The 56,824-nt window shown below is 41.8% G+C and carries 61 protein-coding genes, 1 other RNA gene, 1 pseudogene and 2 riboswitches (2 of these 65 only partly in view); of the genes and pseudogenes, 47 read left to right on the forward strand and 16 right to left on the reverse strand.

Going from position 1 to position 56,824, the window contains the following annotated elements; translation table 11 throughout:
• From gap to ssrA, 12 genes are all read left to right on the forward strand, one after another.
• Window positions 1–651: the 3' portion of a type I glyceraldehyde-3-phosphate dehydrogenase gene (gene gap / locus BANVL01_RS12375; protein WP_066091605.1), read on the forward strand. 357 nt of this gene lie to the left of the window's left edge; the window shows 651 of its 1,008 coding nt (coding positions 358–1,008); its start codon lies off the left edge, out of view; the stop codon is at window positions 649–651.
• Between the two features lie 93 nt (window positions 652–744).
• Window positions 745–1,929, forward strand: coding sequence for a phosphoglycerate kinase (locus BANVL01_RS12380; protein WP_066091602.1), 1,185 nt, complete (start codon window positions 745–747; stop codon window positions 1,927–1,929).
• 22 nt (window positions 1,930–1,951) lie between these two features.
• On the forward strand, window positions 1,952–2,713 hold the full coding sequence (gene tpiA, locus BANVL01_RS12385) for a triose-phosphate isomerase (protein WP_066096909.1): 762 nt from the start codon (window positions 1,952–1,954) through the stop codon (window positions 2,711–2,713).
• On the forward strand, window positions 2,706–4,238 hold the full coding sequence (gpmI, locus tag BANVL01_RS12390) for a 2,3-bisphosphoglycerate-independent phosphoglycerate mutase (RefSeq protein ID WP_066091599.1): 1,533 nt from the start codon (window positions 2,706–2,708) through the stop codon (window positions 4,236–4,238). Before tpiA ends, gpmI begins: the two co-directional genes overlap by 8 nt.
• 46 nt (window positions 4,239–4,284) lie before the next feature.
• The gene (eno, locus tag BANVL01_RS12395; RefSeq protein WP_066091596.1) at window positions 4,285–5,583 is read left to right on the forward strand and encodes a phosphopyruvate hydratase; all 1,299 of its coding nucleotides are present in this window, start codon (window positions 4,285–4,287) and stop codon (window positions 5,581–5,583) included.
• Window positions 5,584–5,668: 85 nt separating this feature from the next.
• Window positions 5,669–6,586 (forward strand): DUF7916 family protein, encoded by a 918-nt coding sequence (locus tag BANVL01_RS12400; RefSeq protein ID WP_066091593.1) that lies wholly within the window; start codon window positions 5,669–5,671, stop codon window positions 6,584–6,586.
• 107 nt (window positions 6,587–6,693) lie between these two features.
• Window positions 6,694–6,927 (forward strand): preprotein translocase subunit SecG, encoded by a 234-nt coding sequence (gene secG, locus BANVL01_RS12405; protein WP_066091589.1) that lies wholly within the window; start codon window positions 6,694–6,696, stop codon window positions 6,925–6,927.
• An 84-nt stretch (window positions 6,928–7,011) separates the two neighbouring features.
• Entirely contained in the window at window positions 7,012–7,134 is a 123-nt protein-coding gene (locus tag BANVL01_RS28590; protein WP_268874936.1) for a hypothetical protein, read from the forward strand.
• A gap of 58 nt (window positions 7,135–7,192) precedes the next feature.
• Complete coding sequence (locus tag BANVL01_RS12410; protein ID WP_066091586.1) at window positions 7,193–7,939, forward strand: alpha/beta hydrolase; 747 nt, start codon at window positions 7,193–7,195, stop codon at window positions 7,937–7,939.
• A gap of 25 nt (window positions 7,940–7,964) precedes the next feature.
• Window positions 7,965–10,343, forward strand: coding sequence for a ribonuclease R (gene rnr, locus BANVL01_RS12415; protein ID WP_066091583.1), 2,379 nt, complete (start codon window positions 7,965–7,967; stop codon window positions 10,341–10,343).
• Window positions 10,344–10,435: 92 nt separating this feature from the next.
• The gene (gene smpB, locus BANVL01_RS12420) at window positions 10,436–10,903 is read left to right on the forward strand and encodes an SsrA-binding protein SmpB (protein WP_066091581.1); all 468 of its coding nucleotides are present in this window, start codon (window positions 10,436–10,438) and stop codon (window positions 10,901–10,903) included.
• 176 nt (window positions 10,904–11,079) lie between these two features.
• Window positions 11,080–11,414: a transfer-messenger RNA gene (gene ssrA / locus BANVL01_RS12425) on the forward strand.
• Between the two features lie 334 nt (window positions 11,415–11,748).
• On the opposite strand, the pseudogene BANVL01_RS12430 reads toward ssrA, so the two are convergent.
• A pseudogene (locus BANVL01_RS12430) lies at window positions 11,749–12,132 on the reverse strand (LAGLIDADG family homing endonuclease); the annotation flags it as partial.
• Window positions 12,133–12,304: 172 nt separating this feature from the next.
• Window positions 12,305–12,961 (reverse strand): spore coat protein, encoded by a 657-nt coding sequence (locus tag BANVL01_RS12435; protein ID WP_066091575.1) that lies wholly within the window; start codon window positions 12,959–12,961, stop codon window positions 12,305–12,307.
• 400 nt (window positions 12,962–13,361) lie between these two features.
• On the opposite strand from BANVL01_RS12435, the gene BANVL01_RS12440 reads away from it, so the two are divergent.
• Together BANVL01_RS12440 and BANVL01_RS12445 are read left to right on the forward strand one after the other, a co-directional pair.
• Entirely contained in the window at window positions 13,362–14,609 is a 1,248-nt protein-coding gene (locus BANVL01_RS12440; RefSeq protein WP_066091572.1) for an MFS transporter, read from the forward strand.
• Between the two features lie 267 nt (window positions 14,610–14,876).
• Window positions 14,877–15,488, forward strand: a complete 612-nt coding sequence (locus tag BANVL01_RS12445) for an undecaprenyl-diphosphatase (protein ID WP_066091569.1) — start codon at window positions 14,877–14,879, stop codon at window positions 15,486–15,488.
• 67 nt (window positions 15,489–15,555) lie between these two features.
• Here the strand turns inward: BANVL01_RS12445 and BANVL01_RS12450 are convergent, their stop codons facing one another.
• Both BANVL01_RS12450 and BANVL01_RS12455 read right to left on the reverse strand, forming a co-directional pair.
• Window positions 15,556–16,188 carry a DUF2085 domain-containing protein gene (locus tag BANVL01_RS12450; RefSeq protein ID WP_066091566.1) on the reverse strand — a complete coding sequence of 211 codons (633 nt, stop codon included), beginning with the start codon at window positions 16,186–16,188 and terminating at the stop codon, window positions 15,556–15,558.
• A 154-nt stretch (window positions 16,189–16,342) separates the two neighbouring features.
• A complete protein-coding gene (locus tag BANVL01_RS12455) occupies window positions 16,343–16,564 on the reverse strand; it encodes a hypothetical protein (RefSeq protein WP_066091564.1) in 222 nt (73 codons plus the stop codon).
• A 352-nt stretch (window positions 16,565–16,916) separates the two neighbouring features.
• On the opposite strand from BANVL01_RS12455, the gene BANVL01_RS12460 reads away from it, so the two are divergent.
• The 5 genes from BANVL01_RS12460 to BANVL01_RS12480 all read left to right on the forward strand — a co-directional run bounded on the left by BANVL01_RS12460 (window position 16,917) and on the right by BANVL01_RS12480 (window position 21,517).
• Window positions 16,917–17,921, forward strand: coding sequence for a polysaccharide deacetylase family protein (locus tag BANVL01_RS12460; RefSeq protein ID WP_066091561.1), 1,005 nt, complete (start codon window positions 16,917–16,919; stop codon window positions 17,919–17,921).
• A gap of 93 nt (window positions 17,922–18,014) precedes the next feature.
• Window positions 18,015–19,016 carry an AI-2E family transporter gene (locus tag BANVL01_RS12465; RefSeq protein WP_066096906.1) on the forward strand — a complete coding sequence of 334 codons (1,002 nt, stop codon included), beginning with the start codon at window positions 18,015–18,017 and terminating at the stop codon, window positions 19,014–19,016.
• Between the two features lie 87 nt (window positions 19,017–19,103).
• Window positions 19,104–19,337, forward strand: a complete 234-nt coding sequence (locus BANVL01_RS12470) for a group-specific protein (protein ID WP_066091558.1) — start codon at window positions 19,104–19,106, stop codon at window positions 19,335–19,337.
• Window positions 19,338–19,465: 128 nt separating this feature from the next.
• Complete coding sequence (locus BANVL01_RS12475) at window positions 19,466–20,440, forward strand: cation diffusion facilitator family transporter (protein ID WP_066091557.1); 975 nt, start codon at window positions 19,466–19,468, stop codon at window positions 20,438–20,440.
• Window positions 20,441–20,518: 78 nt separating this feature from the next.
• Window positions 20,519–21,517 carry a DUF3231 family protein gene (locus BANVL01_RS12480; protein ID WP_066091554.1) on the forward strand — a complete coding sequence of 333 codons (999 nt, stop codon included), beginning with the start codon at window positions 20,519–20,521 and terminating at the stop codon, window positions 21,515–21,517.
• Between the two features lie 66 nt (window positions 21,518–21,583).
• Here BANVL01_RS12480 and BANVL01_RS12485 read toward each other — a convergent pair whose 3' ends face one another.
• Window positions 21,584–22,096 (reverse strand): acyl-CoA thioesterase, encoded by a 513-nt coding sequence (locus tag BANVL01_RS12485; RefSeq protein WP_066091551.1) that lies wholly within the window; start codon window positions 22,094–22,096, stop codon window positions 21,584–21,586.
• A 209-nt stretch (window positions 22,097–22,305) separates the two neighbouring features.
• Between BANVL01_RS12485 and BANVL01_RS12490 the strand changes: the two genes are divergently transcribed.
• The 12 genes from BANVL01_RS12490 (at window position 22,306) to BANVL01_RS12540 (ending at window position 33,013) form a co-directional block, all read left to right on the forward strand.
• Window positions 22,306–23,385, forward strand: coding sequence for a serine hydrolase domain-containing protein (locus BANVL01_RS12490; protein WP_066091548.1), 1,080 nt, complete (start codon window positions 22,306–22,308; stop codon window positions 23,383–23,385).
• Window positions 23,386–23,446: 61 nt separating this feature from the next.
• Window positions 23,447–24,262, forward strand: a complete 816-nt coding sequence (gene nadE, locus BANVL01_RS12495) for an NAD(+) synthase (RefSeq protein WP_066091543.1) — start codon at window positions 23,447–23,449, stop codon at window positions 24,260–24,262.
• A gap of 168 nt (window positions 24,263–24,430) precedes the next feature.
• Complete coding sequence (locus tag BANVL01_RS12500; protein ID WP_066091540.1) at window positions 24,431–25,222, forward strand: membrane-associated sensor domain-containing protein; 792 nt, start codon at window positions 24,431–24,433, stop codon at window positions 25,220–25,222.
• Between the two features lie 166 nt (window positions 25,223–25,388).
• Window positions 25,389–25,541, forward strand: coding sequence for a hypothetical protein (locus BANVL01_RS27240; RefSeq protein WP_156482273.1), 153 nt, complete (start codon window positions 25,389–25,391; stop codon window positions 25,539–25,541).
• Window positions 25,508–25,768: a hypothetical protein gene (locus BANVL01_RS27245; RefSeq protein WP_169803176.1), complete on the forward strand. Its 261-nt coding sequence runs from the start codon at window positions 25,508–25,510 to the stop codon at window positions 25,766–25,768. The genes BANVL01_RS27240 and BANVL01_RS27245 overlap by 34 nt, the downstream gene beginning before the upstream one ends.
• Window positions 25,769–25,915: 147 nt before the next feature.
• Complete coding sequence (locus tag BANVL01_RS12510) at window positions 25,916–26,740, forward strand: amino acid ABC transporter substrate-binding protein (protein WP_066091532.1); 825 nt, start codon at window positions 25,916–25,918, stop codon at window positions 26,738–26,740.
• Complete coding sequence (locus tag BANVL01_RS12515; RefSeq protein ID WP_066091529.1) at window positions 26,727–27,422, forward strand: amino acid ABC transporter permease; 696 nt, start codon at window positions 26,727–26,729, stop codon at window positions 27,420–27,422. Before BANVL01_RS12510 ends, BANVL01_RS12515 begins: the two co-directional genes overlap by 14 nt.
• 105 nt (window positions 27,423–27,527) lie before the next feature.
• A complete protein-coding gene (locus BANVL01_RS12520) occupies window positions 27,528–28,262 on the forward strand; it encodes an amino acid ABC transporter ATP-binding protein (protein WP_066091526.1) in 735 nt (244 codons plus the stop codon).
• Between the two features lie 249 nt (window positions 28,263–28,511).
• Window positions 28,512–29,057 (forward strand): NfeD family protein, encoded by a 546-nt coding sequence (locus BANVL01_RS12525; protein WP_066091523.1) that lies wholly within the window; start codon window positions 28,512–28,514, stop codon window positions 29,055–29,057.
• Between the two features lie 18 nt (window positions 29,058–29,075).
• Window positions 29,076–30,596 (forward strand): flotillin lipid rafts scaffold protein FloT, encoded by a 1,521-nt coding sequence (gene floT, locus BANVL01_RS12530; protein WP_066091520.1) that lies wholly within the window; start codon window positions 29,076–29,078, stop codon window positions 30,594–30,596.
• Window positions 30,597–30,951: 355 nt separating this feature from the next.
• Entirely contained in the window at window positions 30,952–31,662 is a 711-nt protein-coding gene (locus BANVL01_RS12535) for a response regulator transcription factor (protein ID WP_172800877.1), read from the forward strand.
• Window positions 31,640–33,013: a sensor histidine kinase gene (locus tag BANVL01_RS12540; RefSeq protein WP_066091517.1), complete on the forward strand. Its 1,374-nt coding sequence runs from the start codon at window positions 31,640–31,642 to the stop codon at window positions 33,011–33,013. Before BANVL01_RS12535 ends, BANVL01_RS12540 begins: the two co-directional genes overlap by 23 nt.
• Before the next feature lie 38 nt (window positions 33,014–33,051).
• On the opposite strand, the gene BANVL01_RS12545 is transcribed toward BANVL01_RS12540, so the two are convergent.
• From BANVL01_RS12545 to BANVL01_RS12565, 5 genes are all read right to left on the reverse strand, one after another.
• Entirely contained in the window at window positions 33,052–33,810 is a 759-nt protein-coding gene (locus BANVL01_RS12545; RefSeq protein ID WP_066091513.1) for a (S)-benzoin forming benzil reductase, read from the reverse strand.
• A 93-nt stretch (window positions 33,811–33,903) separates the two neighbouring features.
• Complete coding sequence (locus BANVL01_RS12550) at window positions 33,904–34,647, reverse strand: ABC transporter ATP-binding protein (RefSeq protein ID WP_066091511.1); 744 nt, start codon at window positions 34,645–34,647, stop codon at window positions 33,904–33,906.
• Window positions 34,644–35,342, reverse strand: a complete 699-nt coding sequence (locus BANVL01_RS12555) for an ABC transporter permease (RefSeq protein WP_066091509.1) — start codon at window positions 35,340–35,342, stop codon at window positions 34,644–34,646. Before BANVL01_RS12555 ends, BANVL01_RS12550 begins: the two co-directional genes overlap by 4 nt.
• 76 nt (window positions 35,343–35,418) lie before the next feature.
• Window positions 35,419–36,288, reverse strand: coding sequence for an ABC transporter substrate-binding protein (locus BANVL01_RS12560; protein WP_066091507.1), 870 nt, complete (start codon window positions 36,286–36,288; stop codon window positions 35,419–35,421).
• Window positions 36,282–37,220: a helix-turn-helix transcriptional regulator gene (locus BANVL01_RS12565; RefSeq protein WP_066091506.1), complete on the reverse strand. Its 939-nt coding sequence runs from the start codon at window positions 37,218–37,220 to the stop codon at window positions 36,282–36,284. Before BANVL01_RS12565 ends, BANVL01_RS12560 begins: the two co-directional genes overlap by 7 nt.
• Before the next feature lie 292 nt (window positions 37,221–37,512).
• Between BANVL01_RS12565 and BANVL01_RS12570 the strand changes: the two genes are divergently transcribed.
• Entirely contained in the window at window positions 37,513–38,175 is a 663-nt protein-coding gene (locus tag BANVL01_RS12570) for an FMN-dependent NADH-azoreductase (RefSeq protein WP_066091504.1), read from the forward strand.
• A gap of 179 nt (window positions 38,176–38,354) precedes the next feature.
• On the opposite strand, the gene BANVL01_RS12575 is transcribed toward BANVL01_RS12570, so the two are convergent.
• Window positions 38,355–39,137, reverse strand: a complete 783-nt coding sequence (locus BANVL01_RS12575; protein ID WP_066091502.1) for an undecaprenyl-diphosphate phosphatase — start codon at window positions 39,135–39,137, stop codon at window positions 38,355–38,357.
• 174 nt (window positions 39,138–39,311) lie between these two features.
• Here BANVL01_RS12575 and BANVL01_RS12580 point away from each other — a divergent pair, with 174 nt between their 5' ends.
• Complete coding sequence (locus BANVL01_RS12580) at window positions 39,312–40,079, forward strand: DUF4931 domain-containing protein (protein ID WP_066091500.1); 768 nt, start codon at window positions 39,312–39,314, stop codon at window positions 40,077–40,079.
• Between the two features lie 108 nt (window positions 40,080–40,187).
• On the forward strand, window positions 40,188–41,357 hold the full coding sequence (locus BANVL01_RS12585) for an FtsW/RodA/SpoVE family cell cycle protein (RefSeq protein WP_066091499.1): 1,170 nt from the start codon (window positions 40,188–40,190) through the stop codon (window positions 41,355–41,357).
• 58 nt (window positions 41,358–41,415) lie between these two features.
• On the opposite strand, the gene BANVL01_RS12590 is transcribed toward BANVL01_RS12585, so the two are convergent.
• The 3 genes from BANVL01_RS12590 to BANVL01_RS26755 form a co-directional block, all read right to left on the reverse strand.
• Window positions 41,416–41,754 carry a spore coat protein gene (locus BANVL01_RS12590; RefSeq protein ID WP_066091497.1) on the reverse strand — a complete coding sequence of 113 codons (339 nt, stop codon included), beginning with the start codon at window positions 41,752–41,754 and terminating at the stop codon, window positions 41,416–41,418.
• Between the two features lie 18 nt (window positions 41,755–41,772).
• On the reverse strand, window positions 41,773–42,066 hold the full coding sequence (locus BANVL01_RS12595; protein ID WP_066091495.1) for a hypothetical protein: 294 nt from the start codon (window positions 42,064–42,066) through the stop codon (window positions 41,773–41,775).
• Between the two features lie 104 nt (window positions 42,067–42,170).
• Complete coding sequence (locus BANVL01_RS26755; RefSeq protein WP_024031016.1) at window positions 42,171–42,302, reverse strand: YuzL family protein; 132 nt, start codon at window positions 42,300–42,302, stop codon at window positions 42,171–42,173.
• Between the two features lie 211 nt (window positions 42,303–42,513).
• On the opposite strand from BANVL01_RS26755, the gene BANVL01_RS12600 reads away from it, so the two are divergent.
• From BANVL01_RS12600 to BANVL01_RS12630, 7 genes are all read left to right on the forward strand, one after another.
• Window positions 42,514–44,898, forward strand: coding sequence for a 3-hydroxyacyl-CoA dehydrogenase/enoyl-CoA hydratase family protein (locus tag BANVL01_RS12600; protein ID WP_066096900.1), 2,385 nt, complete (start codon window positions 42,514–42,516; stop codon window positions 44,896–44,898).
• A gap of 168 nt (window positions 44,899–45,066) precedes the next feature.
• A complete protein-coding gene (locus BANVL01_RS12605; protein ID WP_066091493.1) occupies window positions 45,067–46,242 on the forward strand; it encodes an acetyl-CoA C-acetyltransferase in 1,176 nt (391 codons plus the stop codon).
• A 21-nt stretch (window positions 46,243–46,263) separates the two neighbouring features.
• Entirely contained in the window at window positions 46,264–48,048 is a 1,785-nt protein-coding gene (locus BANVL01_RS12610) for an acyl-CoA dehydrogenase FadE (RefSeq protein ID WP_066091492.1), read from the forward strand.
• A 234-nt stretch (window positions 48,049–48,282) separates the two neighbouring features.
• A complete protein-coding gene (locus BANVL01_RS12615; RefSeq protein ID WP_066091490.1) occupies window positions 48,283–48,639 on the forward strand; it encodes an arsenate reductase family protein in 357 nt (118 codons plus the stop codon).
• A 70-nt stretch (window positions 48,640–48,709) separates the two neighbouring features.
• Window positions 48,710–49,093, forward strand: coding sequence for a glycine cleavage system protein GcvH (gene gcvH, locus BANVL01_RS12620; protein ID WP_066091489.1), 384 nt, complete (start codon window positions 48,710–48,712; stop codon window positions 49,091–49,093).
• Between the two features lie 213 nt (window positions 49,094–49,306).
• Window positions 49,307–49,663 (forward strand): toprim domain-containing protein, encoded by a 357-nt coding sequence (locus BANVL01_RS12625; protein WP_066091487.1) that lies wholly within the window; start codon window positions 49,307–49,309, stop codon window positions 49,661–49,663.
• A gap of 7 nt (window positions 49,664–49,670) precedes the next feature.
• Window positions 49,671–49,979, forward strand: a complete 309-nt coding sequence (locus BANVL01_RS12630) for a thioredoxin family protein (protein WP_066091485.1) — start codon at window positions 49,671–49,673, stop codon at window positions 49,977–49,979.
• Between the two features lie 184 nt (window positions 49,980–50,163).
• Here the strand turns inward: BANVL01_RS12630 and BANVL01_RS12635 are convergent, their stop codons facing one another.
• Both BANVL01_RS12635 and BANVL01_RS28260 read right to left on the reverse strand, forming a co-directional pair.
• Window positions 50,164–50,811: a nuclease-related domain-containing protein gene (locus BANVL01_RS12635; RefSeq protein ID WP_235845557.1), complete on the reverse strand. Its 648-nt coding sequence runs from the start codon at window positions 50,809–50,811 to the stop codon at window positions 50,164–50,166.
• Entirely contained in the window at window positions 50,744–51,082 is a 339-nt protein-coding gene (locus tag BANVL01_RS28260) for a nuclease-related domain-containing protein (RefSeq protein WP_235845559.1), read from the reverse strand. Before BANVL01_RS28260 ends, BANVL01_RS12635 begins: the two co-directional genes overlap by 68 nt.
• A 285-nt stretch (window positions 51,083–51,367) precedes the next feature.
• Here BANVL01_RS28260 and BANVL01_RS12640 point away from each other — a divergent pair, with 285 nt between their 5' ends.
• The 6 genes from BANVL01_RS12640 to sufC form a co-directional block, all read left to right on the forward strand.
• On the forward strand, window positions 51,368–51,757 hold the full coding sequence (locus BANVL01_RS12640; protein WP_066091484.1) for an SCP2 sterol-binding domain-containing protein: 390 nt from the start codon (window positions 51,368–51,370) through the stop codon (window positions 51,755–51,757).
• Between the two features lie 44 nt (window positions 51,758–51,801).
• Window positions 51,802–51,904, forward strand: a riboswitch (SAM riboswitch).
• Window positions 51,905–51,972: 68 nt separating this feature from the next.
• Window positions 51,973–53,289, forward strand: coding sequence for an O-acetylhomoserine aminocarboxypropyltransferase/cysteine synthase family protein (locus tag BANVL01_RS12645; protein WP_066091483.1), 1,317 nt, complete (start codon window positions 51,973–51,975; stop codon window positions 53,287–53,289).
• A 125-nt stretch (window positions 53,290–53,414) separates the two neighbouring features.
• Window positions 53,415–53,524, forward strand: a riboswitch (SAM riboswitch).
• Window positions 53,525–53,658: 134 nt separating this feature from the next.
• Complete coding sequence (locus tag BANVL01_RS12650; protein ID WP_066091481.1) at window positions 53,659–54,684, forward strand: methionine ABC transporter ATP-binding protein; 1,026 nt, start codon at window positions 53,659–53,661, stop codon at window positions 54,682–54,684.
• Window positions 54,677–55,342 (forward strand): methionine ABC transporter permease, encoded by a 666-nt coding sequence (locus BANVL01_RS12655; protein WP_066091480.1) that lies wholly within the window; start codon window positions 54,677–54,679, stop codon window positions 55,340–55,342. The genes BANVL01_RS12650 and BANVL01_RS12655 overlap by 8 nt, the downstream gene beginning before the upstream one ends.
• A gap of 16 nt (window positions 55,343–55,358) precedes the next feature.
• Window positions 55,359–56,189, forward strand: a complete 831-nt coding sequence (locus BANVL01_RS12660) for a MetQ/NlpA family ABC transporter substrate-binding protein (protein ID WP_066091478.1) — start codon at window positions 55,359–55,361, stop codon at window positions 56,187–56,189.
• Between the two features lie 433 nt (window positions 56,190–56,622).
• Window positions 56,623–56,824 carry the 5' end (the start) of a Fe-S cluster assembly ATPase SufC gene (sufC, locus tag BANVL01_RS12665; RefSeq protein ID WP_066091476.1) on the forward strand. It continues 584 nt past the right edge of the window, so only the first 202 of its 786 coding nucleotides appear in the window; its start codon is at window positions 56,623–56,625; the stop codon falls past the right edge of the window.

Below are 56,824 nucleotides of genomic sequence, written 5' to 3' on the forward strand. Positions count from 1 at the left end.
TCTGCACCAGCAAACAACGAAGATATCACAATCGTTATGGGTGTTAACGAAGATAAATATGACGCAAACAACCACCACGTCATTTCTAATGCTTCATGTACAACAAACTGCTTAGCACCGTTTGCAAAAGTATTAAATGATACATTCGGAATTAAACGCGGGATGATGACAACCATTCATTCTTATACAAATGACCAACAAATCCTTGACTTACCGCACAAGGACTATCGTCGTGCCCGTGCAGCTGCTGAAAACATGATCCCTACATCAACTGGTGCAGCAAAAGCAGTTGCTCTTGTATTACCAGAACTTAAAGGTAAATTAAATGGGATGGCAATGCGCGTTCCAACTCCAAACGTTTCAATCGTTGACTTAGTAGCTGAGCTTGAAAAAGATGTTACTGCTGAAGAAATTAATGCAGCATTGAAAGCAGCAGCTGAAGGTCCATTAAAAGGAATTTTGGCATACAGCGAACTTCCATTAGTTTCAAGCGATTACAATGGAAGCACTGTTTCTTCTACAATCGATGCATTATCAACAATGGTTCTTGAAGGCAATATGGTGAAAGTACTTTCTTGGTACGATAACGAAGTTGGTTACTCTAGCCGCGTTGTTGACCTTGTTGATTACATCGCAGCAAAAGGACTATAAAAAGCTTTAGGTTTTCCAAAGGGGAGCGGGGAGTTGATGCCCCCTTCCCTTTTTTACGTAAATAAATGCCACTACTTTAAGGAGGTCTTTTACATGAATAAGAAAACACTTAAAGATGTCGATGTGAAAGGTAAACGCGTATTTTGCCGAGTAGATTTCAACGTCCCAATGCAGGATGGAAAAATAGCCGACGAAACGCGGATCCGTGCAGCACTGCCAACGATTCAGTACTTAATGGAACAAGGTGCAAAGGTAATTCTAGCAAGTCATTTTGGCCGTCCAAAGGGAAAAGTGGTCGAAGAAATGCGCTTAACACCGGTTGGTGTAAGACTAGCTGAACTTCTCGGTAAAGATGTGAAAAAAGCTGATGAAGCATACGGTGATTCTGTGAAAGCGTTGATTGAGACGATGCAAGAAGGCGAAGTGCTTCTATTAGAAAACGTCCGCTTCTATCCTGGTGAGGAAAAGAATGATCCTGAGTTAGCAAAGGCTTTTGCTGAACTTGCTGAAGTATATGTGAACGACGCATTTGGCGCTGCCCACCGCGCCCATGCTTCAACAGAAGGAATTGCTCATAACCTGCCAGCAGTTTCCGGTTTCTTAATGGAAAAAGAACTGGATGTCCTTGGTAAAGCTCTTTCCAATCCGGAACGTCCGTTTACAGCGATTATCGGCGGTGCCAAGGTAAAGGACAAAATCGGTGTTATCGAAAATCTTTTAGAACTAGTGGACAATTTAATTATTGGCGGCGGATTAGCTTATACATTTGTGAAAGCACAAGGACATGAAATCGGTAAGTCCCTGCTTGAAGCCGACAAGGTTGATCTTGCGAAATCCTTCATGGAAAAAGCAAAGGAGAAAGGCGTTAATTTTTATATGCCGGTTGATGCAATTGTTGCCGATGATTTCTCAGCAGATGCTAATACTAAAGTGGTTCGAATTGAAGAGATTCCAGCTGATTGGGAAGCACTCGATATCGGACCAAAAACAGCCGAAATTTATCGTGAGGTCATTCAAAAATCAAAATTGGTTATCTGGAATGGACCAATGGGCGTATTTGAAATCGACAAATTTGCCGGCGGTACAAAAGCGGTTGCCGAAGCGCTTGCTGAAGCAGAAGGTACATATTCAGTTATTGGCGGCGGTGACTCAGCAGCGTCAGTTGAAAAATTTGGCTTAGCTGAAAAAATGAGTCACATTTCCACAGGCGGCGGCGCCTCTCTAGAGTTTATGGAAGGCAAAGCATTGCCAGGTGTAGTCGCTTTGAATGATAAATAAGGAAAAGAAAGGATGTGCCACCATGCGTAAACCTATTATTGCAGGGAACTGGAAGATGAACAAAACACTCGCAGAAGCAAAAAGCTTTGCTGAGGAAGTCAAAGGACTTGCCCCTGCTCAAGATAAAATTGAATCTGTCATTTGTGCACCAGCCTTATTTTTACAAAGCCTTGTTGAAGCAACGCAAGGGACTAATGTGAAAATTGGTGCGCAAACTATGCACTTTGAGGAAAACGGAGCGTTTACAGGTGAAATCAGTCCGAAAGCACTCGCTGACCTCGGTGTACAATATGTCATCATCGGCCACTCAGAACGCCGCGAAATGTTCAATGAAACCGATGAATCCGTCAACAAAAAGACGCTTGCCGCGTTTAAATATAATTTAAGCCCTATCGTTTGCTGCGGTGAAACACTGGAGCAGCGTGAAAATGGCGAAACCAATCAATTCGTTGGCGGTCAAGTTGAAAAGGCGTTAGCGGGATTAACCGATGAGCAAGTTAAACAAACGGTGATTGCCTATGAACCAATCTGGGCGATTGGCACGGGGAAATCATCGACTTCTAAAGATGCAAATGATGTTTGTGCCCACATCCGCCAGGTAGTTGCCCAGCAATTCTCTCAAGAGGTTGCTGATGCAGTCAGAATTCAATACGGCGGCAGTGTGAAACCGGAAAATATTAAAGAATATATGGCTGAATCCGATATTGATGGCGCTTTAGTGGGCGGAGCCAGCCTTGAGCCGCAATCATTTTTACAACTACTGGAGGCAGGCAGCTATGAGTAAATCTCCAGTTGCGCTCATCATTCTTGATGGCTTCGGCTGCAGGGGCGAGACAAAAGGAAACGCGGTAGCGCAGTCGAAGAAACCAAACTTTGACCGTCTTTGGAACACATACCCACATTCCCATTTAACCGCATCAGGAGAGGCAGTCGGCCTGCCGGTAGGTCAAATGGGTAACTCGGAGGTTGGGCACTTGAATATCGGGGCCGGCCGCATTGTCTACCAAAGCTTAACGCGCGTGAATATTGCCATTCGTGAAGGTGAATTTGAAAAAAATGAAACCTTCACCGGGGCGATGGAACATGTAAAGAAAAATGGCACTGCCCTTCATTTATTCGGACTGTTGTCAGACGGCGGCGTTCATAGTCATATTCAACATATGTTTGCATTGTTGAAGCTTGCTAAAGAAGAAGGCGTGGAAAAGGTATACATTCACGCATTCCTTGATGGACGTGATGTCGGTCCGAAAACAGCAGCCAAATATATTCAGCAAACACTGGATAAAATGAACGAGTACGGTATCGGCGAATTCGCCACCATCTCTGGCCGCTATTACTCGATGGACCGCGACAAGCGCTGGGAACGTGTCGAGAAATCATACCGTTCAATGGTTTACGGCGAAGGTCCAGCCTACAGCAATCCGTTAGAGGTTGTCGAGGACTCTTATTCACATGGAATCTTTGACGAATTCGTCATCCCATCTGTGATTACGAAAGAAGATGGCCAGCCGGTCGCAACGATCCAAGATAACGATGCTGTTATTTTTTATAACTTCCGTCCGGACCGGGCAATCCAGATTTCCAATACGTTCACAAACGAAGACTTTCGCTCTTTTGACCGCGGTCCAAAGCATCCAAAGGATTTATTTTTCGTATGCTTAACACACTTCAGTGAATCGGTTAACGGGTATGTTGCCTTTAAACCGTCGAATTTGGATAACACCTTAGGTGAAGTTCTGTCGCAAAATGGACTGAAGCAATTAAGAATCGCCGAAACAGAGAAATATCCGCATGTCACCTTCTTTATGAGCGGCGGTCGTGAGGAAAAATTCCCTGGAGAAGAGCGGATTTTAATCAACTCGCCAAAGGTGGCGACCTACGACCTTCAGCCTGAAATGAGCGCATATGAAGTAACCGATGCCTTGTTGAAGGAAATCCAAGATGATAAAGTCGATGCTATCATTTTAAATTTTGCCAATCCGGATATGGTTGGTCATTCAGGGATGCTCGAGCCAACGATTAAGGCCATCGAAACAGTCGACGAATGCCTAGGAAAGATTATTAATTTAATCCTTGAAAAAGGCGGCTCAGCGATTATCACAGCCGATCATGGAAACGCCGACGAAGTGATAACATTAGAAGGCGAGCCAATGACCGCACACACGACCAACCCTGTACCGGTGATAGTTACAAAGCAAGGGATTGAACTGCGTGACGGCGGTATCCTTGGTGATTTAGCGCCAACAATGTTAGACTTATTAAAGCTGGATCAGCCGGCTGAAATGACGGGAAAATCATTGATAAAATAAAAGCTTTAAAACTGATTGAAAAACTTAATTCTAAGGAGAGATTTACATGCCATTTATTGCAGATGTATATGCACGTGAAGTATTAGATTCCCGCGGTAACCCTACCGTTGAAGTTGAAGTTTTTACAGAATCAGGCGCTTTCGGCCGCGCATTAGTTCCAAGCGGTGCCTCAACTGGTGAGTATGAAGCAGTCGAACTTCGCGACGGTGACAAATCTCGTTACCTAGGCAAAGGTGTGCTTAAAGCAGTTGACAACGTAAACGAAATTATCGCGCCACATCTTGTTGGCGAAGAATTCAGTGTCTTAGATCAAGTGGCTATTGATCATGCGTTAATCGAGCTTGATGGCACAGACAACAAAGGCAAATTAGGTGCCAATGCCATTCTTGGTGTCTCAATGGCCGTTGCTCACGCAGCAGCAAACTATTTAGATATTCCGTTATACCAATACCTTGGCGGCTTCAATTCGAAGCAGCTTCCAGTGCCAATGATGAACATTGTTAACGGCGGAGAGCATGCTGATAACAACGTCGACATTCAAGAATTCATGATCATGCCTGTCGGTGCGCCAAGCTTTAAAGAAGCGCTTCGCATGGGTGCAGAAATTTTCCACACATTAAAAACAGTTCTTAAAGGCAAAGGCCTTAATACTGCTGTTGGTGACGAAGGCGGCTTTGCGCCAAACTTAGGCTCAAACGAAGAAGCACTGCAAACAATTGTCGAAGCGATCGAAAAAGCTGGCTACAAACCTGGTGAAGAAGTTATGCTTGCGATGGACGCTGCATCTTCTGAGTTCTACAACAAAGAAGACGGTAAATACCATCTTGCTGGCGAAGGTGTCGTAAAAACTTCTGCAGAAATGGTTGATTGGTACGAAGAATTAGCTAACAAATACCCAATCATCTCTATCGAAGACGGCTTAGATGAAAACGACTGGGAAGGCCACAAACTATTAACTGAACGCCTTGGCAAAAAAGTTCAATTAGTGGGTGACGATTTATTTGTTACAAACACGAAGAAACTAGCTGAAGGTATCGAAAAAGGAATTGGTAACTCCATCCTTATTAAAGTGAACCAAATCGGTACTTTGACTGAAACGTTCGATGCAATTGAAATGGCAAAACGTGCTGGCTACACAGCTGTTATCTCCCACCGCTCTGGTGAAACAGAAGATAACACAATTGCTGATATTGCCGTTGCAACCAACGCTGGTCAAATCAAAACAGGTGCGCCATCCCGTACCGACCGTGTCGCGAAATACAACCAATTGCTTCGTATCGAAGACAATCTAGGCGAAACATCACAATATAACGGTCTTAAATCTTTTTATAACTTGAATAAATAATATTTTTCCGAAAAGGCACTCGCATATTGAGTGCCTTTTTTTCAAATTTGTGGTACTTTTTGTATATAAAGAGGAGGCAGAAAGTATGAAAAGGTTATTAGATTGTACGGGAGCTGATTTTGAAAAAATGAATGGCAGGGATTTGCGGCAATCAATCCTTGCGTCAGAAGGAAGGACGATGGTCGCCGAGGTCATTGGCGCAGTAACACCTTATTATCCAGCAGTTACCAATGCTGAAATGGCTGCCGCATTTGGTGCCGATCTTATTCTAGTAAATTTCTTCGATGTCTTTAATCCGAGCATGGAAGGTTTGGAAGTCGAGGTGCCTGACACCCTTGTTCGAACCTTGAAAAAGCTGGTTGGCCGTCCTATTGGTCTTAATTTAGAGCCCGTCGATTTTGATGCTGAGCAAGTTGAGTCATTAATTGAGCTGCCAGAAGGCCGTCTGGCAACGGAAAAATCGCTGCAAAAAGCGAAGGAATTAGGCTTTGATTTTGTCTGCTTAACGGGAAATCCCAAAACGGGTGTTTCCAATGCGGAAATAACAAAGGCGATTGGAAGAACCCGTAAGATTTTCGGTCCAGAGGGCCTTATTATCGCCGGAAAAATGCACAGTGCCGGTGTTGCTGGCGAGGCAGGCGGTAGCCTTATGTCAACGGAAACGCTGCATTCATTTATCGAAGCAGGAGCCGATATTATCCTTATCCCATCACCGGGAACTGTGCCAGGCTTTACGGTTGAAAAAACAGCAAAATTAGTAGATGCTGTTCATGAAAAGGGTGCTCTAGCCATTCTGACAACAGGAACGAGTCAGGAAGGCGCTGATGAAGCAACGATTAAACAAATTGCTTTGAATAGTAAGATGGCAGGAGCCGATTTATTCCATATTGGCGATGCCGGAGCGGCCGGAATGGCGATTCCAGAGAACATTACCGCTTATTCCATTGTCGTAAGAGGTAAACGACATACATATGTGAGAATGGCATCGTCGATTTTGAGATAAAAGATAAAGGCCGCCACCACCAATCTCAAATATCGCTATTGTTAAAAGTCAAATAATATGGTAAATTTAATTTACTGTGAAATGTACGTCTACAGGAGGTGGCCTTCATGCATACATTTGTTGTTATCTTATTAGTAATCGTAAGTATTGGACTTATTGGGGTTGTCTTACTTCAATCAGGTAAAAGCGCTGGATTATCCGGTGCCATTTCTGGTGGTGCTGAATCCCTATTCGGTAAGCAAAAAGCACGAGGAATTGACTTGATCCTGCATCGTATTACGATTGTGTTATCAGTATTGTTCTTCCTTCTTGCCCTTGCCGTTACTTACTTCAAAATCTAATAATAAACAGTTAAAACCCGGCCAAAGCGCCGGGTTTTTTAGTTGTCTCAAACGGGAATAATACTTATTGGCTGAATACTGAGATTGGTTGGCGAGATTCTGGCCAAGTTTGGCGGATCTCAGCTAAAAATGGCGGGATTAAACAAATTAGCCGGAATCCCAATTCAAATTGACGCTAACTGGCCAGCCAGCAAGCCTTTTTCCTAGCATGTTGATCGCTACATTGCTTAAACTAAAATAAGCAACTATAAAAGGAGTTTTTTTAATGAAAGTCACCATACCTAAGCCATTTACCTTTAAAGGCGGAAAGAGAGCCATTCTGCTCCTCCATGGCTTCACCGGCAATTCTGCTGATGTCCGGATGCTCGGCCGCTTCCTTGAAAAAAAAGGCTACACCTGCCATGCACCACACTACAAGGGACATGGTGTACCACCTGAAGAACTTGTCCATACTGGACCTGAAGACTGGTGGCAGGATGTCATAAATGGCTATGAATTTTTAAAAAATAACGGCCATGAAGAAATTGCTGTTGCCGGGCTGTCTCTTGGCGGCGTATTTTCCTTGAAATTGGGATACACTGTACCTATAAAAGCGATTGTACCAATGTGTGCGCCGATGCATATAAAAAGTGAAGAAGTGATGTATGAAGGAATTCTCGAATATGCACGTGAATTTAAAAAGCGAGAAGGAAAATCAGACGAGCAAATCGAATTGGAAATGAATGAGTTTAAACAGACACCAATGAATACATTGAAAGCACTGCAGCAATTAATCGCCGATGTTCGTGAAAATGTCGAGATGATCTATGCGCCAACCTTCGTGGTTCAGGCACGCCACGACAAGATGATTAATACCGAAAGTGCCAACATTATTTACAATGAAATTGAGTCAGTCACAAAGGAAATCAAATGGTATGAAGAATCCGGCCACGTCATCACACTCGATAAGGAACGGAACCAGCTCCACGAGGATGTTTATACCTTTTTAGAAAAATTAGACTGGCACGAATAATAAAGCACCCAAAGGAGGGATTCGCTTGGAAGATAACATACAACAGCATATTGACAAGCTTTTGCAATATATGAGGGACGAGGCCTATAAGCCATTAACCGTCCAAGAGCTGGAAGAGGCATTTGGCATTCAGGATTCTAGTGATTTTAAGGAGTTTGTTAAAGCGCTTGTCCAAATGGAAGAAAAGGGATTGGTCGTAAGAACTCGCAGTAACCGTTATGGCCTGCCGCAAAAAATGAATTTAATCAGAGGAAAGCTAATCGGTCATGCAAAAGGTTTCGCGTTTGTCGCACCGGATGAACCAGGAATGGATGATATTTTTATACCGCCAAACGAAACGAACACGGCGATGCATGGTGATATCGTGTTAGCCCGCGTTTCATCAGAAACCTCTGGGCAGCGTCGGGAAGGAAGCATTATCCGCATTATTGAACGAGGGGTTCAGCAGATTGTTGGAACCTATGTGGAAAGCAAAAGCTTTGGCTTTGTGATTCCCGATGATAAAAAATTCGCCAATGATATTTTTATTCCAAAAGCTGCTTCTAAAGGGGCTGTCGAAGGTCATAAAGTGGTCGTTAAGCTCATCACCTATCCAGAAGGGCGTAAAAGTGCGGAAGGTGAAGTGATCACCGTTCTTGGCCACAAAAACGACCCGGGCGTGGATATCCTGTCAGTCATACATAAGCACGGCTTACCAATGGCTTTTCCGGATGAAGTCCTCAAGCAGGCTAACGACACACCGGAAACCATTGATGAAAGTGAATTGGCGAACCGCCGCGACCTCCGCGGCGAAACGATAGTTACGATTGACGGGGCAGACGCGAAAGACCTTGATGACGCAGTAACTGTTACTAAACTTGAGAACGGCAACTTCAAGCTGGGCGTCCATATTGCGGATGTCAGTTATTATGTAAAAGAGGGTACACCAATCGACCTCGAGGCAGAGGAACGGGCTACGAGTGTGTATTTAGTCGACCGAGTGATTCCGATGATTCCACACCGGCTGTCGAACGGAATCTGTTCCTTAAACCCGAAGGTAGACCGGTTAACACTCTCATGTAATATGGAAATCAATTCAGATGGCACCGTCGTCTCGCATGAAATTTTTCAAAGTGTGATTAAAACAACAGAACGAATGACCTATAGTGATGTAAATAAAATTCTTGTCGATCATGATGAGGAAACACGCACACGATACGAACCGCTTGTACCAATGTTTGAATTGATGGAAGAGCTTGCCGCCATTCTCCGCCATAAACGGATGAAGCGTGGAGCGATTGATTTTGATTTCAAGGAATCAAAAATCCTTGTCGATGAGGATGGAAAACCGACCGATGTTATCCTGCGTGAGCGTTCGGTGGCGGAGAAGCTAATCGAAGAATTTATGCTTGCAGCCAACGAGACAGTCGCTGAGCATTTCCACTGGATGGATGTTCCGTTTATTTACCGGATTCATGAGGATCCAAAAGAAGATAAGCTCCGCCGCTTTTTCGAATTTATTACCAACTTTGGCTACATTGTCAAAGGTACAGCCAATGAAGTGCATCCTCGGGCTCTTCAGGAGATCATTGAAGAGGTGCAAGGAAAGCCAGAGGAAATGGTGGTTTCGAAGGTGATGTTGCGTTCGATGCAGCAGGCAAAATATGATCCGGAAAGCCTTGGCCATTTCGGATTATCGACGGAGTTCTATACCCATTTCACTTCTCCAATTCGCCGTTATCCGGACACCATCGTTCACCGTTTAATTCGGACGTACTTAGTGGAAGGAAAGCTCGATGAAACGACAAGGGAAAAATGGAATGCCCGCCTGCCCGAAATTGCAGACCATTCTTCCAAAATGGAGCGTCGGTCCGTTGATGCGGAACGGGAAACAGATGATTTGAAGAAAGCGGAGTACATGGAAGACAAGGTTGGTGAGGAGTATGATGGGATTATCAGCTCAGTAACCAATTTTGGCATGTTTGTCGAGCTGCCAAATACAATTGAAGGCCTTGTTCATGTCAGTTATATGACCGATGATTACTATCGCTATGATGAGCGCCATCTCGCCATGATTGGCGAGCGGACTGGCAATGTATTCCGAATTGGCGATGAAATTACGATTCGGGTCGTTAAAGTCAATAAAGAAGAGCGTGCGATTGATTTTGAAATTGTCGGTATGAAGGGAACCCCTCGCAGAGAACGTTCCGCGACGCCGAAGGTCTTCAAAACGGGTAGTGATACACACAAACCGCGCCGGAACAAACAGCAGGGAGATCGTAATAAAAACGGTAAACAAGATCGTACGACGGATGGAAAGCAACAGTCTGAATCTAGCGGCGGTCAAGGGAAGAAAGCGAAAAGAAAGAGAAAATTTTACGAAAATGTACCTAAATCAAAAAGTTTGAAGCGAAAGAATAAATAATTATTTAGAGAGAGCCTTTAATAAGAGGCTCTCTTTCAATTGTAGTAGCTCATTTTTTTTGCTAAAATAAATCCATAGATGAGGTGAAAAAAATGCCAAAAGGTGAAGGGAAAGTAGTCGCGCAAAACAAAAAAGCCTACCATGACTATTTTATCGAAGAAACGTACGAAGCAGGTATCGTTCTTCAGGGGACAGAAATCAAGTCCATTCGCGCCGGAAAAGTGAATCTAAAGGATTCCTATGCAAGGATTCAAAATGGCGAAGCGATTCTTTTCGGGATGCATGTCAGCCCGTATGAGCAAGGAAACCGCTACAACCACGATCCATTAAGGACGCGTACGCTCCTGCTTCATAAACGTGAAATCAGCAAGTTGATAGGCGAAACAAAGGAAGCGGGTTATGCTCTTGTGCCATTAAAACTTTATTTAAAAAATGGTTTCTGTAAGGTTTTAATTGGACTGGCAAAGGGTAAGAAAAATTATGATAAGCGTGAATCCTTAAAGCAAAAAGAAGCGAAGCGTGAAATCGAACGCGCCTTCCGCGACCGTCAGAAAATGTAAGGTACCAGAAAAAAGATAGTTTACAAATACTTACAATTGATATTTCCTGACAGTGTGTTATAATAAGTTTGTCGCCAAGTTGCGATGATAACTTTTGCTCACACAATTGTTGAGCATCCTAACGTCTGTTGCTAGAATCTTTCACTAGATTTCAGCTCATTTTATAATGGGGACGCTACGGATTCGACAGGGGTAGTTTGAGCTTAGGTTGCGAGTCGAGGGGATCGGCCTCGTTAAAACGTCAAAGCCATAACTGGCAAAACTAACAACAACCTCGCTTTCGCAGCTTAATACTGCATAGCGGTTCCTCCCTCCATTGCCCATGTGGTAGGGTAAGGGACTCACTCTAAGTGGGCTACGCCGGATTCCACCGCCTGAGGATGAAGGAAGAGAACAACCAGGCTAGCTGACCGGACGCCGGTCGATAGGCAGAAGGCACAGCGAAACACCAATATATCGACTACACTCGTAGATGCTTAAGTGGCGATATCTTTGGACGTGGGTTCGATTAGTAATTAGTCGCCTTGTGTGGTAACACACAAGTGAAAATCCGGCTTTATCGGTGAAACCTAAGTCACTTCAATGTGATAAGGCAATGCCGAGCGGTATGTGGAGCAATCTAACAGCCGTGTATCGACTTATAGGCTGCCATCTTTAAATGGTAGTACTAGGATGCGAAATCCATACCTTGAAGAGGTAAATATATGTTTCGCATAAGACGCCGGGGGACCTGTCAGAGGCAGGTTCAAGATATAGTCAGTGCCATGACGAAAGCATGGAAGAGCACGTCCCACCGTCTCCACTACATAGTGGATAAAAAAGACCAGCAGAGATGCTGGTCTTTTTTAGATTCTGAAAAAAGAATCTTCGAATGCAATTTTCCTTTCTAGTAATATTGAGTTATATTTTCCATTCCTTGGTGTAACCTTTTCATAATTTTCAAGTATCCATAGGGCGCGATTTCTTTTTTTATCTACTCTTAGATAAGGAGCAACATACTTTAATATGTACAAAACAGTTTCTTTATTCTTTATATTTAGGGTATAGGAATCTTTATGTCGTTCGGGATTATAGTTCTTTTTATTATTGATGGTTCCCTCGGTTAATGTCTGAAGATATATTAAAAGTTCTTTATCGGTTGACGCGATCGTAATACATGGGCGACGATGTTCCTTTTCATGCATTCTTGTTAATGTTATCGAACCTTCTCCATCAATAATTCCTGCGACATAAGCAGCTTCCCAACATTCTAATAAAAATCCCTCCCTTTATTTTGGAATCGAACATTCGTTTCATATTTATTTTACTTTTTCAAATCGTCTTTTTCAATCAATAACCCCAAAAAAAAGCTACCCTTTCATCAAAAACAGGGTAGCTTTTCCTTTAAAAAAGAATTGCAAATTAATGTGTCGTATTCATATTCATATTCATATTGTTATTCGGCATTTGCGGCATCCCCTGTGCCGGTGCATAAGCATTAAGAAGCTGCTGCATATCCTGCTGGGCAAGCTGCGGCACCTGATAGTAATGGTGTTTATTTTGATAAATCGAGAGCTCGTAAGCCATCTCAATGCAATTTGGCACCGAATCGGCAAGCACGCGTCGAACTACCGGGTTGGTGACCTCACATGCTGCCATTGTTTTCATGGATGCACCTGATTTGACTGAGCCAAGCATCATGCCGGAAACGCAAGCATCGGTGAGTTCTGCTGGAGATTGCACCGGTTTTTTCGGTTGGGATGGTGTTAACCCATAGATAAAGTCGTTCCCCTGGTTCATTTTATAGCTTTGTGTCGGTTTTGAAGGGTTCTGGCCCGACTTGAAACATTCCACTGTGATGTTGTATTCCTCTTGCATAAATTGATATTGGCGATCCAGAATATCCAGCAATTCTGGGTCTTTTACGTGCTGTCGCAGCAGCATGTACGAATCCATCGTGCCTATGGCTCCTGAAAGAACTTCATGAACATCAAATACTTCATGACCGCCATGGTTCATTTGCGGCGGCACAGTCCCTGTATGCATATTTTGGTGGGTTTGCCCCTGTTGATTTTGCATCGCTACATAACCTCCTAACGGAATTGAACAACCATAGTTATTATGTTTCAGAAAACGGGAGTTATTCAACGACTTGCCTAATGAATGGTTTGTTTTAAAAAGTAATTCCATGTCAATAATGACTAAATTGGAGGCCTCGGCATAAAAAAGGATTAAAACTTGATTTAATGCTCGGAATCATTTAAAATAAACCTTACAAAAAACGGAAGGGTGACCTTGGAACGATGATCTTATAATCCTATTTCTCATGAAAAAAATATAATCTTTTTTCTGGATAGGATTAGTCTGTACTTTTATACAAGTCGATAAGATCATAGTGTCCCCTCACGCCGGGATATTTTGCCGCTTTGAAATTGTATTGTGCCGCCTCCTGCCAGAAATTTACGTAGGAGGTTTTTATATGGAAAACAACATAACCCAACCCGCACCATCGGGTGGTTTATTTCGCAACAGAGTCTTTCTTGCGATTATTATGTCGGGCTTGTTTTTACAGATAGGTATTTGGGTCCGAAACTTTGCCGTTCTCCTGTTTGTCATGGAGCAGACTAACGGTGATGCCTTCGCGGTCTCGATGATCTCAGTGGCTGAATTCGCCCCAATCTTTATTTTCTCCTTTATCGGCGGGACCTTTGCCGACCGCTGGGCGCCGAAAAAAACGATGGTCTGGTGTGATATTTTGAGTGCAGTATCCATTTTTGTCGTGCTCATCACACTTGTTTTCGGAACCTGGAAAATCGTGTTTTTTGCGACGTTAATCTCAGCGATTCTCTCACAATTCTCGCAGCCATCAGGGATGAAATTGTTTAAAATGCATTTGTCGGCAGACCAAGTGCAACAGGCGATGTCTGTCTATCAAACTGTCTTTGCTTTATTTATGGTACTTGGCCCGATTATTGGAACATTCATTTTTCAATCGTTTGGCATTGATATCTCAATTGCTGTTACCGGCACGGCTTTCTTGCTTTCAGCCGCCGCACTTGCCTTCCTGCCGAAGGATCGTCCATTAGAAGAAGTGGGTGAATCCACATTACTGCAGGAAATGAAAAGTGGAGTTAAATATGTTTTAGGGAAAAAAGAATTAAGTCTTTTAGGACTATGCTTTATGGCTGCAGGGCTTGGAATTGGCTTCATTAATCCGTTATCGATTTTCCTTGTCACTGAACAGTTAAACCTTCCAAAGGAAAACCTTCAATGGCTGTTTATGGTTAATGGTGTCGGGATGATTATTGGCGGAGCCGCAGCGATGATTTTTGCGAAAAATGTGCCGCCGCAGCGACTGCTTGTTTTTGGAATGCTCGTTAATGGCATCGGCATCGCTGTTATGGGCTGGTCGACAAACCTCTGGATTACATTGATTGCCGAGTTTTGTAACGGTCTGATGATGCCATGTATTCAAATCGGAATCAACACTCTGATTTTGCAAAAGACAGAAGAGGCCTTTATCGGCCGCGTCAACGGTATCTTAAGCCCGCTTTTCGCCGGGTCAATGGTGATAACAATGAGTGTCGCTGGAATTCTAAAGGAGCAATTTTCATTAGTAGCCACGTTTGAAACGTCTGCCGTCTTATTTCTCATCGGTTTGCTTTTCATTTTGCCCATTTATAATCAGAAACAGCAAGCTAAACCGGAAATCCTCGGTTCTAAATAAAAAAGCAGAGAATCCTACTCTCTGCTTTTTCCTTTATTGGAGGGCAACTTGCACCTTCTCCTCATCCGCCATTTTTCTTTTGGAAATACAACTAAGGGCTTAGTTTAAAAATTAGTCATCTAGTCCATTTTTTATTGAGCTCTAATCGAGTATAGTATTATTTTAAGAAAAAATTAAGAAATGGTTAAGGACTATTTAAAGCTAAATAAACGATAATAGTACAGGGCACCTAGAAAAAAGTAATGAATTAGGAGTGAAACATAAAATATGTCTATTTCGCAATTAAATATTGATGTCTTTCGAGCAATTAATGATATAGGGAAAGAACATGCCTCCCTAAATCCAATCGCCATTTTCATGGCCGATTATATGATCTTTGTTTTAGCATTAGGTATGCTAGTTTATTGGTTTACACAAACCAATAAAAATAGAATGATGGTAATCCAAGGTGGAGTTGCTTTTGTGCTCGCCGAAGTCCTGGGGAAAATTGCCGGAACCATGTATTACCATAACCAGCCATTTGCTGAGCTGCCAAATGTAAACCAGCTTATTTCCCATGCGGTCGACAATGCCTTTCCGAGTGACCACTCGATCTTGTTTTTCTCTGTCTGTTTTTCGTTTTGGCTGGTTCGGAAAAAAGAAGGGTGGCTATGGCTTGTTTTCGCTTGCTTCGTAGGGGTCTCCCGGATTTGGGTGGGCGTCCACTACCCTGGAGATGTCCTAACCGGTGCGCTATTCGGAATCGTGGCCGCACTAGTTGCCTACTGGCTAGTTCCAAAGCTTGGCTTTGTGAAAGTAATCCTTGCGAAATATGAAAAAGTGGAGCAATCGTTATTGCCGGTAAAAGCTAAGGCTGATGACAAATATAAAAATTTTTAAAAAGAAAAAACCTCTTTGAATCTAGATTCAAAGAGGTTTTATCGTTCTTCTCCAGAATGAAATGTAGTTAAGGACTGACCAAGCCATGTAATAAGGAAAGCATAGTAAGAAAGATTAACCCGCAAAAAATGGAAAAGGCAGACCGTAACCACGTTCTGTCTACCCAAGAAAACAGAAATGAAGCACACAAGCTAAACCAAACTATCACCGTCAAAATGATAAAACCATCTAAAAGATAATAAGGAAGCCATTCCCAAAAAACGAGTCCTCCCAGTCCACAGCTTAGAAATAATGGAGCAAACAAATCCCTGCCATGCTTGATCACAGGCTCACTTGAAGCTTCGAGCGAATTTGCCGAAAGCAGCGGATAAAGAAAATAAGGGAGCCCAAAGCCGAAGCTGGTGCCTGACACCAATCTCCTCGCATTGTTACTTTCAAAAAGGTGTATATAGGAGCCGAGACCGTCGATTATCATCGGCACCACTAATAATAGAAGAAAGAGGCTTATTTTTATCGATGGAATCGTGATTTTCGCCTTTCGTTTGAACAGATGTAAATAAGCGAGCGTGGAAAATATGCCTATATAGATACCTGTGTCCCGTGCACAAATAGAAAGAGTTTCCCCTGATGCTTGAAGTGACCGGTCCTCAATTTGATGGCAGATCGCTCTTCCGAAGAAATGCAAAATATCGTGTAACAACTGAATCACTCCTATTAGAAAGAACCCAACGAATTGGGTTCTTCTTTGGCCGATAGGAAAGTATAACTTTCCAATCAGGCATAAGTGCAACTACGCCTCATGAACCGCCTAACGGCTCGCCAATCGGCGAGTTTTCTTTATTTTCATTTAACATTTAATATCCACTCATAAACGCCGGCATGAGTGACAATGTGGAAGCGGCGAACCAACAGATACAGCTTAGAACAATGGAGACAATTCCAACAATTAAACAGGTTTTGCCAATTGCCTTCTTCTCGAGATCCTGATCATTCATCCAAATAATCCCTAAAATAATGCCGACAACAGGAACGAAAAATGATAAAATGTAAAGTAGTGCTTTTAGCCCACCAGACATGAAACCACCTCCATCATAAAAGTAAGACAAATCCAATCTTGCCAAATAAATATTGTTCAATGATATCTATGTTGATGTTGAAGTAAACTTGCTTCTTAATTTTTAGAAATTTCTAATTAAATTCTACCCATTATTCCCAAATTTCGGTTATTATGGTTATAAGAGATATTTTTAAAAAAAGTCCGAATAAAATGTGCTGTTTAGGGAAAACAAAACAGTATCAGCTATATTTCTACTATTCTCACTACTTTTTTAATATTATTGTAATATTTTTAATAGATTAGTAACATTTTGGGCGGACTTTCGTCTATAATGAAGTAAGAAAATAAAACCATCAAAGAGGGATAGAACCATGGGGAAACTAAAGAGCGGTTGGACAAGAGGGACAGTCATTGTCATTGTTGCGATTGGGTTCTTGTTTGCAGGGATATTTGTGAGCAATTATTTTCAGGCAAAAGCTGCAAGCGGACCTAGTAATCACCAAAAAGATAACTCTATTAATCGGGCAATAGCAAAGGGTCCATCACCAGAAACAATCATCAGGGATACAACGGATGCAATACTTGAAAAAGAACGGATTCAAACACTGCAAGAGCAAGCGAAAATATGGAGAAACAAGCAAGATCATGTGCCAGAAACTACTACTAACGATAATACCGCGGCACAGCCTTCCAATAACGAAAAAGAAACTCCACCATCAAAGGAATCCGATGCAGCCGATCAAGGGCAGAATAGAACGGAGCAGCAAGGGAACAATAAGACGGTTTATTTAACATTTGATGATGGCCCGGCGCCATTTTCCGGTGATATTATCGCGCTTCTAGAAAAATATCATTTTAAAGCAACCTTCTTTATGCTTGATGGAAACATTCGCAGTTATCCAGATGCGGTAAAATTGATGGTTTCAAGTGGAGAGACAGTCGGTCTTCACAGCGTTACACATGATGTGAGAAAGTTCTATGCATCTGCCGATTCAGTTATCGCTGAATTAACCCAGAACCGTAACACATTGAAAGAAATATCCGGTATCGATTCGTATATCATGAGAACGCCGTATGGCAGCGTTCCGAAAATGACGGCTGAATATCGAAATGCGGTTAATGATAAAGGATATATCATGTGGGATTGGAATATTGACAGCATGGATTGGGATTATAAGGATGCACGGTATGTCAGCAGTGTAATTAACCAATTAACGAAAATGACCAATCACAATGAACCAATCGTGATTCTTTTACACGAAAGAAAGGAAACACTTGCTCACTTGCCAGCACTTCTCGACTATTTAAGTAAAAATGGATATGAAGGTAAAGCAATAGACAGCTCGATGACCCCTTACCAATTTAAGGTGAGATAACCTTTTAAAAGGACAAAATAACGACTGATTTGCTATAATAAAAATAGGTAACACTTGGTTCATAGTAAAATAAATGGGGTTCGATAATTGCCTATGATAAATAAAATTTTGCAGAGCAGCGGTTTCAAAAGAATTTCAATTTTTGTTGTCATTGCAGTCGTTATATATGCGATGAGAAGCATGATTAATTTGATTTTGCTAACATTTATTTTTGCGTTTTTAATGGATCGGCTCGTCCAATTCATTGGAAGGAAAATTCCGCTTAACCGTAAGTTGATTGTTATCATTTCGTATGCCTGTATTGTTGGCTTGCTTTCCTATGGCTTGATCATGTATTTGCCAATGATTGCCGGTGAGATTACTGCATTAATCAAGCAGCTAACAGCCTTTTACACATCGAAGCATGATAACTTTGTTCTAAATTATATCGTGACACGAATTGAAGAAATCAAAATTTCCAGCTATTTAGAACAGGGTGTTACGTTCTTATTAAAGTATTTTACTGATATTAGTAAAATTACCTTACAAGTTCTCTTAGCGCTTATGTTAAGTTTATTCTTCTTACTGGAAAAGCCGCGATTAATTGAATTTACAAAGAAATTTAGAACGAGCAAAATTGCCTCGATTTACGTTGAAGTTGAGTTTTTTGCCAGCAAATTCGTAAGAACGTTTGGAAAAGTAATTGAAGCGCAATTAATCATTGCTGTTGTGAACTGTATTCTAACAACCATTTCCTTATGGCTGCTCCATTTCCCGCAGCTGGGCGGCTTATCGATTATGGTTTTCCTGTTGGGTCTTATCCCTGTTGCCGGCGTGATTATATCGTTAATTCCTCTCGTTATAATTGCTTATAGTATCGGCGGTTTGATTAAGGTTCTATATGTAGGTATTGCGATTGCGATTATCCATGGAATCGAGGCCTATATCTTAAACCCAAACCTAATGAGTTCCAAGACAAATCTGCCTGTCTTCTATACGTTCATTGTGTTAATTTTCTCTGAGCATTTCTTTGGTGTCTGGGGACTGATTGTCGGGATACCAGTATTTGTCTTTCTGTTGGATGTCCTAGAAGTAACAGAAACCAAAAAACTCTAACGAAAAGGTCCTCGATTATTCTTGGGCTTTTTTCTTTTTGCTCATTTCTGTTATGCTAAAGCTATTACCTAGCCAGGAGGGATAAGCATGAGCGAATGCAAGCTGAATCATTCACTTGAAGATGTAATAAGTAAATACGAATCACAGGCGGCCTTTTTACCAGAAGAAATGAAGCCATTATTTGCACAGTTTTTTGCAAAAGAACATACACAGGAAATCCTGAATGAAGTGTTCCATTTGTTGAAGAAATATGATTTGGCCACCGAGGATGAAAAAAGTGAACGAACAAACCGTTTAAATATGGTGCTGGAAAACCTCTAAACAAAACTGACCCCCACGGTGCTGGGGGTTTTCTATATTTTAACAATATTTGTCATCCACATTCATTAAAAGTCGTTTTTTAGAAAATAGTAAGTGTAGGACATTTTTGGAACAGAAAAGAGGATTCGATGCGAGAAATATTTCAGCTTTTAAAACGAGGCAATAAATCAGCGATGCTGGCAGCGATTATTAATACGGTCATTTCGATTATTAAAGGTACAGCCTATATGTTTACCGGCAATGTCGCGATGTTTGCGGAAACGATGCACAGCCTTGGTGATGCTGCCAACCAGTTCTTTGTGTTTGTTGGTTCAGCCTTAAGTAAAAAGGCCCCGACGGAAAAATTCCCCAATGGGTTTGGACGCTTAGTAAACCTTGTCCTTTTAGGGGCTGTGTTAATTGTCGGTATTATGGCGTTTGAAACAATTCGAGAAGGCTGGCATCACGTTATTCATCCTACGAAGTCAGACGGTTTTATCATCAATATCATTGTTTTAGGGGTTTCCACCCTCCTTGAGACCTTTGTCCTTTTTAAAGCGATGAGGGAAATCCTGCATGATCTTGACATAGAAGCAAGTGGCACGAATGTGTTTGTAAAAACATTTGCCAATTTAGGAAGAGCAAAACCAGCAACGAAGCTTGTGTTTATGGAAGACCTTGTTGCGACATTGGGTGGTCTGCTGGCAATTATTGCAGTGGTCCTATCACATTTCACGAAATTCCATCAGCTGGAAGGAATCGCCTCGATGCTGATAGGGGCAATGATGTTTTTCGTCGTTGGCAAAGTTTTCTTAGATAATGCTGCCGGGGTTATTGGCCAGGCTGATGAAGAAATGGAAGACAAAATCGGAGCACTAGTCATGACGGATCCTGATGTTTTGGATATCCAAGGGATTACCGTGATTAAAGAGGGCGAGGACCTTCACGTTGAATTGGAAATTGAGGTCGATCCGAAATTAACGGTGGCGGAAGCGGACGATATTAAGGATCGATTAGAAGAAAAAATCATGGCCGAAAAAGGCGTTGTTGATGTAACGATTGAGTTTGATGAAGAGGATGGAGTGATGACCTGGCAGAATCGCAATGAACCAGATGCGAACTAACTATATCCCGGTTTTGTGAATAATCCATCTTGCCGCTTGGGAATCTATTCGTAAAGCACTTGTTTAGGAGGCTCCAAAGTGGCTGAACACAAAATAAGATTATCTAGTTCAGAAATTGGCGGATTGTGGACTGTCTTTCTTCAGGAGAATATGGCTGTTTGTTTATTAACCTATTTTCTTCATCACAATCAAGATGAACAAATCAAGAAAATTTTACAGCGAGCCTATGAGATATCTGAGGGTCATGTTCAGCAGATTACACGCATTTTTACCGATGAGGGGATCCCAATCCCTGATGGATTTTCTGAAAAGGACCTTGATTTGTCAGCTCCGCGATTATTTTATGATATGTATGGATTGAGTTTTGTTTATTCTATGAGCCGGATGAGCATGATTAGCACGAGCTTTATTACTGTGACAATGGCTCGCAAAGATGTAATGGAATTTTTTGTATTAATGGTCCAGCAAACGTCGATATTATATCAGCAAGCTACAACATTAATGCTTGAAAAGGGTATCTATGATCGCCCGCCAATGATTCCTTATCCAGAACAAGTGGAGTATGTTGAAAAGAAATCCTATGTAAGCGGATTTGGAAAAAAAAGACCGGTAAATACGGCAGAAATTACCGAAATCTTTTTTAATACCGAGCGGAATTATTTTTCTATTTTACTTTGTATGGGATTGCTGCAAGTAGTCAAAGATAAAGAAATTCATGATTATATTCAGGAAGGTAAGGAAATTTCGGAAAAGCAAATTAAAACCTTTAATGACATCCTAATGAGGGAGGAATTATTAGGAAATGTCAGTGTAAGGATGGAAGTAACTGATTCAACCGTTTCACCATTTTCAGACCGACTTGTTGTTACGCTTTTCAACTCTTTGAATACGATTGATGTTACGTTGATTGGACATGCCTTGTCACTCTCAATGCGAACGGATTTAGCGGTTTATTATGAAAAGTACATTTTAGAAATATTACTTTATTCCGCGAAGGGTTTTAAGATTATGGTTGACCGTGGCTGGATGCAAAAACCGCCCCATGCCCCGGATCGAAAAAAACTGCAAAAAATTTAGGTTGGCGATAATTCGCAAACCTTTTCCAACGATAACGGTCACGTAGAATTTTACGTGACCGTTATCTTATTCCCAAGGCTTAACGGTTGTGAAATAACTCGCTAGCTCTCTGCTGCTTTTCCTGTGGAGTTTCCGCTTTTCGGCACGTTCGTGTCCAGTTTCGTAAAGCTTTTTTTCTTCCTCTGTTTCAGGAATAATCTTCGGGACCGCAGTCGGTTTCCCGTGATCATCAAGGGCAACAAAGGTCAAAAAGGCGGTGGCGGCAATTTTTCGATCACCCGTTTTCAGGTTTTCGGCAATAATTTTGACAAAGACCTCAATCGAGGACGTGCCTGTCCAGGTAACGAAAGATTCGAAACAAACGGAGTCCATTGGTGTAATTGGGCTGAGAAAGTCTACCGAATCAGTTGAGGCGGTAACACACTCCTTTCGTGAATGCCTTGTTGCTGAAATCGAGGCAAGCATGTCAACATCACTCATCAGCTTCCCGCCAAACAGCGTATTATGGTTATTGACATCATTAGGAAAAATCCTGCTAGTTCTCACGACTCTTGATTCATTACATGTTTTAGCTTCCATCTATGTCCCTCCGGATTCTCTTTTAAAAATACTACACAGTCACAGTGCATAATCTCCATTGTATCTAACAACAAGCCTATTTTTACCAGAAAGAGCTTTTGTAATCGAAAAATTTTCCATATTGCGATTAAAATGGAGTAGCCCACTGTTTCTTCATCCATAATAAACCCATGGATGAAGAAATGGAATAGAGGAAGATGTGATTAGACGTGAAATGGAAAATGATCGTATGGTTTACTTCTCTTATTATTAGTACAGCAGGATGCCGAAATAATCCAGTTTTACTACCTCAGAATCATCATGTTTCCGCTCATTTCGAAACGAAACAGAATGAAACCAACTTGCAGCGAAAGCTAAGAAGCTATCTAAGAGCAAACCACTTAAATGGCAGTGTCGCTATTGTAAAGGAGAATCAAATCATTTTCCATGAGGGGGTGGGGTTTACAGATTTTCAGCAGCGAATCGCAAACAAGCCAGCGACGGCCCATCCGATTGCATCGATTACGAAGTTAATCGTCGCGGCCAGTATTATGCGGCTCGAGGATAAACAGAAATTATCGATTCAAGATGAAGTGGCAGCTTATATTCCTGACTTTCCAAATGAGAAGAAGATAAAAATCATTCATTTATTAAACCACACTTCTGGAATCGATACTCCCCGCTGGCAGCCCGGTAATCCGAAGCCGGCAGAAATAGTGAAGAAAATAGCTTCAAAACCGATTCGATTTCCAGCAGGGGCCGAGTGGGATTATAATGATATCAATTATTTGATCCTCGGGCTTATTGTCGAAAAAGTATCGGGGCTGCCGCTCCATGAATATATCCGAAAGAATATCTTTACCAAGGCTTCGATGCGCCATTCGGGTTTTATTACCGAAGAGCAAGCGGCTGCCCATTATTCAACAGGCTATCTAAAGCTTGGAAATAAATTAGTTGCCGCTAAGCCCTTGAAGACCGATGTCCTGTTTGGCTGTGGTGATATTTATTCCACTGTTGTTGATTTATGCCTTTTCGATAAGGCGTTAATGAATGGAAATCTTGTTTCCAAACGCAGTTTGAAAAAAATGCTGACTCCAAGTGCAAAATCAAAGTATGGTTTAGGGCTCTATGTTACAACTGACAAAGTGTTTAGCCGCGGTGTCGTTGGCGGCTGGGAATCGCTGCATGTTTATTTTAAAAATAAAACAGCGATGGCTATCCTCCTGAATGTCCGTGACAAAGAGATTGATATCCATCAGGTTTCAAATGATCTTTATAAACTGATAAGTGAAGCTCCCAGTAAATTTTAGTGAATGACCTAAGTTTGTGATACAGTACATATATCAATGATTTAGCTAGGGGGCTCAAGTAATGAGTTTGCAAGTACAGATAATGAAGGAGTTACATATCACCGCAAACATTAATCCAAAAGAGGAAATTCGTAAACGGGTTGACTTTTTGAAAAAATATTTGTTAAAAACGAAGGCAAACGGATATGTGTTAGGAATCAGCGGCGGTCAGGATTCCACACTTGCCGGACGGCTGGCGCAGCTTGCCGTCGAGGAGCTGAGAAGTGAAGGGACGAAAGCTGTATTTATTGCGGTCCGCCTTCCCTATGGTTTCCAGCAGGATGAGGAAGATGCCAAACGTGCATTAGCGTTTATCCAGGCTGACCGTGATCTGATTTTTAATGTTAAGGCGGCTGTTGATGAAGTGCAAAAAGAATATGACTCCGAGGCCGGACATCTTAGCGATTATCAAAAAGGCAATGTTAAGGCAAGAATGAGAATGATTGCCCAATATGCCGTCGGCGGCATGGAAGGGCTCCTTGTCATCGGCACAGACCATGCGGCAGAAGCAGTCAGCGGATTTTATACAAAGTATGGCGACGGCGGGGCAGATGTCCTGCCATTAACAGGTCTGACCAAACGCCAAGGGAAAGCCTTGCTCATCGAGCTTGGCGCCGAAGAACGCCTCTATTTAAAGGTACCAACAGCAGACTTGCTCGATCAAAAACCCGGCCAGGCCGATGAAACCGAACTAGGCATCAGCTATGATGAACTCGACGATTACCTAGAAGGAAAGCCGGTGTCACAAGCAGCCGCAGAGAAAATTGAAAAGCGCTATATCGCCACCGAACATAAACGCAAGCTTCCGGCCAGTATGTTTGATGAATGGTGGAAATAATTTTAAAACGAGAGATTGCCATGTCCGGCAGTCTCTTTTTTGCCGGGATCCGCCTGATTACCCCAAAAAGGAGTTGTAAAATTCATAAAAACGCTATAAATATACCGGCAATTACGACCATTCGGACTCTATAATAAAGAAACAAAGAGTAAAAAGGATGGTATTAGCATGAAATCACAACTGACTGAAGGAAAATTTATTATCTATTCCATCCTAGCGATCATGCTGCTGATGGCTATCCACCTTTTCCAAACACAAATCCTAACCGTCTACAATCCTGACAACTATGTCGGCTTTCACACGATGCTGGAAAGTTTCAGCATCTCCATATCAGCCGTGATTTTCTTATACGGGCTAAAAAGCTTTGGAAGCACAAGGTCACGGCAAATGCTCCTCTTATCGTTTACTTTTTTTATTGTTGGGACGCTTGATCTTTTCCACAGCTTGTCCTTCAAAGGGATGCCCTATTTTATTACCGAAAGCTCAGTCGCAAAAGCAACCTGGTTTTGGGTAGCGGCAAGGGGCAGTCAGTCACTATTAGTTTTGTCGATGCTCTTGCTGCCAGAGCGAAAATTAAAACGGGACTACAGGGCTGGGATGTTAGTAACGGGTTTTTTCATCGTACTAATCATCGTGTTCGATATCTTTTATTTTGAAAAAAGCCTGCCCATACTTATGATGGAAGGCAAAGGAACGACTCTTTTAAAAAATTGTCTTGAATACGCTATCAGCTTCATCCTCTTTATATCCTTAATTATCACCTTATATCACTATCATATCGAAAAGAGTGAAGCGAAATTAGCCATCGCGCTCGCTTTTGTTTATTTGCTGCTGACAGAATTGATTTTCACCATCTATCAAAGTGTGTTTGATCTTGATAACTTTACAGGCCATATTTTTAAAGCGCTCGGTTTCTATTTCATCTTAAAAAGCTACTATTTTTCAAATTCAACTGAGTAACTAAACGTAGTAATGTAATCCACGCCAGGTTACTTACTATTTTTTCACTTCGACAATTTAGTCCTCTAATACTTTATCGCAATAAAATTTTCCATTGAAAAAGGATTGGTCCGAGCGTATCCTAGTAACATAATTATGAGAAGAACGCATCGAGAGGAGTTTCAACATGGGGAAAGCAAATAAATTAGGATTTTGGGTTTTAACGGCACTTGTCGTCGGCAATATGGTCGGTTCGGGAATTTTCATGCTGCCAAGGTCATTGTCAGAGGCAGCAAAGCCTATTTGGTGCCATACTTTATTTCTTCGGTTTATCAGCTAAAATTGGTGATAACAGGTGAAACCTATCAAGGGGTTAAATCTAGGGTTGCAGATGGTATCATTGCACTATTATCGACGATATATTCCCTCTGGGTGATTATATTCGGTACGGCTGATGTAAAAACATTTACGTATGGAATGATTTTATTAGCGAGCGGACTGATCTTTTATCGACCGAAATCAAAAAGGCGAACGAAAGTAAAACAAAACGAAATGTTATCAGCCTAACCTATCAGGATTCCCTGATAGGTTTTTATTTTTCCAAAAGGGGTAAAATAATCTTGAATCTCGAGGTTATTATCTTTGACAGAAATATAGGGATGTAATAAGATGATTAAATCCGAGAAAAACAATCAGAATTAAGGAGTTTGAAAAATGAAAAAATTATCCTTCCTTTTTGCATTATTATTAAGCTTTATGTTCATTTTGTCAGCATGTGGAACAAGCGGTGACAAAGCCACTAACGATAACAAGAAAACAGGAACTAATCAGTCTGCAGATCTATTGGAAAAAGTAAAAGCAGATGGAAAGATCTTAATTGGAACAGAAGGTACATATGCTCCATTTACTTTCCATGATTCATCTGGAAAACTGACTGGCTTCGATGTCGAGGTTGCTGAGGAAGTGGCTAAGCGTTTAGGAGTGAAAGTTGATTTCAAGGAAACACAATGGGATTCCTTATTTGCCGGCCTTGATGCGAAGCGTTTCGATATGATTGCCAACCAGGTGGGAATTCGCCCAGACCGTCAAGAAAAATATGATTTCTCTGATCCCTATATCAGTTCAGCGGGTGTCCTTATCGCTCATAAGGATAATGATAAAGTGAAAGCATTTGAAGACATTAAAGGATTAAAGGCAGCTCAATCACTAACTAGTAACTATGCAGATCTGGCAAAGAAATATGGCGCTATTCTTGTCGGTGTAGATGGCTTTACCCAAGCAGTCGATTTGATCACTTCGAAGCGTGTCGATGTACACATCAACGATAAGATTGCCTTTTTAGATTTTAAAAAGCAAAAGCCTAACGCACCGGTAAAGGTTGTTGCAACGGAAGCTGATGCTTCACACAGTGGCTTTATGTTTAGAAAAAATAATCAAACTCTTGTCGATGCAGTAAACAAAGCTTTAAAAGACATGATTGATGATGGCACTTATAAAAAAATCTCTGAGAAATGGTTTGGTGAAGATGTACTTAAATAGTATTTTTGCTGACCCGGAAAGAACAGCAAGATTAGTTGATATTGCCAAAACCTCCCTCCGGCCGCTGCTGGAGGGTGCTGTTATGAACACGATTCCCTTAACGATTATTTCATTTATTATTGGCTTGATTTTAGCTGTTCTAACAGCGCTCGCCCGGATTTCTCATGTGAAGTTCTTTCAAATCATTGCGAGAATCTATGTTTCAGCTATCCGGGGAACGCCCTTATTGGTGCAGTTATTTATCATTTTTTATGGGCTTCCGAATATCGGGGTAACCATCGATCCATTTATTTCGGCCGTCATTGGTTTTTCCCTAAGTGTAGGAGCGTACGCCTCGGAAATAATTAGGGCTGCGATTCTTTCAATCCCGAAAGGACAGTGGGAAGCGGGCTATTCGATTGGAATGTCATATACCCAGGCATTAAAACGAATCATCTTGCCGCAGGCAGCGCGAGTATCCCTACCGCCATTATCAAATTCGTTTATTAGTCTTGTAAAAGATACTTCACTCGCGTCCGTTGTCCTTGTTACCGAGATGTTCCGCCGCGCCCAGGAAATTACGGCGGCAAACTATGAATTCTTATTAGTCTATTCCGAGGCCGCACTTATTTATTGGGTGATTTGCTTCTTCCTTTCGGTGATTCAAGGGTTTATGGAAAGAAGATTAGATCGGTATGTGTGATTTGGAGGTTAGAAGACAGGTGTTAGAGGTGGGGCTTGAGGGACACGGCGAATGGTTGATTTTTCCTGTTCCAGCGATTTTAACCTTTTACAGGGGAGTTTTACGATGATTTCAATTAAAGGTTTATATAAGCAGTTTGGTCAATTAGAGGTCTTAAAAGGAATTAACCTAGAGGTCAAAAAAGGCCAGGTCATTGTTGTGATTGGACCGTCCGGATCTGGAAAGACGACAATGCTTCGCTGTTTGAACGTGCTGGAAACGCCGACAAAAGGGGTCATTTCCATTGAAGGACAAAGCCTTGATTTTTCGAAGTCGGTTTCGAAGAAGTCCGTCGCGTCCTTTCGCCGTTTAACAGGAATGGTTTTTCAAAACTATAATCTTTTCCCTCATAAAACTGCCCTTGAGAATGTGATGGAGGGTCCTGTGATTGTGAAAGGTGAGGATAAAACGGCAGTAAGGAAAAAGGCACAGGCACTGCTTGAAAAAGTAGGTATTGGCGACAAGATTGATTACTATCCTGCCCAGCTTTCAGGAGGTCAGCAGCAGCGTGTCGGCATTGCCCGCGCATTGGCTATGGAACCGGAGGTCATGCTGTTTGACGAGCCAACTTCCGCGCTCGACCCCGAGCTGGTAGGCGAAGTATTGAAGGTAATGAAAGATCTCGCCTTGGAAGGAATGACAATGATTGTCGTCACCCATGAAATGCGCTTTGCCCGCGAAGCAGCCGATGAAGTTATCTTCATGGACGGCGGTGTCGTCGTCGAACGAAACAAGCCTGAAGAGATCTTCACCCATCCAAAAGAGGAACGAACAAGAAAGTTTTTGAATATGATTCAGTAAGGTGCTATAGCCAGGTGCTATGGCACTTTTTTTTTTGACTTTGCCTTGTGCGAAATGTGTCGAAAGTTGTTAGGTTCTTTGGCTGGTAGAAAATGATAAAATATATGTGAATAATGAAACTTTTTCATTTTTCAACCGTATTACCCTGTATACATAACACAAAAGGAAGGGGAAGAGGCCATATGCTTAATTTTTTCTGAAATCTTTCCTTTGGATGTATTATCCTAATCAAAAAAAGGAGTGATGTTGATGGAGCCTTTTAGCATTCCTTTAGAAACAATTTATATGTATGGATTAATTATTGCAGGTATTTTAACGGTTTTATATGTTCTGTTTGCCGATGTGTTTCATTTTAATGGGACTGGAGACGGAGGGCTGCACTTCCTTAACCCTGTGCTGATTTTTGCCTTCGTGACCATCCTGTCTGCAAGCGGCTATTTGTTTGAACGGATATCATCTCTACATTATTTACTCATTTTAGGAATTTCAGCTGTTGCCGCATTTATTGTGGTAACCTTATTGAATGTCTTTGTGCTCGTCCCATTGTCTTCTGCGGAGGAATCGCTTGTCTATAAAGAATCGGACCTGCAAGGCCGTGTCGGGACAGTCATTACCTCGATCCCAGCGGATGGCTACGGTGAAGTGATGATTGAAAGTACGAGTGGCAGAATTGCCAAACCAGCTGTAAGCTTTGATGGCGACCAAATTCCCAATGGCACAAGCGTGCTTGTTGTCCAAGTGAAAGAAGGCGTGCTCCAGGTTACGGTTCACCATCAATTAGAAAGTTATATATAGATAAGGGGGAATAGAAAAATGGATTTTAACATTATTTGGGTCATCGTCGGGATTGTCGTACTTATTTTCCTTGCTTTAATTGGTGTTTTTATCACAAAGTACAGAACAGCAGGACCGGATGAGGCCTTGATTGTCACCGGTAGTTTTCTCGGAAACGGGAGTGTTCACGTGGATGAAGCCGGAAATAAAATCAAAATTATTCGCGGTGGCGGTAGCTTCATTTTACCAGTATTCCAACAAGCCAAACCGCTTAGCTTGCTTTCAAGTAAGCTTGAAGTAACCACACCAGAAGTTTATACCGAACAAGGTGTACCGGTGATGGCCGATGGTGTCGCGATTATTAAAATCGGCGGTTCAATCAGCGAAATTGCCACAGCAGCTGAACAATTTCTCGGTAAGCCAAAGGAAGACCGTGAGAATGAAGCAAGAGAAGTCCTTGAGGGTCATTTACGGTCGATTCTTGGCTCGATGACAGTCGAAGAAATTTACAAAAATCGCGATAAATTTTCCCAAGAGGTCCAACGGGTTGCCTCGCAGGATCTTGCTAAAATGGGCTTAGTGATTGTATCATTTACGATAAAAGATGTCCGTGACAAAAATGGCTACCTTGATTCACTTGGTAAACCGCGGATTGCTCAAGTAAAACGAGATGCCGATATTGCAACCGCTGAGGCGGAAAAAGAAACGCGGATTAAAAAAGCCGAAGCTTCTAAGGAAGCGAAGCGTAATGAATTAGAACGGTCAACAGAAATCGCTGAAGCGGAGAAAGTGAATCAGTTGAAAGTCGCTGAATTCCGCCGTGAACAGGATATTGCGAAAGCGAAAGCTGACCAAGCCTATGATCTTGAAACTGCAAGATCAAAACAGGATGTAATGGAACAAGAAATGCAAATCAAGATTATCGAAAGACAAAAACAAATTGAGTTAGAAGAAAAAGAAATTCTTCGTCGTGAACGTCAATATGATTCGGAAGTGAAGAAAAAGGCCGATGCTGACCGTTACTCCGTTGAGCAGTCTGCGGCAGCGAACAAGGCAAGGGAAATGGCAGAAGCGGAAGCCAATAAATACCGAATCGAAGCAATGGCAAAGGCAGAAGCCGAGCGGATTCGCCTCGACGGTCTTGCAAAAGCGGAAGCACAAAAGGCGCAGGGGTCAACAGAGGCCGAGATTATCCGCCTAAAAGGTTTGGCAGAAGCAGAAGCGAAAGAAAAAATCGCCGAAGCGTTCGAACAATTCGGTCAAGCAGCAATTCTCGACATGGTCATCAAAATGCTTCCTGAATACGCGAAGCAAGTGGCAGCCCCATTATCCAATATTGATAAGATCACTGTTGTCGATACAGGCGGCGGCTCGGGTGAAAATGGCGGCGCCAATAAAATCACCAGCTATGCAACCAACCTAATGGCAAGCCTGCAGGAATCTTTAAAGGCATCCAGCGGTATTGATGTAAAAGAGTTGATTGAAAACTACTCTGGTAAAGGCAATGTGAAGCGAAGCATTGAGGAATTGACAGAAGAAGTTAAGAAGAAAGACGAATAAATACGTTCAAAAGTCCTTATCGGGAAATGATAAGGACTTTTTTTATGCCAAAAAGTTATCAATTTAAAAATGTGCCCCCCAAAAAAAATAAGCGCCCCAGCGATCGGGACGCCCATACTATTTTAAAAAAAGAGAGGTTAAATTTGGGATGAGCAAGATGGTCGATCACCATGTACTGCATCAAAGAGCTGATAACCAAAACATTGGTGGTCTTTACGTTATCGACTCTTTCCTAACTACAATTACATCTTAGCGAGAAAGATTGAAGATGTTATGAAGAAGTTGTGGTGAATTTGTGAAGTTACAAACATCACAGACCCAAGATGATATAGTAAAGATATGGGGAGTGATAATAATGAAAATATTATTAGTTGACGATGAACGTAGAATTATAGAAGTTCTCGAAGCTTACCTTGAAAGAGAAGGCTATGAAATTCATAGCGCTGATAATGGAATTGATGCCCTAAAAAAGGCGAAAACAATAAATCCTGACCTGATTATTTTAGACCTCATGCTGCCCGATATTTCCGGCGAAGAGGTTTGCCGGCTGGTGCGGAAAGAATCGGACGTTCCAATCCTGATGCTGACCGCTAAATCGGCCGAGGATGACCGCATCAACGGTATCATCATGGGTGCGGACGACTATTTAACCAAACCATTCAGTCCAAGGGAAGTCGTCGTTCGCGTTCAAGCGATTTTAAGACGGGTGAAAAAGACGGAAAAGGTCGAACGACTTGAATTTAACGGCAGAAAACTAGCAATTGATTTAATAAAAAAAGAAGTAACCATCTGTGGCGACTCCGTTACCTTGACGCCGATTGAGTATAAACTATTAACCAATATGGCGGTCAATCCAGGCCGCGTTTACAGCCGGATGGACTTGTTAGAAAAAATTCAGGACGAAGGCATGTATTATGAAGGCTACGAACGCAGTGTTGATACCCATATCAAAAACCTTCGGAAAAAAATTGAAACAGACACAAGGCAGCCAGACTTTATCGTAACCGTTTTTGGGATGGGCTACAAATTTGGAGGGGTACTAGATGCTGCAAACGCTCCGGTCTAAAATACTATTTTATTTAGTGCTCATCTCGATGATCGGGATATTGATTGTCAGCTTTTTTATCCAATATGGCTTTGAAGAAAGCTTTAATAGCTATATAGACCGTAATCGCGAAAAAAAGATTGATAGAATTATCACGGAAATTGAGAAGGATTATCGAAAAAACGGCCATTTTACAAGTGACCCGGTGTTTGGATTTCTCCATGAACATGCGATGACCGATCAGCTCTATTTCCAATTGTATGATCGGTTTGGCCAATTGCAAATGGACTCCTCTAACATTCGCGGGATGTTAAATAGCCTCGGATTAACGGAACCGGCACCGGTTGGGGAAGAGTGGCACTCCAAAACCTATACACTAAAAGTCGATAATGCGATGATTGGAAGGCTCGTCGCCATCTATCCGAAAGGCTTAATTGACGATGAATATACCTTTATCCAAACGATTCAATTATACATTTATGCAGCCGTTTGCTTGACGATTGTGCTCGCCATTATCTTTAGTATACTTTTTTCGAAAAAATTAACTTCGGGTTTGAAAAAGCTATCGTTTGCCGCGGGTGAACTGCGGCAGCATAACCTTGATATTCGAATTCCATTGTCGGGATTACCAACAGAGGTAAAACAAATTGCTGTCTCTTTCAATAATCTTGCCGAGTCTCTCGAAAAGGAAGAAATGCTCCGCAAGCAATTTACCGGCGACCTCGCCCATGAACTACGGACACCGCTTGCGACGTTAAGAAGTCAAATCGAAGCCTATCAGGACGGAATATGGGAGCCGACACCCACGCGTCTACAGACAAGTCATGAAGAGCTGATGCGCTTAGTGAGGCTCGTTAATGAATTAGAAAAACTGCTTGCAGCAGAGAACCCGCAAATTCGACTCGAAAAAATCGAATTGGAAGCCGGCAGTGTACTGGCGGCATTATGGGAGATATTTATGCCATTGTTTAAGGAGAAGGGCGTCGGACTTCAGATTGAAGAACCGCCGCAGGAGGAAATGTTTGAGGCGGATAAAGACCGCTTAATGCAAATTCTCTCAAACATCTTAAATAACGCGCTGAAATATACACCTGAAGGAAAGAATGTTACGCTTTCGGTGGTAACGGAAAAAGAAGGTTATGTTGGCTTCCGGATTCAAGATGAAGGCTCAGGCATGAATGAGGACGACATCCCGCATATTTTCGAACGCTTCTACCGCGGCGACAAATCGCGCGACCGCAAAACAGGCGGCGTCGGCATTGGACTCTCAATCGTAAAAGCGTTGATGGATGCCCACAAAGGGGTCGTCAAGGTGAAAAGCAGGTTGAATAAGGGGACTAGCATTACCTTGTGGTTTCCGCAGGAAAATTAGAAAGAAGGCCTCTGCCATGTGCAGGGGCCTTCTTCCGTTTATTCTAATAAATCTTTTATATTATACACTTTTCCACTTTCAACGTTGCCGCTGAGAACCAAATCCACTAAAGCGTCCGCGACCACATCTGCAGCAAGCAGCATATTTTTTTCCTTATATTCGATAAATTTTTCTAAATCCCTAAAGGCTGTCTTGGACGAGGATCTAATCGTTTCCTGCATATTTGTATCCATGATGCCAGGACTGAAGGCGATTATCGTATTGTTGGTTTTCAGTTCCACTTGCTCTAAGGCGGCCGTTTGAGTGAACATATTTATGCCTGCCTTTGCGCTGCAATACACACTCCAGCCTTCAATCGGGCGGACGGCTGCCCCTGAGCTTACATTAATAACCTGAACCTTTGTATTCGTTGATTGTGCTTTATTAAAAAATAAATTGCTGATAAGAATGGGCGCTATTAAATTTACCTGGATGTTGCTAATTATTGGTGTTTGATCTAAATTTCCAACCGTTTCGATCGGCTCTACCACACCGGCATTATTAAATAGAAGAATTTCATGTGGTTCCTTTTGAAAAAGACTATGAGCAATTTCCATAAAAACTTCCTGTACTTCATTTTCTAACGAGAGGTTGCAGGAATAATGCTTATAATAAAGGTCATTTTCTAAAGCCAGCTCTTTGATTTCTTTATTTTCAGTTCGGGATACAGATACAATCGAGATTTGTTCATGGATAAGCCGTTTGGCAATCGCTGCACCTAACCCTTTGGATGCTCCGGTAATAACTGCATATTTCATTGAAAAACTCCCCCTTAGAACCTAGCTACATTTATTTTAAGCTTCAAGAAATTTTTAATCAAATAAAAAAGGGCAGCTCCCGAAGGAACTGCTTCAACGTGCAAGGGGATAGAATTTCTTCCACTCGTTTAGGAAGGATGCAGTGGAAGAATTAGGATGTTCCAGGACCCGAGGGGTGGGTCCGGATTGTTTTACTTCACCATTGACGATAATCGCCAGTCGATTCGTGAGATAGTTAATCTCCATTAAATCATGGCTGACAAATACAGCCGTTGTTCGGGCTGTTTCAATAATGCCCTTGAAATCTTCCATTAACTTAATTTTTGTTGGAAAGTCTAAAGCGGAAAATGGTTCATCGAGAAAAAGGATTTCTGGCTCAACAATCATTGCCCGCGCTAAGTTAACCCGCTGCGCCTCGCCGCCGGATAAATAAAGGGCGTTTTTCTTCGCCAAATGACTGATGCCAAACAGCTCCAGCCAATGAGCCACTTTATCCTTAATGTCTCCTTTGGGTAGTTTTCTTAAGGTCAAGCCAATGGCGATATTATGAAAAACAGTTCCATCAAGAAGCAATGATTGCTGCAGGGCAATCGAGAACTTTCTTCTTAGCTCAAGCGGCACATTCCCCTTTGGGATGACCTTACCCCGGTAGAGGATTTCACCACCCGATTGCTTCTCAAGAAAAGCTAATACCTTAAGCAGAGTGCTTTTTCCGGCACCGTTTGGGCCCATAATCCCAAGAAATTCACCGGCACAAATCTGGAATTCAGGAATATCAAGAATCGTTTTATTCTGGGCTTTAACGGTAATATTGTTCAGCTCAACTAACGGGTTCATGATATTCGCTTCCTTTGCTGTAAAAATGTTAACGCGGCCGTAATCAACAGGGCAAGGGATAATAAAATAAACGACAGGGCCAAGGCAATATCAAAATTACCTTTGGAAACTTCCATCACAATCGTCGTCGTTAAGATTCTAGTATCACCAAGAATATTTCCGCCGACCATCATCGCGGCACCAACCTCGGCGATGACGCGGCCAAAACCGGCCATGATGGCCGCCAAAATCGCAATTTTCAGTTGCTTGATTAGGATGATCAATGTCTGCATTCTTGTTGCTCCAAGTGCTTTAATTTGCAGGAGCATCTTCTCGCTGATTTGCTGGAATGCCGTACATGTCAGGCTTGTAACAATCGGTAAACTCACTAAAATTTGCGCCATGACAATCGCTGTCGGTGAATAGAGGAGGGTTAGATCTCCTAATGGGCCGGATCGCCATAACAGCATCGTAATCCACAGCCCGGCAACAACAGGAGGCAGCCCCATCCCGATATTAATAAATAATAATAGAATCCTGCGGCCTTTGAATCTAGTTAAACCAAGGAAAATTCCAAGCGGCAATCCGATAAACGTACTAATCAGAATGGAAATAAGACAGACCTTTAGTGTCAGCCAGGTAATCGCAAAAACTTCCCTGTCACCGGAAAGGATCATATCTATCGCTTTTTTTATTCCATCTATGAGTAGTTCCATAAACGTAATGCCTCCAGGATTCCCTTTAGAAGTAGGATAGGAAGGAGGTCTCAGGGGCCCCCGTTCCTAGTGAAAATTATTCAGTGTATTTAAAGAATAACGATTGGCCGTATTCTTTCTTACCAAATTCTTCAATCACGTCTTGCGTTTTGCTGTCTATCATAAAGTTTACAAATTTTTCAGCGTCTTTACTATTCACTTTATCATGTTTTTCAGGATTTACTTGCATTACGTGATAGATGTTCATTAAATCCTTTCCACCTTCAACGACGATTTGCAAGGTATCCAAATTCTTTTCTTGGGCTAACCATGTTGCACGGTCTGTTAACACATAACCTTTTTTCTCAGCAGCAACCTGTAACGTTTGTCCCATGCCTTGTCCTGTTGATACATACCAATCGCCAGCTGGTTTAATGTTTTCAGCCGTCCAGATCCCAAGTTCCTTTTTATGTGTGCCGGAATCATCGCCGCGGGAAACAAAAGTAGCTTTGCTGTCTGCTAATTTTTTGAAGGCGGCTTTAATATCGTCGCCGCTGACACCAGCTGGATTTTCCTTCGGTCCTACCAAAATAAAGTCGTTATACATTACGCGCTTGTAGTTGATTGCATTTCCTGCATCGACTACTTCCTTTTCAGCCGCTGGAGCATGCACAAGCAGGACATCTGCTTCACCTTTTGTGCCCATTTCTAATGCTTGACCTGTCCCGACTGCAATTGTTTTAACTTTCACATTGTTTTCTTTTTCAAACATTGGGACTAATACATCTAATAAACCGCTGTCCTGTGTACTTGTTGTCGTGGCGAGAATCATTTCCGTTGGCGCTGGTTTCGGTGCTGTTTTTTTCTCTTTTGCAGCAGCTGTATCTTTTGTGTCCGTGTTTCCGCAAGCTGATAAAACTAATAGCATCAAAGCAAATAGGACTGTAAAATAACGTTTTCTTAACATGTTGTTTCCTCCGTTTTTCTAGTTTGATAAGTAATTTTTCCTAATTCTTGAATCGAATAGCCGTCTAAATCGGTTAAGCTATTTTTAAAGTTGTCCGACTGCAAGTAATCGATCAACTCTGTCAAGCATTGCTTGTTTTCAGCGGTAAACCGGAATACAAGATCAAAGTTTTCTTTCGCGACTGGAATGAAATCCAGTCCTAGGTGGCTGGCGGCCGACTGAATTCCAAAGGTAACATCCGCCATGCCCCTGCTTATGTAGGACGCTGCGGACAAGTGGTTCCATTCTTCGGTACCGTAACCGTTAATTTGCCGAGGATCAATTCCATAGCTTGAAAGCTTGGAGTCTAGTAAAAACCTTGTCCCGGCCCCTTTTTGGCGGTTAATAAATTGAACATCTTTTCTAGTAAGATCATGAAAGTCTTGAATTTTTTTCGGATTACCGCCCGCAACGATAAAGCCTTGTTCTCTTGCGGCCAATCTCAGCACCAAAATCGATTCGTAAACAAACAGCTGATGGATAAAGGGCAGATTATATTCCTGTGATGTTGGATCTAATAGATGAATGGCGGCAATATCGCACTGCCCCCGGTAAAGCATCATTAAACCTTCCAGACTGCCTATGTACGAAGGCTGAATCTGTAAGTTTAGCGCGCTTGCCGCTTGTTTAGTGAAATGTTCGACAAGAAAATCATGACTGCCGGATAACCTAATTGATAAGGCCGGCATAATCGGAAGTGGTTCAGACGTATTTTTCTTTGCCGGAGCTTTTGTATTCTCCTTATATCTTTCAAGCTCGGCCTGTTCAATCCGCATTTTATTGCCGATTTTAAAGGCTTGGAGCTCGCCTCTTTTAATCAACTCATAAACAGTATGTTTGGAGATTTGAAAGATTTGCGCCACTTCATCCGGTGTATAAGCCTTGCCCTCCATAACGAAGTTCCCTCCTTTTTCCTAATTTTAAAAAAATCATATCATATTGGATGTGACTTTTGTTAAGTTTTGTTGTGTTTCGTTTAGTTTCGTTTAAGATTGTCACGAACTGTTCAAAATATCTAAGAATGCGCCCGCAATAACAAGCTAATTTTTTCAAAAATGATGGATTCAAAAGTAAGAAATTCACAATTTTTTCATAAACTTCACGGATTGTTCAATACTGAGCAAGTTAGTTTGTTGTAGTATAGTAATAGAAGAAAAAATTTGTGGTAAAAGGGAAGGGATCTACATGCCAAAGCTTATTTATATTACTGCTAATCCAAAACCAGATAGTAAACTTTCAAAAGGAATGCAGATTGGCGAAGTATTTTTAGAAGAGTTCAAAAATGTCCAGCCGGATGTTGAAATTGAGCATATGCACTTATATGATATGGATATCCCAGAAATCGATATGGACCTATTATATGGGCGCGCAAAATTATCCTTTATGGGCTACACAAAAGAGCAACTTTCCGAGGCAGAGCGGACGAAGCTGGAAAAAATGCATGCGCTCGCTGATCGCTTTATTGCTGCGGATTATTATGTGTTTGTTACACCGATTTGGAATCTCGGCGCCCCAGCTATCCTAAAAACGTTTATGGATTGTCTATTTATTGCTGAAAAAACGTTTACGAACACTGCCGATGGCCCTAAAGGACTACTAACCGGCAGGAAGGCGATTCACATTCAAACACGCGGCGGCATTTATTCGAGCGGACCTATGGTTGAATTTGAAATGGGCGACCGCTATTTAATGAAAGCGTTGAAATTCCTTGGCTTTGACGTAATGGAAACGGTTGTGGCTGAGGGAATGGACCATTTTCCAAAAAAGGTACCAGAAATTATGGCCAAAGCGAAAGAACAAGCAGTGGAAGCCGCAAGAGTTATGGCAAAACAGACGGTTACACAATAAAAATGAGCGACTCGATGACTCGAGTCGCTTTTTAGTACCCAAATTGTTACTAACATTTCAATTACTCGCGAATTTAGCAGCTTTACTCGCGAATTCCTCACTTTTACTCGCAAATCTCATGCCTTTACTCGCGAATTCCACGGTTTTACTCGCAAATCCATTTTCCGAACCTCTTCATGCTAAAATTTACCCGTAAATTGGAAAACCAAGACGAGTACACCTAATGCCCAGACATAGTACGCGAAAGGTTTCAATGAATGTTTCCTCAAATAGCCAATCATCCACTTAACCGCGATATACCCGAAGATGGCAGAAGAGACAATACCAACAAGCAAGGCTGATAAAGAAATTTCCTCACCAGCGCCGCTCAGTAAATCCTTCGTTTGCAGGACAATCGCCCCGGCAATCGCCGGTGTTGACAATAGGAAGGAAAAATAGGCAGCCGTTTCGCGGTCTAATTTACGCCAAAGCGCAGCAACAATCGTCATTCCGGAACGGGAAATGGCTGGCATAATCGCAACTGCCTGAAAAGTGCCAATGATAAACGCATCCTTGTAGCTGATATTGTCCATTTTTTTATGGCCGTTTTTCGCGGAATCAGCAAGCCACAAGAATATCCCAGTCAGCAAAAACTCCCAGCCAATCGTAACCCCTGTCTTTGAAATTTCATCAATATAATCCTTAAAGGCGAGCCCGAAGATAACGGCGGGTATCGTCCCGACAACCAACAAAAACGTTAATTTACTAAACGGATTTTTAATAATTTTTATAAATTCAGCCTTATAAAAAACAAAGACAGCCAGTAAGGTCCCAACATGCAGCATCGTATCGAGCAAAAGCCCCGCTTCCTCTAAACCAAATAAATTCCTGCCTAAATAAAGATGCCCCGTACTGCTAATCGGTAAAAATTCCGTTAACCCTTGGATAATTCCGAGAATAAGTGCTTCCAGTTTTGTTAACATAAAAAACCTCTCATTCTAAAATAATGATAAGCCTGTACATTTAATAGATATGCAAAAAGAATCAATTTAATGAGGCATTGATTTACCGATGAAATTAATAAAACAAAATTAGTGCAAATGAAACGCCTTCTCCCATAAAATAGAAATATAACCTGTTGAGAGGAGAAACGCATTTTGGCAAATTCTCATCTGCATTTTAATACGTCAATCGGTGTTAAAAAGCCGGAAAATATTCGAAACAAGCAGCAGGCCTGCCCATTTTGCGAACGAGATCAGCTTACCGACCTCATCGCTGTCGAAGGACCGATTATTCTTTTGAAAAATAAATTTCCTGTTTTGGAAAATGCTTATCAAACCGTGTTAATTGAAACGGATGATTGCCAGGCTGAATTATCGACCTACACAAAAGCGCATTTACATAGGTTGATCAAGTTCGGTATCAAGCATTGGCTGGAGATGGAGGAAACCGGCAGCTATCGCTCGGTTATTTTTTTCAAAAATCATGGACCATTGTCGGGCGGAACACTGGCCCATCCACATATGCAGATTGTTGGCTTGCATGATATTGACTATAAGGAAAAGGTAACCCATGAAATGTTTGAAGGAATAGTGATTGCTGCAGTTGATGGGGGTCCCAGGTTTACGCTGTCGACAAAACCGCGGGTTGGATTTTATGAGTTTAATATTGAGATGGAGGATTCCAGCTACCAGGAAAGCTTTTCGGAATACGTGCAAATAGCTGTTCACTATATTTTGAACCATTTTCCATTCAAGGCATCGAGCTATAATGTCTTTTTTCATCATATTGATGATAAAATTTATGCAAAGGTAGTCTCTCGATTTGTTACTACCCCGCTTTATATCGGATATGGCATTCCCCAAGTGCCGAATAATCTGGAGTGGATGGCCGACGAGGTGAGAAGAATTTATTTTAATATGTAGGACATTGGATGTAAATAAAGCCATTCATGGTTTAGAAGTTGTGATTTCCCGTTTTTAAAAATATAATGAAGGAATGTAAAGTTCTTTTTTAAGGTGGAGACTAGAAAATTGACTTCAAATAAAAACACAACTTCTAAACTGGATTACAGTCTTGTTCTTATATTATTACTTTTGTTTTTGGCGAGCTGTGCCGCAATTTATAGTGCCCAATCAAGCGGGCAATACGATCGAAACTTTTTAATTTTTCAAATTGGCTGGTATGTTGTCGGCTGCATTATCATTGGGGTTGTAATGACCTTTGATTCTGACCAGCTGCGAAAGCTTACCTGGTATGTTTACGGTTTTGGGATTCTTCTTCTTATCCTCTTAATCCTTGCGCCAGAGTCGATTGCCCCAAGACTCAATGGCTCTAAAAACTGGTTTAAGCTTCCTGGAATTGGTACGATACAGCCCTCAGAGTTTGTCAAGGTATTCATCATCCTTGGCCTTGCATGGGTTATTGACAAGCATCATCTAAAAAACACGCTAAAGACGATTCAATCTGATTTATGGCTGTTAATCAAGATGGGTATCGTAACAATGGTACCGTTAGTGTTGATAATCAAGGAGGACTTGGGAACAGGGCTTGTCTTTCTGGCGATTTTAGTAGGGATGGTTTTTATCTCGGGAATCACCTGGAAGTTGCTAGTACCGATATTCTCAGTAGGTATTGTAGTTGTTGGAACGATTTTTTATTTTGTATTATGGAATCCGGCAGTTCTAGAAAAATATCTCGGCGTGCAGGAATACCAATTCGGCCGGATTTATTCATGGCTTGATCCTTACAATTACCAGAGTTCGACTGGCTATCAGCTGACAAAATCGATGCTTGCAATCGGCTCAGGGCAGACGAGCGGCAAAGGCCTAGGCAACCGTGAAGTCTATTTGCCAGAAAGCCAAACGGATTTTATTTTTAGTGTTGTCGGCGAGGAGTATGGCTTTATTGGTGCCAGTGTGTTAATCAGTTTGTTTTTCTTGCTGATTTACCATATTACCAAGGTTGGAATGGAAACAAAGAATAATTTCTACACCTATATATGTGTCGGAGTCATCAGCATGATAACTTTCCACGTTTTCCAAAATATCGGCATGACGATTGGCGTGCTGCCAATCACCGGTATTCCGCTTCCATTTATCAGTTACGGCGGGAGCGCGTTAATGGGGAATATGATGGGCCTAGGTTTGATATTCTCAATCCGTTATCATTATAAAAAATATATGTTTTCAACAACAGCATAATATTGTTAATCAACACAGAAATAAAAACCGGAGGGAAAATTCCCTCCGGTTTTTTACTTTATTGTACTGTCCCGCCACTCGGAAACTGATTCGTATACCCTTGGAACTGCTGGTACGATTGCTGCAGCTTTTGTTGATTGGCTTGCTCAATCGCATACCAGCCTTTTCTAAACATCAGATCATAAAGATCACGCTGGCATTGCTGTGTTTCCGTGAAAATCTGCATAATGTCCTGGTACAATCCTTGATGGCTAGCTTCATGCATTGCCATGCTATAGGAGGTAGTCATATATTTTTCTGTTGTCAGTAAATCATTAATGAAATCACGCTCATTCATTTGCGGTGTCTTCGGGACTTGTGTTTCTGGGTTTTGAATCTTTTGTTGGTTCTGGTTCATCGATTTTACCCTCTTTTCCTATTGCATATTATTAAGCGGCTGCTGCTGACTAGCGTGTGCGCCCAAGTGTTGAAGCAGCTGCTGGTAATGACGCTGGTGCATTTGGCCGCACTTTTCTGCCTCTGACTTCAGCTCAGGATCCTGGCACTGAGCCGCAAAAAAGTGCGCTTTCTTGGCTGAGAGTAAATTCCACGACATCATATCGGTTAAATAAAGCGAATCCTTTGTTGAAACGACTCCTGGCGGCTGCTGCATCGTCATTTGCTGATTTTGCATGTTCATGTTTGGCATATTCATATTTTGCTGCTGCATAATACCCCTCCTGATTAAGTGAACTATTTACGACTTTATGTTTTCTCAAATAGGAATTTTTATACAAGCATAAAAAACAGGCTGAAGCACTCAGCCTGTTTCAACTATCGCTTGTATTGGTTATTCTGGCTGTTTTGTTTGTCTTTCCCAGCGGCTTCGTATCCCGGACCGCCATTGCCCTTCACACTAGCGGCACTTACACCTGCTTTGGAAGGATCCTTTTTCACTCGCGCCATCGTTATCACCTCAAGAATTAGCTTGCCCAACAAAGACATTTATTTTACGAAAAATAAAAGTTCGAAAAAAATTCAATTTTCCGCATTTATCTGTTGCAGGAATTTTCAAAATCTTTTATAGTAAATAGTAGCAGAACTCATTCATTTGTGAATTTTTTTTGACAAAAAAATGAATGAACATTCATTCAAAGCGTTGAAGGGGGAGACAATGTTGAACCAATTGATTAAAAAAGCAGCTGTACTGGGGTCCGGAGTAATGGGTGCAGGAATAGCCGCCCATCTAGCAAATATCGGCATTCCAACATTATTATTGGATATCGTGCCGCGCGAATTAACGAAAGAAGAGGAAGCAAAGGGACTTACATTAGCAGATAAACAAGTACGCAATCGTATCAGTGCTGCCAACATCGAAAAATTATTAAAGCAAAAGCCAGCACCGCTGGCCGTTAAGAAGAACATTGCGCTTATTGAACCAGGAAACCTTGAAGACGATTTAGTCACGCTGAAAGATGTTGATTGGGTGATCGAAGTGGTTGTTGAAAACCTCAACGTCAAAAAACAAGTTTTTGAAAAAGTCGACCAATATCGTAAGCCTGGCAGCATTATCAGCTCCAACACCTCTGGAATTTCAGTGGAAGCGATGGTCGAAGGACGTACCGACGATTTTAAAAAGCATTTTCTTGGAACCCACTTCTTTAACCCGCCGCGCTATCTGAAATTACTGGAAGTGATTCCGACTCAATATACGGCTCCAGAAGTCCTTTCGTTTATGAAAACCTTTGGTGAGGATGTGTTAGGAAAAGGCGTTGTTGAGGCAAAGGATACACCAAACTTTATTGCCAACCGAATTGGCACCTATGGCCTCCTTGTTACCGTTCAAGAAATGCTAAAGGGCGGTTACGGCGTTGGCGAGGTAGATTCAATCACTGGTCCGTTAATTGGCCGGGCGAAAAGCGCCACCTTCCGCACCCTTGATGTTGTCGGTTTGGATACCTTCTATCAAGTTGCCAATAATGTGTATGAAAAAGTCGCAGGCAAAGAAAAAGAAGTTTTCGCAGTACCGGAATTTATGAAGAAAATGCTTGATAATGGATGGCTTGGAAGCAAATCCGGACAAGGCTTCTTTTTGAAAAAAGGCAAAGAGATTCTTGAACTCGATCCAGTAACATTAGAATACGGCCCACGCAAAAAACTGACTACGCCTTCCGTTGAGCTGAGCAAGCAGGAAAAGGGCACAGCGAATAAATTGAAAGCGCTTGTATTTGCAGGTGACCGTGCCGGACAATTCTTATGGAATACCTTATCGGCCTCGCTCGTTTACTCTGCACAGCTTCTTGGGGAAATTGCTGAGACAATCGTCGACATTGACCGTGCAATGAAATGGGGCTTCGGCTGGGATATGGGTCCATTCGAAGCATGGGATGCCATTGGTGTTGAAAAATCCGTCAAAAAACTGGCAGAAGCCGGTGTGGAAGTTCCAGGATGGGTAACAGAAATGCTGGAAAAAGGAAATTCATCCTTCTATTTAGAAGAAAATGGCGAACTGTTCTTCTATCATAACGGTCAATATCGATTGGTAGAATCCAATCCAAAGGCAATCGACCTTAAAAAGATGAAGAAACAAAAAGGTGTTATTAAAAAGAACAGCGGAGCGAGCTTAATTGATCTTGGCGATGGCGTTGCGCTGTTAGAATTCCATTCACCAAACAACGCAATTGGTCTCGATATCGTCCAAATGATAAATTTTGCTGTGGATGAAGTCGAAAAAAACTATAAAGGTCTTGTCATCGGCAACCAAGGAAAGAACTTCTGTGTCGGTGCGAACCTGGCGATGATGTTAATGGAAGTGCAGGATGACAATATTTATGAACTGGATATGATTGTCCGCCATCTTCATAGTGCTTTGTTGAAGGTAAAATACAGCTCGAAGCCGGTTGTCGCTGCCCCATTTGGGATGACACTTGGCGGAGGAGCAGAGGTTTGTCTGCCAACAGCACACATCCAAGCATCAGCCGAAACGTATATGGGCCTTGTTGAAGTCGGTGTTGGCCTGCTCCCTGGCGGCGGTGGTAACAAAGAGCTTTACATGAAGCACTTAGAAAACCTGCCAAACGGCGTCCCATTTGACTTGCAAAATGTGGTCAACAAAGTGTTTGAAACAATTGCGATGGCGAAGGTTTCCACGTCTGCCGAAGAAGCGCGGGAAAATAATTTCTTAGATTCTTCTGATGGAATCAGCGTTAACAGTGACCATTTAATTTATGATGCAAAACAAGCCGTCCTTTCGCTCCATGAACAAGGCTATAAGCCAAAAGTGCGCAGAAAGGTTCCGGTAGTCGGGGAAACTGGCTATGCGACGTTGCTGCTTGGTGCCGAAGCGATGCGTTTATCCGGCTATATTTCTGAGCATGACTTAAAAATTGCGAAAAAAATTGCTTATGTAATCGCCGGCGGTAAAGTGCCGTTTGGAACAGAAGTCGATGAGCAATATTTATTAGATTTAGAAAGAGAGGCTTTCCTAAGCCTGATAGCAGAACCAAAATCACAGCAGCGCATGCAGCATATGCTTGTGAAGGGGAAACCGTTAAGAAACTAATTTTTACACAAGGGGTTAGACCCTACTGTCAAAAAATGTAGAGCACGAGTGCAGGGGGTCAGACCCCTCTGCCAAAATCTCGTGAAATAAATAGTTTAGAGCGAGAGGTCAGACCCCCTAAAAATAGAGTCGTATTTTTCAAATATGAAAGAAAGTGAGGGAACTTGCATGAGAGAAGCGGTAATCGTTGCCGGAGCGCGTACCCCGGTTGGTAAGGCAAAGAAAGGAACGCTTGCCCATGTTCGTCCTGATGATTTGGGAGCATTGGTGGTAAAGGAAACATTAAGGCGTGCTGGAAATTATGAAGGAAATATTGATGATTTAATCATTGGCTGTGCAATGCCGGAAGCAGAGCAAGGCAATAACATGGCCCGCAATATTGGAGCATTAGCAGGGCTTCCATATACGGTTCCTGCCATTACCATTAATCGTTTCTGTTCTTCAGGATTACAGGCAATCGCCTATGCGGCACAGGGAATCATGCTTGGACACACTGACACAGCCATCGCCGGCGGCGCAGAATCGATGAGCCTGATCCCGATGATGGGGCATGTCGTCCGTCCAAATATCAAACTAGCAGAAACAGCTCCGCAATATTATATGGGTATGGGTCATACCGCAGAACAAGTAGCGCTGAAATATGGAATTTCGCGCGAAGATCAAGACGCTTTTGCGGTAAGAAGTCATCAGCGTGCAGCGAAAGCGATTGCGGAAGGCAAATTTGTTGATGAAATCGTACCAGTAGATGTAACGATTCGTACGGTTAGCGATGACAATAAACTCGTTGAAAAAACCATTCAATTTTCGCAGGACGAAGGAGTTCGTCCAGATACAAACCTTGAAGCACTTGCGAAACTTCGACCTGCCTTCTCGGTAACCGGTTCAGTAACTGCAGGAAATGCCTCGCAAACAAGTGACGGGGCTGCAGCACTGATGGTGATGGATCGTGAAAAGGCCGAATCACTTGGCTTAAAACCATTAGCAAAATTCAGGTCGTTTGCGGTTGGCGGCGTCCCGCCGGAAATTATGGGTGTCGGTCCAGTTGTTGCGATTCCAAAAGCCGTCAAGCTCGCTGGTCTTGAGCTTTCAGACATTAACCTTTTCGAATTGAATGAAGCCTTTGCCTCGCAATCGCTACAAGTTATTCGCGAGCTTGGGCTAAATGATGAAATCGTGAACGTAAATGGCGGCGCGATTGCCCTTGGTCACCCGCTTGGCTGTACGGGAGCAAAGTTAACACTGTCACTTATACATGAATTAAAGCGCAGAAACGAGCAATTCGGTGTTGTGACGATGTGTATTGGCGGCGGCATGGGTGCTGCGGGGGTATTTGAGTTACTTTAACAAGATTAGGAGGAAATTTCCATGACAAACGAAACAAAAAAGTTCATTAAAGGCGGCAGCTTTTTAATCGAAGATATTTCGTATCAAGATATGTTAACACCAGAAGACTTTACCGAAGAGCATTTAATGATTGCCAAGACTGCTGAAGACTTTGTTGAAAAAGAAGTTCTTCCACAGCTTGAATATTTAGAAAAACATGAATTCGATCGGACTGTCAAGCTGCTTAAAAAAGCAGGTGAACTCGGTCTTTTAGCGGCAGATGTACCAGAAGAATATGAAGGGCTCGCCTTAGATAAAATTACTTCTTCCCTGCTTACGGAAAAAATGTCCAGGGCCGGCGGTTTCTCACTTTCACACGGAGCACACGTTGGAATTGGTTCCCTGCCAATCGTGTTATTCGGAAATGATGCGCAAAAGCAAAAGTATTTGCCTGCTCTTGCTTCAGGTGAACAGCTTGCTGCCTACGCATTAACCGAGCCAGGCTCAGGTTCCGATGCCCTTGGCGCAAGAACAACTGCCAAATTAAACTCCGAAGGTACCCACTATATCCTAAACGGTGAAAAGCAATGGATCACCAATGCCGGCTTTGCCGATATCTTTGTAGTTTATGCAAAAATAGATGGCGAGCACTTCACCGCCTTTATCGTGGAAAGAGAGTTCCCGGGCGTTTCCACTGGCGCTGAAGAGAAGAAAATGGGGATTAAGAGCTCATCTACTCGTACGCTTATTTTAGAGGATGTTCCTGTCCCAGTTGAAAATTTATTAGGTGAATATGGCCGCGGTCATGTGATTGCGTTTAATATCTTAAATATCGGACGTTATAAACTAGCAGTCGGCGCCGTCGGCGGGTCAAAAAGTGCATTTGAAATGACGGTAAAATATGCAAATGGCCGCCAGCAATTCAAAACACCGATTTCTCAGTTCAATTTAACAAAAGAAAAATTCGGCACGATTGGCTCGAAGATTTATGCCGCAGAAAGCTCCGTATACCGCACAGTTGGACTATATGAAGATAATCAAGGCCAGCTTTCAACAGAAGATGCCAAAGATATTAAAAAAGTGGCGGATTCGATTGCTGAATATGCAATCGAGTGCTCGGTTAATAAATTCTTTGCCAGTGAAGTGTTAGATTATGTCGTCGACGAAGGCGTACAAATTCATGGAGGATACGGCTTTATGCAAGAGTATCCAATTGAAAGGGCCTACCGTGATTCCCGCATCAACCGGATTTTTGAAGGAACGAACGAAATCAACCGTCTATTGGTGCCAGGCACCTTCTTGAAAAAGGCATTCAAAGGCGAGCTGCCATTATTCCAAAAAGCAATGGTGCTTCAAGAGGAACTTATGATGTTAATGCCAGAAGAGCCAGGCGATGAGCCGCTTGCGCAGGAAAAACATCTTGTAAAAAATGCGAAAAAGATCGGCTTATTAGCTGCTGGATTGGCCGCGCAAAAATTTGGCAAAGCGCTTGAAAAAGAGCAGGAAATTCTTGCTAATATTGCGGATATTGCTTCAAATGTATACGCAATGGAATCTGTGATGTTACGTACCGAAAAGGCGATTGCTAAAGACGGCTTAGAAAAGAGCAATCAAAAGCTTCTGTATACGCAAATCTTCTGTCAGGAAGCCTTCAATAAAATTGAAGCAGATGCTAAAGAAACATTAATAGCGATTGAACAGGGCGATACGCTTCGGATGATGTTGTCGTCACTTCGTAAATTTACCCGTCACACTCCAATCAACGTGATTGCGAAAAAACGTGAAGCTGCCGACGTGATAATTGAAGCTGAACGTTATATCGTATAATGAATTTGGGCCCCTTCATTTAGAGGGGCTCATTTTCAGCATATAGCTTTTCAATCAAGAATTAGTGCTCGTTTTCTTTATAAAATAATTTTTGACTTAATGCAGGATTTTTACGAAATTAGTCGAATTTCATTTGTGAAGCAGCATTATTTTTTGCGTTAGAATAAAGATATGGTAATATTCAAGTGACGCATAAAAAGTCATGGCAGGTTTGGCAGGAGGGCGGTGAAACGAATGTCACTAACATTTTACTGGTATCCGAAATGCGGTACATGTCGAAATGCGAAAAAATGGCTGGATGCACACCATCTGTCCTATGAAGAAGTACATATTGTTGAAAATCCTCCGTCACGTGCGGAATTGCAGGGATTTTTTCAAAAAAGCGGTCTCGAATTAAAGAAATTTTTTAATACAAGCGGATTAAAATATCGCGAATTAGGGCTAAAAGATAAAATGAAGTCTGCTTCTGAGGATGAACTGCTTAATATCCTTGCATCTGACGGGATGTTAATCAAAAGGCCGATTTTAACCGATGGAGAACACGTCACAGTGGGCTTTAAAGAGGAAGAGTACGAAAAAATGTGGCTGTGAGCATTTACTAACGGAAATCGATTTATTTCGATGATAGATTTAAGAAAAAACAATGGAGGGATTTTTGCTAATGAGTACACCAAAAGAATTACGTTATTCTGAAGAACATGAATGGGTTAAGGTTGAAGGGGAAAGAGTGCGCGTCGGAATCACGGACTTTGCACAGCATGAATTAGGCGATATCGTATTTGTTGAGCTTCCTGATGTCGGCGATGAGATTTCGGCTGACGAACCATTTGGCAGTGTTGAATCTGTTAAGACTGTTTCCGAGCTTTACGCACCAGTAAGTGGAAAAGTAGTGGAAGTAAATGAAGATTTAAGCGACAGCCCAGAATTTGTTAATGAATCACCATATGAAAAAGCATGGATGGTTGTCATTGAACTATCTGACTCAAGCGAGCTTGACAAGCTGATGACTGCTGAACAATATGAAGCGATGACTAAGGAAGACTAATCATAATTAGAAGAAGCACTTTTCGAAGGTGCTTTTTCTCTTATATTACCACCTTTTCTTTCGCTTTAAATTGGGAAGTATATAATAAAATCGGACAAATTCCTATTTTTAAGATGACAATAGTGCTATAGTTAACATACTAAGAAGAAGAACACACGTAATTAATATTTTAGAATATGTTAACATAAACAACTTCTATTACAGGTGATGGATATGAATGATTCGTATGTTGACAAAGTTCTTATTGTTGAAGGAAAGTCAGATAAAAATAAGGTAAAGCGGATTGTAAAGGAACCAGTAGAAATCATTTGTACAAATGGAACCATCAGTTTTACGAAATTAGATGAATGGATTGAATTTCTTGAAGACAAGGATGTCTATATTCTTGTTGATGCGGATAAAGCTGGCGAAAAGCTTCGCAAGCAATTTAAACGGGAATTCCCCCAAGCTGAACATTTATATATTGACCGGATGTATCGCGAGGTCGCAACTGCCCCGGTGCACCACTTGGCGACTGTTCTAATGGGCGCGAATATTGATGTTCATACAGAGTTTTTAGAAATGGGTTAGTGAGCATATGAATGAATGGAGTCGAAATGATTTAGGTGCTTTTCTTGATAATCAAGAAAGCGGCCTGCTATATTTTTATACCCCTCTTTGCGGCACCTGTCAGGTGGCTTCAAGGATGCTAGTCGTGCTTGAGGAACTTGTAAAGGTTAATATGGGAAAAATGAACTTGAATTTTTATCCCGATATTGCTGCAGATTTTGGCATCGAGAGTGTCCCATGCCTGCTAATTGTGCAAAAAGGCAAGGTCAAAGAAACTATTTACGCTTTTCATTCCGTGCCATATTTACTTGAAAAAACAAAACAATATCTCACTTAAGCAGATGCAGATTGCATCTGTTTTTTTGGTGGGGAATTTTGACTCCAGAGTGCCCGTGGGAATGAAAAAAAGCATCGCCCGGGCACTGTGAAGAGCCCAGAGTGCCCGTCGAGCTCAATAAAATTGCCACTCGGGTAGTGTGAAGGGCCCAAGTCCCCATCTTGTCCCGAAATATAGAGTAGATTTATTTCAATTTAAAAAAACTATATTCTTTCTTCCCTACAGCACTATAGTTCTGCACCAAAACCCTCCTAATCGTCTTCATCGAATCTACTACCTGGAACCAGTCATGCACCAAAACCGTGGTAATCTTTATATCCGGAAAAAGCAGCTTCAATTCCTCTACACTCCGCAAAATAGCGTGATCAAGCAGTTCCTCGTGTCTACAAATCGTGCATACGAGTTTCCTATCAACAACAATCGTCTTAAGTGAGTGGCAAACAGCGCAAAGGGGTCCCTTCTTAAGTTGTGCATAGGTATATGGCGGCAGCTTGTCATACGGAAGAACAATCTGATGCATAGAGACTAAGTGATCAGCCAGCTTTTTGTGAGCCCCATTTAGCCGTGATGGTCGCATATTCAACTTTTTCATAAAACGATTGAGCTGGTTAGGATAAATTATTGGTTTATTTAGAGGGGCCTGAAAACAATGGAATTCGGGGTTAACAAAAACAACATATGCCTCGATCGGAATCCGATACCCATAATGCTGGAGCATCTGACGGAGTAAGGACTCACCTCGTTCAAGCTGCTGAAGCGGATTCTTAATTTCCTTTTCTTTTTTTGGAAAACGTATAGAACCTGTTATTTTCAAAATAATAGTCACATTCATAATTTTTAACCTCAAAGTAATATAAAGGTTCTTGTGTAAGCATTAATGAATCAATTTGAAATTTACTGCCATTTGATTCAAGCAACAAGTCATTTAACATATAGTTTTGACATTGAAGTTTTTCTGTCAGTGAGTCGAACATAATCTCACCCTCATAACCCTTTTCAAGATAATGAAAGCGCTGTTTGTACTTTTCATCCAAAGACATTCGGGCGATTAGGATTCCTAGAATAATTGCTTCAACTGGTTTAGAACGAGATTTATAACTCATTTTCCACTTCCTTTCTAATCTTATTTTATAAAAAACTCCCCCCCAATCAGCAGTAATATTTGAATACTTTTCAACACTTTATCTAAAAGTTGTATTAAAGCATTCTCATTTAAAAAAGAAACGGCAGCCTCCGTCCCAAAATTTAATAAGATCCGACATATTTCTCGGGAAATCTCCGAAACACTGCCAAATTACGTTTAGAATTGTCGAGTAATAATGAAAGGATTACGCCATTTCTTGCTGAATAAGTAATATATAAGTGACAAGACCGGAGTGGTGGAAATGATGGATGTGGTAGAAGCATTTCTAGCAAAAATCAAAGACCAGGAGCATGTCCAGCCCTTATTTCTTCATGCGGATTTACAAATTAACCTACGATGTGAGGGACAGACAATTCAATTAATAATCAAAAACGGCAACATCATGATCTTGCAAAACTCAGAAGCACAACAGTCAAAATATGAGATTAGCGGATCCCAAAACGCAATGAAACAACTGCTTGAAGGAACACAAAGGCTGCGGGTTCTTGAACAGCAAGGGCAGCTAAAGGTTTCAGCACCACTAAGAACCACTCTCTTACTAGAATCGGTCTTCTTTTTAACAAAAGCACAAAACCGCGAGCGTACAAAAAATAATTTAAACAAAGTTATTGACTCGGAATTAATCTTCCTGTAAAGTGTTATTTAAATATTCTATTAATAAAAACAATTTAATAAGCATTCTTATCAAGAGTGGCGGAGGGACTGGCCCTACGATGCCCGGCAACCGGTTTTTAACACGGTGCTAAATCCAGCAGAGCAATTTGGCTCTGGAAGATAAGAAGAGAGGCCCCCTCTTCTTATGAAGCGGGGGTTTTTGTTTATTGCATTGTTATAAAAGGAGCGAGAGTAATGGGAGAAAATCAAAAAAAATATCGTTTTGAAACATTGAGTGTTCATGGAGGATTGTCTCCGGATCCGGTGACTGGTGCTCGTGCTGTTCCGATTTATCAAAACAATGCGTATCAATTCAAAAGCACAGAACATGCTGCTAACCTTTTTGCCTTAAAGGAGCCTGGTTACATCTATACCCGGATCCATAATCCGACAACTACCGTTTTTGAAGATCGAGTGGCGTTATTAGAAGGCGGCGTTGGGGCACTTGCGGTTGCTAGCGGCATGGCGGCAATCACACTAGCGATTTTAAATATTGCCGAAGCAGGCGATGAAATTGTCTCTGCCTCGAATCTTTATGGCGGAACCTATAATTTATTTGCCGTTACCCTTCCTAAATACGGAATTAACGTGAAATTTGTCAACCCGGATAATCCTGAAAATTTCCGCACGGCGATTACTGAAAAAACAAAAGCGGTCTTTGCTGAAACGATTGGGAATCCGAGCTTACGCGTACTCGATATTGAAAAGGTAGCGGAAATCGCTCACGCGGCCGAGTTACCATTAATTATTGACAATACCTTTGCGACACCATATCTGTGCCGGCCAATAGAGCATGGTGCAGACATTGTCGTTCACTCGGCAACAAAATGGCTGTTGGGAAATGGCACGTCAACTGGCGGGGTGATTGTCGATGGCGGGAAATTTGACTGGAATTCGCCGAAATTCCCAGGCTTTACAACTCCAGATGCAAGTTATCATGATCTTGTGTATGCAGAAGCCCTAGGTGCAGTCGCATATATTATCAAAGCACGAGTCCAGCTTTTACGTGACCTTGGCCCGGCACTAAGCCCGCAAAATGCTTTCCAATTCACACTGGGTCTTGAGACACTACATGTGCGGATGAAAGAGCATGTTGCCAATACGAAGGAAGTGGTCGATTACTTAGTCAATCACCCTGCAGTGGAATGGGTTTCATACCCTGGACATCCCACACATCCAGATCATGAATTAGCGCAAAAGTATTTGCCAAAAGGGGCCGGCTCCATGGTTGTCTTTGGGATAAAAGGCGGCAAAGAGGCAGGGGCTAAATTGATTGATGCGATTACGCTATGGGCCCATGTTGCCAATGTTGGCGATGCGAAAAGCTTAATCATTCACCCGGCAAGCACCACTCATCAGCAATTAGATGCGGAAGGGCTTAAGTCTGCAGGGGTATCTGAGGATTTAATTCGGCTTTCCATTGGGATTGAAAATGTCGAGGATTTAATCGAAGATCTTGAATCTGCGATTGAAACGGCAACCGGCTTAGCTTCTCTAAAAACAAACGCCTAAATTCAGCTGATATCATTTTCCAAAGAAAATCTCATTGACACTGCTTTTTATCCATGATACGATAGCACTCGTAATATCATTACTTAAATAATATAACGTGTTAATTGAATATAGAATGCTGTAAGCTCTTATCAAGAGAGGTGGAGGGATGTGCCCGATGAAGCCCGGCAACCGTCAATATTTATTATTGAAATGGTGCCAATTCACACAAAGCGATTGCTTTGGGAGATGGGAGAAAGGATTGTTTTAATGATGCCTTTCTGCCTGTGCAGAAAGGCTTTTTATTTTTTAAAAAAAGAATCTTTTCATGAAAACAGTCTAACTCTATAAACAAGAATCTGTAAATCGGATAAGAAGCAGGTGATTCAAGTGATATCGATAAAAAACGTCAGAAAAATTTTTCCTTCAAAACAGGGGTCTTTAAAGGCAGTTGATGATGTAAACCTGGAAATACAAGAAGGAGAAATTTTCGGAGTGATTGGATATAGCGGTGCCGGAAAAAGTACGTTAATCCGGATGTTAAATGGACTCGAGCTCCCAACAGATGGAACCGTTACAGTTGCTGGCAGGGTGATTTCAAAAATAAAGGGTGCCGAGCTCCGGAAAGCACGACAGGAAATCAGTATGATTTTCCAGCATTTTAACTTGCTGTGGTCGAGGACAGTAAGTGAAAATATTGCTTTTCCATTAGAAATCGCAGGTGTAAATAGTTCACAAAGAAAAAAGCGAGTGCAGGAGCTTATTAAACTAGTTGGTCTTGAAGGCAGGGAAAACGCCTATCCTTCACAGCTAAGCGGCGGGCAAAAGCAGCGCGTCGGAATTGCAAGGGCACTCGCCAACAATCCGAAAGTATTGCTTTGTGATGAAGCAACCTCCGCACTCGATCCGCAAACGACCGATTCGATTTTGGATTTGTTAGTCGATATTAATAAACGGCTCGGGTTAACAATTGTCTTGATTACGCATGAAATGCATGTCATCCGAAAGATTTGCCACCGGGTAGCGGTTATGGAATGCGGAAGAGTTGTTGAGCTTGGTCCGGTACTGGATGTGTTTAAAAATCCTGAGCAGCCAATTACCAAGCGTTTCGTCCAGCAGGTAACGGAACCGGAAGAAACAAAGGAAACAACCCAACATCTGCTCGAACTTTATCCGCATGGTCGTGTGGTACAGCTTTCGTTCGTTGGGGAGACAACAGAACAGCCATTAATCACAAATGTAATTAGGAATTTCGATGTGGTTGTCAATATTCTTCAAGGGAAAATTTCACACACGCAAAACGGATCATACGGTACATTATTTATTCACTTGGATGGGCAAGTAAGCGAAATACAGAAAGCCATCGATTATATTCACTCACAGCAAGTCGGCGTGGAGGTGATCAGTAATGGCTGATTTAATGGAAATGGTAAAGTGGGACAAATTAATTGAAGCAACACGAGAAACGATCTATATGACTTCCATTTCTGTGTTTGCGACATTTGTTTTAGGATTATTACTTGGTCTGCTGTTGTTTTTAACAGATAAAGGGAATATATGGGCCAATCGGACCGTTAATGTCGTTGTTGCTGGCTTTGTCAATATTTTTAGATCGATTCCCTTTATTATCTTAGTAGTTTTATTAATTCCCTTTACAAAATTATTGCTTGGGACGATACTTGGAGCAAATGCGGCGCTTCCAGCCCTCATTATTGGTGCAGCCCCATTTTATGCACGAATGGTAGAAATTGCCCTTAGGGAAATCGATAAAGGTGTGATTGAGGCATCACAATCGATGGGAGCAACCCATGGCCATATTATTTTTAAAGTATTAATACCAGAATCTTTACCGGCATTAATTTCTGGGATTACCGTTACAGCCATTTCGCTCGTCGGCTTTACGGCAATGGCCGGAGTCATTGGAGCTGGCGGACTTGGGAACTTTGCCTACCTCTATGGTTTTCAGGGCAATAAACCGTTTGTCACGTTAGTTGCCACGATTGCGATTTTAATAGTAGTTTTTATCATCCAATTTATTGGTGATTATTTTACAAAGAAAACAGATAAACGATAACAGGAGGAGTTAAATAATGAAAAAGGTATATAGTTTCATCGGAATTGCGTTACTAGCATTTGCCCTTACAGCTTGCGGTGGTGCCAAAAAAGATACGGCAGGAAAAGATGGTAACAAGAAATTAGTCGTTGGTGCATCTGCTGTACCGCATGCAGAAGTGTTAGAAGCGGCAAAACCTTTATTAAAGAAAAAAGGAATTGATCTAGAAATAAAAGTTTTTCAAGATTATATCCTGCCAAACGTAACACTAAGAGATAAAGACCTCGATGCCAACTATTTTCAAACACCAGGGTATTTAGACCTGCAAATGAAAGATAATAAGGACTTTGATTTTGTAAGTGTCGGCGAAATTCATAAGGAACCAATCGGAATTTATTCTAAAAAATATAAAAGCTTAAAAGACCTTCCAAAAGGTGCAAAAATAATCATGAGTAATTCATTTAGTGACCATGGACGTATTTTACCTATTTTTGAAAAAGCAGGATTAATTAAGCTTAAAGAAGGCGTTGGCGCAAATGCAAGAGTGGAAGATATTATTGAAAATCCCAAGAATCTTGATTTCTCAACGCTAGTGGAAGCGAAATTATTAGCTACTTCTTTCGAAAGCGGTGAAGGTGATGCGGTTGTTATTAATACGAACTACGCTTTAGAAGGCGGAGTTGACATCGGAAAGTATGGAATTGCCTTTGAAGGCGATGACGTTGTTCCTGCAAACCTTGTAGTTGTTCGTTCAGAGGACAAAGATAAAGAAACCATCAAAACACTTGTAGAAGTACTCAAATCAAAAGAAATCCAAGACTTCATCAAAGAAAAATACAAAGGGGCCGTTGTAACGGTTTCTGAATAAACATATTTAAATAGGAAGATAAGCAGAAAGTCAGTGACAGCTTCACTGGCTTTTTCTGTATTTTTCCCCATAAATAGAACATGTATTACTATTGGCAAACCAATAAAAAATAAGGTATCATTTATACCGAATGTGTTTTACATAAAGGAATATTCGTCTGAATTTCCACTAAATTATTCTTATCATTCTCATTTAGGACATTCTTAATGAAAATAGAAGCTTTGTTTTTACTGTTTAGGAGTTGCTAATACATTTCATTTGTTATAAGATTGGAATGAGAATAAAATGAGAATAGAGTCACAGAACATTGTAGTTATAAAGAAAACTCGTCGATTGGCGAGCCGTTAGGCGGTTCATGAGGCGTAGTTGCACTAATGCCGATAGTGCTTTTCTATCGGCCAAGATACAAATCATTCTTTTCGGAGGTATAAATATGGCTGGATCAACTTTAACAATTAAGGACCTTCATGTAGAAATTGAGGGTAAAGAGATTTTAAAAGGGGTAAACCTTGAAATAAAGGGTGGAGAAATCCATGCAATCATGGGTCCAAACGGTACTGGTAAATCCACTTTATCTTCTGCTATCATGGGTCACCCAAAATATGAAGTGACAAGCGGAAACATTACCTTAGATG

Source organism: Neobacillus novalis NBRC 102450, from assembly GCF_001591805.1.
In the GTDB taxonomy this organism is placed as follows: Bacteria; Bacillota; Bacilli; order Bacillales; family Cytobacillaceae; genus Neobacillus; species Neobacillus novalis.

Bases quoted from the DNA above. Each gene is read 5' to 3' on its own strand.
- BANVL01_RS12380 (WP_066091602.1), top strand. From the start codon at position 745: ATGAATAAGAAAACACTTAAAGATGTCGATGTGAAAGGTAAACGCGTA.
- tpiA (WP_066096909.1), top strand. From the start codon at position 1,952: ATGCGTAAACCTATTATTGCAGGGAACTGGAAGATGAACAAAACACTC.
- gpmI (WP_066091599.1), top strand. From the start codon at position 2,706: ATGAGTAAATCTCCAGTTGCGCTCATCATTCTTGATGGCTTCGGCTGC.
- eno (WP_066091596.1), top strand. From the start codon at position 4,285: ATGCCATTTATTGCAGATGTATATGCACGTGAAGTATTAGATTCCCGC.
- BANVL01_RS12400 (WP_066091593.1), top strand. From the start codon at position 5,669: ATGAAAAGGTTATTAGATTGTACGGGAGCTGATTTTGAAAAAATGAAT.
- secG (WP_066091589.1), top strand. From the start codon at position 6,694: ATGCATACATTTGTTGTTATCTTATTAGTAATCGTAAGTATTGGACTT.
- BANVL01_RS12410 (WP_066091586.1), top strand. From the start codon at position 7,193: ATGAAAGTCACCATACCTAAGCCATTTACCTTTAAAGGCGGAAAGAGA.
- smpB (WP_066091581.1), top strand. From the start codon at position 10,436: ATGCCAAAAGGTGAAGGGAAAGTAGTCGCGCAAAACAAAAAAGCCTAC.
- BANVL01_RS12435 (WP_066091575.1), bottom strand. From the start codon at position 12,961: ATGCAAAATCAACAGGGGCAAACCCACCAAAATATGCATACAGGGACT.
- BANVL01_RS12440 (WP_066091572.1), top strand. From the start codon at position 13,362: ATGGAAAACAACATAACCCAACCCGCACCATCGGGTGGTTTATTTCGC.
- BANVL01_RS12445 (WP_066091569.1), top strand. From the start codon at position 14,877: ATGTCTATTTCGCAATTAAATATTGATGTCTTTCGAGCAATTAATGAT.
- BANVL01_RS12455 (WP_066091564.1), bottom strand. From the start codon at position 16,564: ATGTCTGGTGGGCTAAAAGCACTACTTTACATTTTATCATTTTTCGTT.
- BANVL01_RS12460 (WP_066091561.1), top strand. From the start codon at position 16,917: ATGGGGAAACTAAAGAGCGGTTGGACAAGAGGGACAGTCATTGTCATT.
- BANVL01_RS12465 (WP_066096906.1), top strand. From the start codon at position 18,015: ATGATAAATAAAATTTTGCAGAGCAGCGGTTTCAAAAGAATTTCAATT.
- BANVL01_RS12470 (WP_066091558.1), top strand. From the start codon at position 19,104: ATGAGCGAATGCAAGCTGAATCATTCACTTGAAGATGTAATAAGTAAA.
- BANVL01_RS12475 (WP_066091557.1), top strand. From the start codon at position 19,466: ATGCGAGAAATATTTCAGCTTTTAAAACGAGGCAATAAATCAGCGATG.
- BANVL01_RS12485 (WP_066091551.1), bottom strand. From the start codon at position 22,096: ATGGAAGCTAAAACATGTAATGAATCAAGAGTCGTGAGAACTAGCAGG.
- nadE (WP_066091543.1), top strand. From the start codon at position 23,447: ATGAGTTTGCAAGTACAGATAATGAAGGAGTTACATATCACCGCAAAC.
- BANVL01_RS12500 (WP_066091540.1), top strand. From the start codon at position 24,431: ATGAAATCACAACTGACTGAAGGAAAATTTATTATCTATTCCATCCTA.
- BANVL01_RS27240 (WP_156482273.1), top strand. From the start codon at position 25,389: ATGGGGAAAGCAAATAAATTAGGATTTTGGGTTTTAACGGCACTTGTC.
- BANVL01_RS12510 (WP_066091532.1), top strand. From the start codon at position 25,916: ATGAAAAAATTATCCTTCCTTTTTGCATTATTATTAAGCTTTATGTTC.
- BANVL01_RS12515 (WP_066091529.1), top strand. From the start codon at position 26,727: ATGTACTTAAATAGTATTTTTGCTGACCCGGAAAGAACAGCAAGATTA.
- BANVL01_RS12520 (WP_066091526.1), top strand. From the start codon at position 27,528: ATGATTTCAATTAAAGGTTTATATAAGCAGTTTGGTCAATTAGAGGTC.
- BANVL01_RS12525 (WP_066091523.1), top strand. From the start codon at position 28,512: ATGGAGCCTTTTAGCATTCCTTTAGAAACAATTTATATGTATGGATTA.
- floT (WP_066091520.1), top strand. From the start codon at position 29,076: ATGGATTTTAACATTATTTGGGTCATCGTCGGGATTGTCGTACTTATT.
- BANVL01_RS12535 (WP_172800877.1), top strand. From the start codon at position 30,952: ATGAAAATATTATTAGTTGACGATGAACGTAGAATTATAGAAGTTCTC.
- BANVL01_RS12540 (WP_066091517.1), top strand. From the start codon at position 31,640: ATGCTGCAAACGCTCCGGTCTAAAATACTATTTTATTTAGTGCTCATC.
- BANVL01_RS12545 (WP_066091513.1), bottom strand. From the start codon at position 33,810: ATGAAATATGCAGTTATTACCGGAGCATCCAAAGGGTTAGGTGCAGCG.
- BANVL01_RS12550 (WP_066091511.1), bottom strand. From the start codon at position 34,647: ATGAACCCGTTAGTTGAGCTGAACAATATTACCGTTAAAGCCCAGAAT.
- BANVL01_RS12555 (WP_066091509.1), bottom strand. From the start codon at position 35,342: ATGGAACTACTCATAGATGGAATAAAAAAAGCGATAGATATGATCCTT.
- BANVL01_RS12560 (WP_066091507.1), bottom strand. From the start codon at position 36,288: ATGTTAAGAAAACGTTATTTTACAGTCCTATTTGCTTTGATGCTATTA.
- BANVL01_RS12565 (WP_066091506.1), bottom strand. From the start codon at position 37,220: ATGGAGGGCAAGGCTTATACACCGGATGAAGTGGCGCAAATCTTTCAA.
- BANVL01_RS12570 (WP_066091504.1), top strand. From the start codon at position 37,513: ATGCCAAAGCTTATTTATATTACTGCTAATCCAAAACCAGATAGTAAA.
- BANVL01_RS12575 (WP_066091502.1), bottom strand. From the start codon at position 39,137: ATGTTAACAAAACTGGAAGCACTTATTCTCGGAATTATCCAAGGGTTA.
- BANVL01_RS12590 (WP_066091497.1), bottom strand. From the start codon at position 41,754: ATGAACCAGAACCAACAAAAGATTCAAAACCCAGAAACACAAGTCCCG.
- BANVL01_RS12595 (WP_066091495.1), bottom strand. From the start codon at position 42,066: ATGCAGCAGCAAAATATGAATATGCCAAACATGAACATGCAAAATCAG.
- BANVL01_RS26755 (WP_024031016.1), bottom strand. From the start codon at position 42,302: ATGGCGCGAGTGAAAAAGGATCCTTCCAAAGCAGGTGTAAGTGCCGCT.
- BANVL01_RS12605 (WP_066091493.1), top strand. From the start codon at position 45,067: ATGAGAGAAGCGGTAATCGTTGCCGGAGCGCGTACCCCGGTTGGTAAG.
- BANVL01_RS12610 (WP_066091492.1), top strand. From the start codon at position 46,264: ATGACAAACGAAACAAAAAAGTTCATTAAAGGCGGCAGCTTTTTAATC.
- BANVL01_RS12615 (WP_066091490.1), top strand. From the start codon at position 48,283: ATGTCACTAACATTTTACTGGTATCCGAAATGCGGTACATGTCGAAAT.
- gcvH (WP_066091489.1), top strand. From the start codon at position 48,710: ATGAGTACACCAAAAGAATTACGTTATTCTGAAGAACATGAATGGGTT.
- BANVL01_RS12625 (WP_066091487.1), top strand. From the start codon at position 49,307: ATGAATGATTCGTATGTTGACAAAGTTCTTATTGTTGAAGGAAAGTCA.
- BANVL01_RS12630 (WP_066091485.1), top strand. From the start codon at position 49,671: ATGAATGAATGGAGTCGAAATGATTTAGGTGCTTTTCTTGATAATCAA.
- BANVL01_RS12635 (WP_235845557.1), bottom strand. From the start codon at position 50,811: ATGAATGTGACTATTATTTTGAAAATAACAGGTTCTATACGTTTTCCA.
- BANVL01_RS28260 (WP_235845559.1), bottom strand. From the start codon at position 51,082: ATGAGTTATAAATCTCGTTCTAAACCAGTTGAAGCAATTATTCTAGGA.
- BANVL01_RS12640 (WP_066091484.1), top strand. From the start codon at position 51,368: ATGGATGTGGTAGAAGCATTTCTAGCAAAAATCAAAGACCAGGAGCAT.
- BANVL01_RS12645 (WP_066091483.1), top strand. From the start codon at position 51,973: ATGGGAGAAAATCAAAAAAAATATCGTTTTGAAACATTGAGTGTTCAT.
- BANVL01_RS12655 (WP_066091480.1), top strand. From the start codon at position 54,677: ATGGCTGATTTAATGGAAATGGTAAAGTGGGACAAATTAATTGAAGCA.
- BANVL01_RS12660 (WP_066091478.1), top strand. From the start codon at position 55,359: ATGAAAAAGGTATATAGTTTCATCGGAATTGCGTTACTAGCATTTGCC.